The following is a 57671-nucleotide window of genomic DNA, read 5'->3' on the forward strand; positions in this document are numbered from 1 at the left end:
GTCGCGCATCAAGAACGCCGAGCGCACGCTGGTGAACAACATCGCGCTCGATTGCTACTCGGACGGCACGGCTGATGGCGGCCGGCAGATCGGTGGCCTGGCGTTGCTGGTTTCCACGACTCCGACGACCGGCGTGGTGGGCGGCATCGACGCATCGACGACTGTCGGTACGTTCTGGCGCAACACGAAGTTCTCGGGTGTGACGGACGGCGGTAGCGCGACTACCTCTGCCAACATCCAGTCGTACATGAACCGCGTGTACGTGCAACAGGTTCGCCAGACGGACAAGCCGGACCTAATCATTGCCGATAACAACTACTTCCGGATGTATCTGGAATCGTTGCAGGCTATCCAGCGCATTACCTCGAATGAAATGGGCGAAGCGGGCTTTGACTCGCTGAAGTACATGAATTCGGACGTGGTGCTCGACGGTGGTTTCGGCGGCGGCGCACCGGCGAACCAGATGTATTTCCTGAACACGGATTACATCTTCTTCCGCCCGCACGTGGATCGCAATTTCGCCCCGATTGGTGACGATCGGTACGCCGTCAACCAGGACGCGATGGTCAAACTTGTCGGTTTCGCCGGCAACATGACTGTTTCCAATCGCCGTCTGCAAGCCGTCTTTTTGGCATAAGGAGAGAGACATGTCTTTCATTGCATATGACCCTCTCCTCGGTGCCGTCAAGCTGACGGATATCGATCCGACCGGCCCCGGTCCTTCCAACCTCGTGGCCGGTACCGGTTCGAGCCGCATGAACTTCTCGATGGAAGTGCTGCGTGGCTACGATCCGGCGCTCGGCGGCGGCGAATTCGTGTTCGCGCAGTCTGGCGGCACGATCGCAGCAGGCACCGTTTGCCAGTTCAACGAATCGCTCTCGGCTGCCGGCGTCATCGTCGATACGGCTGTCGCTTGGGCCGGTACCGCAAATAGCGGCGATGTGCTCGGCGTGGCGATGGCGGCTCTCACCGTCGGCCAGTGGGGCTGGTTCCAAGTTGGCGGCCATGCTGTCGTCACGTGCCAAGGTGCGCCGGTTGCAGGTAACCCGGTGTATTGGCAGGCGGCAGGCGTAGTCAGCCCGACGCTGGTCGCCAGCAAGCAGATGGAAGGCGCGAAGTTTGCAACCGCACCCGCCATTACACTCGGCTCTGGCAGTACCGCAGTTGTTCTGTCGGCGACGCAGGCTGTCTTGCTGCTGAACCGTCCGAGCGCCCAGGGCAATATCACGTAAAACCCCTTCGGGACGGGCTTCGGCTCGTCCCTTCTTTTTCTCTCTCGGAGGCTTCCCATCATGGATTTTGCACAGGCTCGCATCGTCGAACAGGGCAATTCGCTGCATGTCACACACGGCGACGATAGCCGACTCTATGTTGAATTCACGAACGAAGCGATTCACCAAACGTTCCTGTCTGAAGAGGCAGGGCGCCCGATTTTCAAAGATGTCCCGCATGTCCGCATTCATTTCCCAGGCGATCGCACGAAGCAGATCTTTCGCCCGGTGAAGTTTCAAGACGACTATCAGGGACCAGCCGACCCGGTGCGTTTCCCCCGGCAATGGGCCGCGTTCCAAGCGCAGGCCGAGCAGATTCAGGACGGTACGCCGATCGAGCAATGGGGTCCGCTGACCAAGTCGCAGGCCATGGAACTGAAGTCGATGCACATTCATACGGTCGAGCAACTGGCCGGCATCGCCGACAACAATTTGACGTGGATGGGCTCGCGCGAGCTGCGCGAAAAAGCGATCGCATGGCTCAAGCAAGCCGACGACGGTAAGCATGCAATGCATCTGCAGGGCGAGCTCGAAAAGCGCGATGCGGTGATCGAAGACCTTCAGCGTCAGATGAAGGAAATGGCGTCGCTGGTGCATGCCGGCGCGGAAGCCAAGGCGAAGAAATAAGCCATGACCCAGCCCCTTACCTCGCTGAATCAGAAAACGATCCTGAGGATTATTCAGGAGGTAATGGGCGACTTCGGTTTGCCGATCCCGACGCAGATCATCGGCAATACCGACAAGACGGTCTCGCAGATGCTGATCCATGCAACACGCGTGGGCGAAGATCTGGCAGCGCGCGGCAGCATCAACGATGGCTGGCCTGTCATGCGCAAGGAGTACACGTTCAATCTCGTGGGCTACGGCGGCTATTCAGGCAATACCACGCTCGGTTCGAACGTCATCACGAACATGAACACGGTCGCGAATATCGCGGTCGGCATGATCGGCACCAGCACGCAGACGCCCTACGGTGTGACGGTAACGGCGGTCGATCCAATTGGCATGACGGTCACGCTCAACCAACCTGCGCTCGCTACCGACACCGGGGCACTGTTCTCCTTCGGCAATGAGTCATATGCGATTCCCGCCGATGCGGACCATTTCATCCAGCAAACCGGCTGGGATCGTTCATTCCGCTGGCAACTCGTCGGCCCTCTCTCCGCGCAGGAATGGCAGGTACTGAAGTCAGGCATTAGCCCCACAGGCCCGCGGCTGCGCTATCGCATCATGGATGGCCTGATCTTCGTGAACCCGGTACCAGCTTCCCTCGACAACCTGGTCATGGAGTACTACTCAACCGGCTGGTGTCAGTCATCGGCCGGCGTCGCGCAGACCTCCTGGATGGCCGATACCGACACGCCGGTGCTTCAGGACCGTCTCTTCATTCTCGGCATGATCGCGCGTTTCCTGAACCGAAAGGGCTTCGATTCGAGTTCCGCGCAGCGCGAGTACGACGACGCGGTTGAAGCCGCTATCGGGCGTGCTGGCGGCTCTCGCGTTCTGCCGATGAATGCGCGGGCAGAACCTCCGATCCTGCTTGGTTCCGCTAACGTCCCGGATACCGGTTTTGGCAGTTAGTAAGAAATGGACAAGCAAAAAGTAATAGAACGGATCATCGAACTGCGCTCGAAGGGCGTATCAATCGCTGCCGTCTGCACCCGCCTCGGGATCAGCCGCGCGACCTATTACCGGTACGTCGCCAACACCGCAGAGGGCTGATATGCGCGCGCAGGTCAACCGCAGGCCCCGTCTCCAAACCGAATCGATCCCGCCACCTGTTGGCGGGCTCAATACGCTCGACGCGGTTGCCAACATGGAGCCGACCGACGCCATCATCATGGACAACTATTTCCCGGGCACCGCTGATGTGCCGCTGCGAAATGGCTATGAGACATGGGCACCCGGACTGACGAACGTCGAGACGCTGGCGGCATACACTTCCGGCACGCAGAAAAAGCTCTTTGCGGTTGCTGGCGGTAAGGTCTACGACGTGACGGCCAGCCAAGCGGTGGGCTCTGGAAATGTCGTGGTTGAGGGACCGTTCACGGGCGTGGCCGGCCAGACGACTCTCGCTCTCTCGCAGACATACGGTAAATCAGCCGATCTCCTCGTGCACTTCGACGGGCAGTATCAAGGCTACGATCAGTACACCGTCGGCACGAACAGCATCACGTTCAACTCTCCGATACCACCTGGAACCGTTCAGGTCTATATCGAGAGCATTGGCGCGCCGGACGCGAGTATCACTGCTGAAGGGCCGTTCACCGGCGTCGGTGGACAGACCGTGCTCACGCTCTCGCAGGCCTATGCCGGCGCGACTAGCCTGCTGGTGTACTTCGATGGAACGTACCAGGGCTACGACCAATATTCTGTCAGCGCCAACCACATCACCTTCACATCAGCGATCCCGAACTACGTAGGCAAGGTCTACATCATCGGTGTGAGCATCGGGAATATCGCCACCGAGGGGCCTTTCACCGGATCCGGTCAGACGACGCTCACTCTGTCGAAAGTCTATCCATCCTCCGCGAACCTGGTCATTCATTTCGATGGCGGCTTTCAGGGACCGGACCAATACACGATCAGCGGCACTACGCTCACGTTCGCCGCGGCTGTACCGGCCGGCGTCCTCAAGATATACGTCGTGGCCTTCGGCTCCTCCATCATTTCCGGACTGACGAACTCGCGCTGGCAGTGGGTGAATTTCAGCAATGCCGGACTCGAGTTCCTGATCATGGTGAACGGTGTCGATCCCATGCTGCTGTACAACGGAACGACCTGGCAGGAGGTCACGGAGTCCTCGACGCCGATCGCAATCACGGGCGTGGATCCGCATCTGTTCGGCTGCGTGAACGTGTTCGCCAATCGCCTGTGGTTCGGCATCATCGACACGTTGCAGTCCTACTATCTGCCGATCGGGCAGGTAGGCGGCGCTGCCGCGCTGTTCGATATCGGCCCGCAGACTACGCTTGGCGGCTATCTGATGGGGATGGCGACGTGGAATATCGACGATTCCGCCGGGCTGAATCCGTACATCGTGTTTGTCTCGTCCGAAGGTGAATGTGTCGTCTATCAGGGCTCGGACCCCTCGCAAGCGTCCAGCTTTGGCATTGCAGCGCATTTCCGCATTGGACGGCCGCCGCAGCGCCGGTTCTACGAGAAGTACGGGTCGGACATCGTCTTTCTTGGCTCGGACGGCTTGACGCCGCTTAGCCAGGCGCTCATCAGCGACCGGTCGACGATCAATGCATCGCTCACGCGCAAGATCAGCCCTTCGGTCACAAGCGATGTTGCAGCCTACGGGGCGCATTACGGATGGCAGGTCGTGCTTTATCCGGACGGCAAAAAGCTGCTGGTGAACGTGCCGACCGCTGAGGACGTGAGTTCCTATACCTACGTGATGAACACGACCACGAACGCGTGGTGTCGCTTCACGGGCTGGAATGCGATCTGTTATTGCTACTTCAACGGTGCGCTTTATTTCGGCGGTCCGAACGGCGTGGCGCTCGCGGATGTGGGATCGAGCGATGGGCTGAACGCGATCAACGGTGATATCAAGCCGGCGTTTAGCTATTTTGGCAACCGCGGCGTGCAGAAGTATTTCAAGATGATCAAGCCGGTGTTTCTCGCCAGCTCATCTTTCGCGCTCACGATGGATCTCTCGACCGACTTTAGCAACTCGCTGCCTACTTCGACGCCGTCGTTTTCGCAGGGCTCTGTCGCGCCGTGGAACACGACGCCGTGGGACAAGGTTCCATGGAGCGGCGCCCAGGTCATTCAGTCCGATTGGGAGTCGATCGACGGGATCGGCTATGCCGCGACCTACCGCATGCGCACCGCGACGGCCAACGTTTCTTTCTCGATCGAGTCCGCGACATGGCTTTATGAGCCGCAGGTTGAAGTCACGCTCTAAATTGCCGCTGCCTACAATCCGAACCAGATTTTCCATCTTCATGCACGCGGGGACTTCCTCGCGGTAAAAGGTGCGCCGAGCTAGCCGCGCGCCTTCGTGCATTCCAGCTTTGCGCATCGGGAAACCACGATGACACGCATTGTTTGGAACGAATCTCAACGGGTAGGCCAATGGGTGTGCGAGCGCACCGGCGGCGTCTATTCGGCTGTCGACAGCACCGCTATCGGCCTTGAGCGCGGCACTGATCTCATTGCCGGTGTTCTATTCGACCACTACAACGGCGCGAGCATCGCGATGCACGTCGCGGCTGACGGCCCGCACTGGCTGAATCGCGCCTACTTGCGCGGCTGCTTTACCTATCCGTTCGTTCAACTCGGCATCAAAAAAATCATTGGCCTCGTTGATTCGTCGAACGCGGCCGCGCGGCGTTTTGATGAACACCTCGGGTTCGTGCTCGAAGCGACCATCGAGGACGCCGCTCCCCATGGCGACTTGCTGATCTACAGCATGACTCGCGCGCAGTGCCGATATATCCAGGGGGCCTGACATGGGCGGCAAAAGCTCTTCACCGGCACCGGTCAATCCTTACGATGCAGCAGCAGCGCAGACGCAGACGAATCAAGCGACTGCCGCATACAACAAGGATCTGAACCTTAACAATTATTCGGGCACCTTCGGCTCGCAGACTCAGCAGCAAATTGGCACGGGCGCGTCGGGCGCGCCGATTTACGCGACAACCGACACCGCCAGCCAGCCACTGCAAAGCCTGATCAATGGGTCGGAAAGCGCGGCCGGGAACGCGAACCAGATCACGTCGAACTCCATTTATGGACTCGGCGGTGTCAATCAGAGCCTGAGCGGCGTCAATCAGCAATTGCAGGGACTCAGCTCACAGATCAACCCTGCAGCCGCGCAGCAGGCCAATCAGCAGGGCCAGCAGGCTGCCTACGCTGCGCAAACGCAATACCTTGATCCTCAGTTCTCGCAGGAAGGCACGAGCCTTCAATCGCAGCTTGCCAATCAGGGCCTTACGCCCGGATCGCAGGCCTACACGAATGCGATGACGAATTTCAACAATTCGAAGAATCAGGCATATAGCAACGCGGCCAATCAATCGGTGCTGACTGGCTCTCAGATCGGTTCGCAAATGCTGCAGAACAATCTCAGCGCAGTGGGCGCGCAGGGCAGCTTGCTTGGCGAGCAGGCGACGAATCTGGGACAGCAGGGGAACAATTACAACCAGCAAGCATCGCTTGCACAGGTCCCGTACAGCCAATTGAGCAGCCTCGCAGGGCTTGTCCCGAGCAGCACTGGGATGGCGACATCGTCGACGCAGCCGGCCAATATCACGCAAAACTTGCAGAACCAGTACCAAGCTCAGCTCAATTCCGATAATGCCAGCAACCAGGCGGCGAACTCGACGGATGCGGGGCTCGTCAGCTTGGCTGGCACCGCCGCGATGATGTTCTTCTAATGCGAAACGATCTCCTCCAGGCGCTGCGCGAAGTACGCGCGACCTATCCGGCAATCGATCTTCTCGATCGCGAGCGATTCATTGCGAACCTCGTTTTCGTGCACAACGTGATCACCGCGACGCCGCAGCTTCTTTCTGTTGCGATGAATAAAAGCCATGGCGATCTATCTAACTATTTTGAGGCGCATCTCGAGGAAGAACTAAATCATGCGGCATGGCTAGCCTATGACCTCTCGAGCGCCGGAATAGATGTCGCAGATATGCCTCCCTCGCCGCTGGCGATGGCGATGGCGGGCTCGCAGTATTACCTGATTTATCACGCAGAGCCTGCTGCGCTACTCGGCTATATGGCTGCGCTCGAATGCTTCCCGTCTCCGCTTGATCAAGTGGAAACGCTTGAGCGTGTACACGGTCAGGCGCTGTGCCGGACGCTTCGATACCACGCGACGCACGATATCGACCACGGAGAGGATGTGCTTGATCAGGTAGATGAACTGAGTCCGCGGCAATTCGAGATCGTGAAGCGCAACGCTATTCAGACGGCAACCTATATCGGCGCCGCAATCTCGGAAATGCAAGGGGCGATCAAATGAGCGGCTATTTCGGCATGGGCGGAGATCCAAACAGTGCAATGGGGTATGCCCCGCCGACCGGTGCCACGGCTGACGGCAGCACTCCCGATGACTTGATGAGTGGATATACCGGAGGTTCCGCTGCTGGCGCTGGCGCTCCTGTGAATGGCATGAACCAGATGATGCAGATGATGCTCATGCAGCAAGCAATGCAAAACGCAAGCAAGATCGGACAGGCCCCGATCAATACCGGAATGCTCGCCCAGGCGACTACGCCTCAAGCCTCTGTCATGCCTGCGCAAGCGATGCCTCAGCCTGGCGGCCAACAGATCAACCCCGCCATGCTTGGCGCAATGATGAACCGGGGAGTGTGATATGGCAGGTCCGATGATGGGCGGTATGAATCCGTTAATGGCGATGCTCTCGCCGGATCAGCAGCAGAGCTATGCACAGCTTCAGATGCAGCAGGCGATCGGGCAAAACATGCTGCAGCAGGGTCAACAGCCGGTCGACATGGGCCAGTACCCTGTTGGCGGAATGTCCTATCGTGTGAGCCCGCTGAATGGCATTGCGAAGGTTCTGCAGAGCGTCGCTGGCGCGAAGATGATGCGCGACTCGATGGGTCAGCAAGCGCAGCTCATGGGGCAAATGTACGGCAACGCGTTCGGTGGCGGTCAGCAGTCTGCGCAGCAGCCCCAGCAAGATCCTACGGATGCTGGCGGCATGACCGGCGGTCAATCTGGTCCGGGCGTGGTGTCAGCGCCAGTACCGACTCCGGGTGCAGCGCCGAGCGGTGCAGCGCTGGGGGCGGCAATGGGCGGTGGTGCAGCGCCAGCGCAACCCGCACCGCAGGCGCAAATGCCTAACGGTGCCTTGACGCTTCCGGGCAAAACGCCACAGCAGTCCATGATGATCTTCAGCATGTTAGGCCCGGAAGGCTATGCGCGAATTCTTAGCCAATGGGCCGCGCCGACTGACGCCACGCGTTTGGCAACGGCGGCCGGGATGCCGACCGCGCCTGCTAATGCCGCGGCTCTTGCGAAGGCCAATTACATCCCGCCGATCAGCGGGACGGGTATCTTGCGCAACCCGCTCAACCCGTCGCAGCCGGTCGCGTTCAATCCAGCTGTGCCGGAGGGTTCGCAGCCCTTGTTTGACGCGTCCGGGAATGTTGCGCGCATCCAGCCTATTGCAGGCGCTCAAGCGACCATGCAGGGCAATGCAGCGGCGACGGCTGCCGGCGAAGGCAGTCAACTCCCGTACGCGGGCGTCGATGCACAGGGCAATCCTCTCCCGGTTACGAGCCGCACGGCCGCAGTATCTCAGGCAGGCGCAACGACCCCCGCAAGCTCCGCGATAGTGCAAGCCGAGAGCGTCGGCAACCAGAATGCTGTTTCTCCCAAAGGTGCGCTTGGTGCATGGCAGGTCATGCCGAACACGAACGCGAATCCCGGTTTCGGCGTGCAGCCCGCGAAAAACAACTCGCCCGCGGAAATGAACCGCGTCGGGCAGGATTACTACAACGCCATGACGCAGCGTTATGGCAGCCCGACCATCGGCGCCATTGCATACAACATGGGGCCGGGTGCAACGGATTCGTGGCTTAAGTCTGGCGGCCAGTTCGAGAAACTTCCTCAGGAAACGCAGAACTATGTCGGCAAGGTCAGCACCTTGACGGCACTCAACAGCGGGGCTGGTTTGCCTCAGGTGCAAAGCGGGGCAATCTATGCTGCCCCGCCGATGGGCGCGCAGGCCGGCGCTACGTCCAATGCGACCAATCTCCAAAATGAGATGTCGAAGAAATGGACCGATCTGAACGCCGCGAATCAGCAGGCGCAGAGCACTGTTTCATACCTGCAGAACATCAAGACTTTGGCGCCAGCCGCTGCTACCGGACCGCAGGCGGACCGCCTGAATTACGCCAATGGCCTTCTATCTCTCGCCGGTAGCGAAAAGGCGACGGACGCGGTGACGGCCACCGATCTGCTGAATAAGTATTCGAATCAGATCACCGCGCGTCTGAGCGCGAATGGCATGGGCACGGACTCGGCGCGGACCATCTTGCAGTCCGCCTATCCGAATGCGCATATGACGCCGCAGGCAATCAGCGAAGCGGCAGATAACCTGATCGGCGCGCAGCAGATGACGCAGGCCAAGACGCGATTGCTCGCGCCGCTGCGCAATGCAGGCGATGCGCAAGGCTATACGAACACCGAAATGCAGTTCGACCAGAACGCCGATCCGCGCATCTTCCAGTACGCGAATATCCAGGACCCGACTGCGCGCGCAGCGTTCGCTAAAAACCTGATGCAGCAGGATCCGAAGATCGTCACGAAGATTCAAGCGCTGCAAAAGCTCGGAGCGATGCAATGACAGATCTCGCCGCTCAGTTTCTCGCTGATGCGGGTGCTGCGCCAGCGAGCGCCGCGCAACCTACTGCGCCATCCGCGACAGGGCTTGCAGCGCAATTTCTCGCAGATGCAGCGGCGGCACCAGTCCCGGCGTCGGCAGCGGGCGGCACGGGAACCGCGGCTTCTCCTTCCGCTGCCGGGCAATTCATGCGGCAATTGGGCCTCACGGCGCGTGCCGGAATCACCGGTGTGACCTCTCTGCCAGCGATGGCCGGCGACGCGCTCAATGCAGGCGTGAACAAGGTCTTAGGAACCCATCTCGCTCCTGTCTCTACGTCAATTCAGAACATCGAGAATTCTATTGGCCTTCCGCAACCGCAGAACGGGGCTGAGCGCGTCGTACAGGATGCCGCCAGTGCGATGGCGGGCGTGGTTCCATCTGTAGGTGTTGGGAAAGCTCTCGCGGGGGCTGCATCGCCTGTATCGCAAGCCATTGGACAGGCTTTGCAGACGACACCGGGTGCACAGATTATGGGATCGGCCGGCGCTGGTGCTGGGTCGGGCACCGCGCGCGAACTAGGGCTTGGACCGGGCTACCAAATAGGCGCCGCCCTCTTGGGTGGCGCGGGGGGCGTTACAGCTGGGTCACTGGGTACTTCTGCCGCACGCGCACTTACGCCGAGATCAATCAGTGCCTCCCCGATCACTCCGGCCGCTGCCGCATCGCTTGCCGATTCAGGCGTCGATCAGGCCGTCAACGAACTCGGCCCACAAGCGCGCCTCTCGTATGCCCCTGAAGCGTCGATGACTGGCCCGGTTGACCCGAACAATCCGGGCGCGATGATGTCACCGACGAAGCAGCAAGTGGCAGGCGCGATCATGCAGAACCCCGGTCTGGATGCCGCGACAGCGCTGCGCAATCAAGACTTCCAAACGCTCGGCATTCAGCCGACGCTCGGGCAGATTACGCGAGATCCGACGCAATACGCGCAGGAATTGAACATGCGCGGCGCGAGCGGCATTGGCGAGCCTCTGGCGAACCGCTTCAATCAGCAGAATACGCAGCTTCAGCAGGCGCTCTATGGCCTCGCTGGCAACCCTTCCGATGCCTTCCAGGCTGGAACCGCGCTCAAAGGTTCGCTGCAAAACATCGACAGCCAAATGCAGCAGCAGGTTTCGAATGCCTACGCGGCTGCGCGCGCATCCAGCGGCAAGAATCTCGACGTGCCGCTAACCGGTCTCGCGCAGGACTATGCGACGACGCTAAAGAATTTCGGCAATAACGTGCCGAGCGGCGTGCAAAACAATTTCAACGAATTGGGGCTGATGGGTGGCACGCAGCGGAAGACATTCTCTATTGAGGATGCAGAAAATCTGCTGAAGGTCATAAACCAGAACCAGAGCAATGATCCCGCGACCAATACGGCGCTCGGCACGCTTCGCGATAGCGTGAAGAGTGCGATTTTGTCTGCCGATGACCAGGGCGGCGTCTACGCGCCAGCACGCGCGCTCGCCGCGCAACGCTTCGCCCTTCAGGAACAGATCCCGGCGCTGGAAGCGTCAGCAACCGATTCGATTAATCCCGACGACTTCGTTCGCAAATATGTGATCGGCGGCAAGACGGATCAGGTATCTGCTATGGCGAATCTGCTCAAGTCGCAGGCACCGGATGCGTTCAATGAGGCACGCAACCAGATTGGCGGCCAGCTCGCGCTCAAGGGGTTTGGCAATAACGTGGCCGGCGACGCTCCGTTCAAGCCAGCGGGGTTCGCCCAGCAGATGCAGGCTTTCGGTCCTTCGAAGCTAGCGGCGTTTTACTCGCCCGATGAGATCAGCCAGCTAAACGCGATTGGGCGCGTTGGTTCGTACATGAATTCGTTTCCGTCTTCGGCGCCTGTCAACACTTCGAATACTGCCTCGGCGCTCGGCTCCCTGGTGGAATCGGGAGTGAAGAAGATTCCATACGTCGGCGGTTTGATCGAGAACGCTCAGAACCGCGCTTTGGTAAATCGTGCGCTGGCGGCCCGGCTTTCAGATGCGGCGCAGCAGCCTGTTAATACCCCGACGCAGAACGCCCTTGGGGCGCTGTTGCTGCAGCAGGCGCCACGCACGCCAAGCTCGAACCCCTGACTTGAGGATCAGATATATGGCTACCGACATCATGGGCGCCAAGGCGCAGATTGAATTTTGCATAGGGGTTAGCAATGCCTTTTAACGGAAGTGGGTCATATTCGCTGCCATACAACTGGCAGACCGATGCAGCCAACGGACTGGATATCAGTTCCTCGCGCATGCAAGGCCAAGATCAGGATATCGCTTCTGCGCTTTCCATCTGCATGACGAAGGATGGACAGCAGACTGCGGCGAATAACCTGCCGATGGGCGGCTTTACACTCACGAATATCGCCAACGCGAGCCTGCAAAAGCAGCCGATCTCGGTTCAAGACTTCCAGAATGGTACGCCAAACTGGGTCGGCACCGTCACCGGAACTGACACGATAACGGGTGCAGCGAACATTGCGCCTCAAGCCTATGCGGCGGGCCAGAAGTGGCGCGGGATTATTGCGGGTCCAAACGTCACCAGCACGGTCACGATGAACTTCAACGGGCTCGGCGCGGTTTCGGTGCCAGGCCTCGCGATTGGCGCATTCGTCGCAGGCCAGATATTCGAGGTCACCTACGACGGCGCGAATTTCCAGCTCAGCACATCGAATGGCCACGGCTCGCTCGTCAACGTCCAACTCATCACCGCGAGCGGCACCTACACGCCGACGCCGGGCGCGACGAAGGGCTTTGCATGGGTACAAGGCGCGGGCGGTGCTGGCGGCGGCACCGGCGCGACAACGGCCAATGGGTGTTGCGCGGGCGGTGGAGCTTCGGCGGGCACATTCGCTATTGTCGATCTCGCCACACTCGCGTCCGAGGCCGTGACTATCGGCGCGGCCGGTACCGGTGTTTCTGGCGCCAATGGCAATAACGGCGGAGCAACCGCATTCGGTGCCCTATGTTCGTGCCCTGGCGGCCTCGGCGGTGGCGCAGACGGTGCAATCCATGGCGGTACGTCGGGTGCTGGGGACGTAGGCGGTCTTGCGGGCGTTCCGCCGGCCGCACCAAGTGGCACCGGCAACATCATCTTTTCGCAGCAAGGCGCACCGGGAATGGCCGGTCTTGCGTTGCTCAATCCGCTTGGCGGCAAGGGCGGCGACAGCTTCTGGGGCTCTGGTGGCCTAGGCGCCCCGGCCACTCTTGGGACTGCCGGGACGAACTATGGCGGTGCCGGCGCAGGATCGGCGCGCACAGGCAGCCAAGCGGCCAGCACCGGATATAACGGCGCGCAAGGTGCAGTGCTCGTTTTCGAGTACACGTAATTCAATGTCACGGGGAAATGACATGGCTATCGATCCACGCAACGCATGTGAATGGTGCGGGCATTTTCACGACAAGCTTTGTCCGAATGTGAAGCGGTATGAGTTCGATAAAGACGGCGCTCGAGTCGCGGTCGAGTTCTTCGCACCCGTCGACCACCTTCATCCCGAACTGCTCGAAGCGGCTCGCAAGATTCTTGAGGGGAAACCATGACGCTCGATGGCGGTTGGGCTCTCATCATTTCAGGGATTCTCGTGCTGGTGCTGGGTGGTGTCGGCATGCTCGTATGGCGCCATGTGGATAACGCCCAAGCCGATGCAGACAAGGCGCTTGAAGAACTGAACGCGTTCAAGCTAGAAAGTCTCCGGTTCCAAACGCATGTTGCAGAGACCTATGCGCGTCTGGCGGGAGTAGAGCGCATGGAGACGAACATTTTTGCAACAATGTCCAGGTTTGAAGTCAAGCTGGACAAGCTACTTGAGCACGGGAGCCAGCATGGCTAGCTTTGACGACGCATTCACGGCGCTGATCGGCAACGAAGGCGGCTACTCCTTCAATCCGGCCGATCCTGGCGGTGAGACCATGTGGGGCGTCACAGCGCGCGTCGCGCAGGCATGGGGTTACGCTGGCGCGATGAAAGACCTGCCTCTCGATACCGCCAAGCAAATCGCAAAGACGAACTATTGGGATCCGTACCAATGCGATCAGTTTGACCCGCGCATCGGCTTTCAGGTCTTCGACGCCGCCTATAACGGCGGTCACCCGGCGCAATGGTTGCAGCAAGCGGCCGGTGTGACGGCAGACGGATCAATCGGCGCAATCACCGTCGCGGCCGTGCGTAACTCGGATCCTCTGAAGATCATCATCCTGTTCAACGCTTCGCGCCTGCTCTATTACACAGGCCTTGAAGCGTGGGGAAGCTTTGGAAAGGGTTGGACTAACCGTATCGCAAACAATCTGACTCGGGGTGCATCATGAACGCTGATTTTGATAAAATATCGGCATTCCGAATCAATTTTTAGCGAGGTCGATATGGCATCCGGCGTATACAAAATCATCAACAGCGTAACTGGTGAATGCTATATCGGATCGACTCGGAGCATGCGCGGAAGGATGGCGGAACATAAATACAAGCTCCGCTGCGGTAAGCACAACGCCATGCTGCAAAGAGCGTGGGACTATTTCGGTGAAGAAGTATTCGAATTCGTCCTCATCGAATCATGCCCGCTTGATTCCTTGAAAGAACGAGAGCAATTTTGGATGGATACGCTGCGGCCTGCATATAACATCAGCCCAAATTCGAAAGACCAAACAGGCACGAAGCACAGCATTGAGACGCGCAAGCTGGTTTCCGAATCACTCAGGGGAAATAAGCGGACTCTCGGGTTCAAACATAGACCTGAAACACGCGAAAGAATGTCGTCGCGCCTGATGGGCGTCAAGAAAACGGATGAACATCTTGCCAAGCTGAGAGCCGGATATGCGGCATATCGAGCGAGGCTGAATCTCAGCAAGGGGATCGGAAATGTCGGGATGGACTGATGCTTTAGGCGTAATTGAGAAGCTTGCTCCAACGATCGCTACATGCGTTGGCGGCCCGCTTGCCGGCGGAGCGATAAGCGCCCTGGAAGGCGTTCTTGGACTCACCCCACAGCCGAGCTCCTCAACCGACGATCGGCAGAATGCCATTGCCGCAGCGCTCAGCGGAGCAACGCCGGAGCAATTGATGGCAATGAAGAAAGCTGACCAAGACTATGCACTCGGTTTAGCCCAAGCAGGCTTTAAGGATACCGAGACATTGGCAAGCCTGAAGGTCCAGGATACTGTGAGTGCTCGGGACATGCAGACCGCGAACAAATCGCACGTCCCAGCGGCTCTAACGTTCCTGATCACGGTCGGCTTCTTTGCGCTGCTGATCGGCTTGTTCTGCGCACCCGTTCCGGAAGCGAGTAAGGCGCTGATCTATTCGGCGACAGGCACGCTTGGAACGGTATGGCTGGTCGTGGTGCACTTCTGGTTCGGCAGCACGAGCGATACGGGCCAAGTGAACACCCTGCTGGCGAACTCGACGCAGACGCCGCCAGCCAAATAGCTCAATGAATCACCGCGGCAACTATCGCGGTTGAGGGGCAGGGCGGGGCATCAGGCCCCGTCGCTTCACACGGTCGAAGCTGCGGGCCGATGGTTTGCTTAACGACTGCCGCCCCGGGTGCGGGCTGCGACGGATCGCCGCCTCCTCCGCATGCCGACAGAATGACGCACAACATAATCCCCGTGATCGTTTTCATTTTGCTTTCCCCTCGTGGTTAAAAAGTTTCTAATATTTCCTGCCAACTTCCCGCAAAGCCTTATGCTGTCGTGCCCATTTCTTGAGCAAAATATTAGAAACATATCGGCTAAAACGCTTATCCGGTAAGGCCGAGACAGCATTTTTATCTGTTGTATCTCTATCAGCAATCGCATACCTTCGACCTCGCCAGCTGGCAAGCGCTGCCCATGGGCTTTACGCCGCAGGTGCTGGTGTTCATCGCGTTCTTCGCCGCCTTTGCGGTCAAGGTTCCCATGTGGCCGATCCACACATGGCTGCCGCAGGTCCACCTTGAAGCGCCCACGGGCGCCTCGGTTGTGCTCGGCATGTTGAAGCTCGGTGCGTACGGGTTTCTCCGCTTTGCATTGCCCGTCACGCCCGACGCGGCGTATTTCTTTTCGCCGGTGATCATCGTGTTGTCGTTGATCGCGGTGATCTATGCGAGCCTGGTTGCGCTGGCGCAGACCGACATGAGCAAGCTGCTAGCGTACTCGGCCATCGCGCACATGGGCCTTGTCACGCTGGGACTGTTCCTGTTCAACGACATAGGCATGGACGGCGCAATCGTTCAGATGATTTCATACGGCTTTGTCTCGGGTGCGATGTTTCTTTGCATCGGCATTCTGTGGGAGCGGTTGCATACGCGTTCCATGGACGCCTATGGTGGCGTCGCCAACGTGATGCCGCGGTTCGCGGTCTTCGCGATGCTGTTTTCCATGGCCAATGTGGGCTTGCCCGGCACCTCGGGTTTTGTCGGCGAATTCATGGTCATCATGGGCGCCGTCAAGTTCAACTTCTGGATCGGGGCGCTGGCTTGCACCACGCTGATCCTGAGCGCTTCGTACACGCTCTGGATGTACAAACGGACAATCTACGGGCCCGTTGGCAATGCGGGTGTGGCCGGTCTTTGGGACCTCGGCAAGCGAGAGTTCGGCATGCTGGGCGCGCTCGCGGTGCTGGTGCTGGCAATCGGCGTTTATCCGAAACCCCTGACCGATGCCATCGATGCATCCGCGGCCAATCTGCTCAAGCAAGCGGATGAATCGAAGCAACCGCACACGGACTATCTCCCTGGGCCGGACACCGGACTGCATGCATCGATTCACGCGCCGGCACCATTCCTGGTTCACGCCAAAGGGTTCTGATGTTTGATCGGCCCTCCGGGATATCGCGCTGCACGTGGCGAGTCCCGGCTTCCCGCGAGGGCTTTCTGCCGGGCGTACTCGAACAACAGACCGCCGCATAACTTTGCAGACTTCGCAGAGCAAGCATGCAGCAAGCGCTGCTGCATGCTTGCTCATCGCCGCCGATCGGTTCATTGTTCATGAAATTCCAGCCAGATCAGCGGCTCGGCAAGCAACAACGCACGCGATCAAGCTGGCAATGAAGCTGGCAGTAAATAAGCTCCCCAAGAATAATTAAAGGAAACTTCCCCATGCTCAAGTTTCTCAGCGTCAAGCAATCTAGTGACAGCAGGCGCACTTTCCTGCGCAAGTCCGTCGCCTTGGTGCCAATCGCAAGCATCGCCGGCTGCGACCTCACTTCGACCACCCCGTCCAATACAGCTACTCCCTCAACGCAAGCAAGCGCGTCGCCCTATACCCCCGTTTTCTTCGATGCCAAAGAATGGGCATTCATAGGTGCGGCCGTCGACCGCCTGATTCCTGCCGACGCCAACGGACCCGGCGCAATCGATGCGGGCGTGCCTGAATTCATCGACCGCCAGATGGATACGCCTTATGCGCACGGTGCGCTCTGGTACATGCAGGGTCCGTTTCAAGAAGGTCCGCCCGAGCTCGGCTATCAGTTGAAACTCGTACCGCGCGACGTGTACCGAATGGGTATTGCGGCCGTTGACGGGTACTGCAGCAAGACCTACAACAAGACCTTCGCTGCGCTCGACACGGCCACCCGCGACACCGTGCTGGGCCAGCTCGAAACCGACAAGATCGAGTTCGACGAGGTCCCCGCCGGGACCTTCTTCGCGCAGTTGCTGCAAAACACCCGCGAGGGATTTTTCTGTGATCCGGTGCACGGCGGCAACCGCAACATGGTCGGCTGGAAGACCATCGGTTTTCCGGGTGCACGCGCGGACTTCATGGACTTCGTCAACCAGGACGGCAAGCCTTATCCGTACGGACCGGTTTCGATCAAAGGGGAGCGCACCTGATGGCCGCACAGAAAAAGCCGCACGTCGATGCGGTGATCGTCGGTTTTGGCTGGACGGGCGCGATCCTCGCGAAAGAGCTGACCGAAGCCGGATTGAAAGTGGTGGCGCTCGAGCGCGGCGAGTATCGCGACACCTATCCTGACGGCGCGTATCCGAACACGATCGACGAGCTCACCTACAGCGTGCGCAAGAAGCTGTTCATCGACCTGTCAAAAAACACCGTCTCCATCCGCCATGGCGTGAATGACACGGCGCTGCCGTATCGCCAGCTGGCGGCGTTCACGCCGGGCGAGGGCGTGGGAGGGGCGGGCTTGCATTGGTCGGGCGTGCACTTTCGCGTGGCGCCTGAAGAGTTGCGTCTGCGCAGTCATTATGAGGAGCGCTACGGCAAAAATTTCATTCCGGAAGGCATGACGATCCAGGACGCCGGCGTGAGCTACGAGGAACTTGAACCGCACTTCGATTTCGCCGAGAAGGTGTTCGGAACCTCGGGGCAAGCGTACAAGGTGAAGGGCCAGATTGTTGGCGATGGCAATATTTTCGACGCTCCGCGAAGCGATCATTTCCCGTTGCCCCCGCAGCTGAATACGTATTCCGCCGAGCGGTTCGGGCGGGCTGCCAGGGAACTGGGGCTGCATCCGTACCGCTTGCCGTCGGCGAATACGTCGGGACCGTACACCAATCCCTATGGCGTGCAGATGGGCCCCTGCAACTTCTGCGGTTTTTGCAGCGGGTACGCGTGCTACATGTACTCGAAGGCATCGCCTAACCTGAATATCCTGCCGGCGCTCAAACAGACGCCGAACTTCGAGTTGCGCGTGAAGTGCCACGTACTGCGCGTCAATCTCGACGATACAAAAAAGCGCTCCACCGGCGTGACCTATCTCGACGCGGCCGGCCGCGAAGTCGAGCAGCCTGCCGACCTGGTGATCGTCGCAGCGTTCCAGTATCACAACGTCCGGCTACTGCTGCTCTCGGGTATCGGCAAGCCCTACGACCCGGTCTCGGGGGAGGGTGTCGTCGGCAAGAATTTCGCGTACCAGAACCTGTCGACCATCACCGCGTTCTTCGACAAGGACACCTACACCAATCCGTATATTGGCGCGGGCGGCAACGGTGTCGCGGTGGACGACTTCAACGCCGACAACTTCGACCACGGGCCGCTCGGCTTCGTTGGCGGTTCGCCTTGCTGGGTCAACCAGGCGGGCACCAAGCCGATCAGCGGCATTGCGACTCCCGCGGGTACGCCGAACTGGGGCAGCGCATGGAAGCAGTCGGTGAAGGACAACTACCTGCATACGGTCTCCATGGACGCGCATGGATCGAACATGACGTATCGCGATGTCTATCTCGACCTGGATCCGACTTATAAGGACCCTTACGGGCAACCGCTCCTGCGCATGACCTTCGACTGGAAAGACAACGACATCAAGATGGCGCGCTACGTAACGGGGCAGATGCACAAGATTGCCGAGGCGATGGGGCCGGTCGCCATCAACGTCTATACGCGCGAATTCGGCGGCCACTTCGACACGCGTCGCTACCAGACCACGCATCTTGTTGGTGGCGCGATCATGGGTACCGACCCGAAGACCAGTGTGCTGAATCGTTACCTGCAAAGCTGGGATGTGCACAACGTGTTCGTGATGGGGTCGTCGGCGTTTCCGCAGGGGATCGGCTACAACCCGACCGGCCTCGTGGCGGCGCTGGCCTATTGGTCGGCCAAGGCGATCCGCGAGCAGTATCTGAAGAACCCCGGCCCGCTGGTGAGCGCATGAGGACAATTAAAATATCGGTGGCAGCGGCGCTGTTTGCACTTGCATCGTTGGCCCAAGCCCAATCTCAAGCAGATTCCGCGATGATTGCGCGCGGCGAATACATTGCCCGCGTATCGGATTGCATCGCGTGTCACACGGCGGTGAACGGCAAGCCGTTTGCGGGCGGCCTGAAGCTGGACACGCCGATCGGGCCGATTTATTCGAGCAACATCACGCCTGACGCCGGCACGGGTATTGGTTCGTACACCTTCGATGAATTCGACCGGGCCCTGCGTGAAGGGGTTAAAAAGAACGGCGACACCCTGTATCCGGCGATGCCGTATCCGTCATATTCGCGCTTGTCGGGTGACGACGTGCACGCGCTGTACGCCTATTTCATGCATGGCGTGAACCCGGTTCAGCAAAGCAATCGCGCGACCGGAATCGTCTGGCCGCTGTCAATGCGATGGCCGCTCGCGCTATGGCGCACGGCGTTTGCGCCCAAGCCGCAACCGTTCGCGACGTCGGCCGGCGCGGACCCGGTGCTGGCACGTGGCGCTTATCTCGTGCAGGGCGCGGGCCATTGCGGCGCCTGCCATACGCCACGTGCCGTGACCATGCAGGAAAAAGCGCTGACCGATGCCGACGGCCCCGATTATCTGTCCGGTGGTGCGCCTATCGACGGCTGGGTGCCGGCAAGCTTGCGCGGCGAGCAGAGGACGGGCATTGGCATGTGGAGCGAGACCGACATTGTTCAATTCCTGAAGACCGGACGCTCCCCGCACACGGCAGCTTTTGGCGGCATGACTGACGTGGTCGCCCACAGCGTGCAGTTCATGACTGACGCCGATCTGAGCGCGATTGCCCGTTATTTGAAGAGTCTGCCGCCCAAGCTTCAGGGGCAAACGCCGTACGTCTACGACGACACGGTTGCCAAGGCGTTACGTACAGGCGATGTCGGCAAGCCGGGCGCTGCCGTGTACCGCGATAACTGCATGGGGTGCCATCGCAGCGACGGGAAGGGTTACACGCGCGTGTTTCCTGCGCTCGGCGGCAATCCTGTGGTGCAGGGGGAGGACGCGAGTTCGCTGATTCACGTGGTGCTCTCCGGGAATACGCTGCCGGGCGTTCGCACGGCGCCCTCGTCATTCACCATGCCGCCGTTGGGATGGCGTCTCTCCGATCAGGAAGTGGCCGACGTCTCGAACTTTGTGCGCACGAGCTGGGGCAATACCGGTTCCGTGGTGACAGCGGAACAGGTCACGAAAATGAGGAAGTTGGTAAAACCGCCGGGCATGCCGCCGATTGGCGGCAGCGCCAAGATAGATGCGAATGGAACAAGCGGGCAGACCAGCAATTAACAGCAGTAGAACAGTCGCTTTGACGTAAACATACCGATGCAATACAACGGTCCGGGTGCTGCCCGGACCGTTGCATCACGTGCTGGTGCTCAACGAGGGATCGTCCGCATAACCGCTTGGCCTGCCGCTCGCCCGCGCGGTCTTTTCCGGTGCGGCGCGATCGGTCACCAAGCCGAGCGCCTGCCGTTCGAACAAACGCCGGTACAAGCCGTTGTCGAGCTGGATCAGCTTCTCGTGGCTGCCTCCCTCGGCAATCCTGCCTTTGTCCAGCACGAGCAGCCTGTCGAGCGCCCGCACCGTAGAAAGCCGGTGAGCGACCACCACGGTGGTGCGGCCGACCATCAGCCGCTCCATTGCCTGCTGGATCAGCACTTCGCTCTCGCTGTCGAGGCTCGACGTTGCTTCGTCCAGGATCAGGATGGGCGCATCCGCGAGGAACGCCCGGGCAATCGCCACACGCTGGCGTTCACCACCCGACAACTTGATGCCGCGCTCGCCCACGAGCGTTTCATAACCCTGAGGCAGCGCCGCGATGAAATCGTGGGCGCTGGCTTGCCTGGCGGCCCGCTCGATTTCCGCGCGGGTGGCGCCCGGCCGGGCATACGCAATGTTCTCCGCGAGCGAGCGGTGGAACAGCACCGGCTCTTGCTGGACGATCGCGATCTGACCACGCAGCGACGCCTGGGCGACATCGGCAATATTCTGCCCGTCGATCATGATCCTGCCGCCCGAGATGTCGTACAGCCGCTGGATAAGCTTGATCAGCGTCGTCTTGCCGGACCCCGAGTGACCGATCAACCCGACACGCTCTCCCGGCGCAATCCGCACCGAGAAGTCGTCATACAGCGGCTTCGCGTGGCCGTCGTAGCTGAAGGTCACATGCTCGAAGCGGATCTCGCCTTCACGGATCGCGATAGGGCCGGCATCGGGTTTGTCTTCCACGCCCAGGGGCTGACCTTCAAGCGATACGAGCTCTTCCATGTCGTTGACCGAGCGCTGCAGATTGCGCACATGCATTCCGACTTCGCGCAGATAACCCTGCAGCATGAAGAACATGGTCAGCGTGAACGTGATGTCGCCCACACTGGCCTTGTCCGCTTCCCAGAGCAACAGCGCAGCACCCAGGATTGCCGCCTGCATGACCACCAGCATGCCGCCCTGCACACCGCCGTTGATCGTGCCGCGCGCCCAGGTGCGCCGCGTGCGATGACGCCACTTGCCGATCACGCGGGCAAGCCGCGCCTCCTCGCGCGTTTCCGCACCGAAGGCCTTGACGACCGTGTTGCAGCTCACCGCGTCTGCCAGCGCGCCGCCCATGCGGGTGTCCCAGGCGTTGCCCAGGCGAGCGGCCGGCGCAACAAAGCCGAGCGACAGGCTGACCGTCACCGCAATATAGAGCAGCGACCCGAGGCCCACGACCACCCCCATCACCGCCCAGTGCATGCCGAGCAGCACGGTCGCGCCGACCAGCATGACCAGCGACGGGAGCAGGGCGATGAGCAGCGTGTCATTGAGCAGGTCGAGCGCCCACATGCCACGCGTGATCTTGCGCACGGTCGAACCGGCGAAGCTGTTGCCGTGCCAGTCAGCGGAAAACCGTTGCACGCGATGAAACGCGTTGGCGGCAATCTCGCTCATCATCTTGAGCGTCAGCACAATGATGTTCATGAAAACGAGCTGACGCAGCAGCGTGCCGGCCAGCCCGAGACAAGCCAGGATACTGAACGCGGTGGTTGCCGCGCGCCATGCCAGCTCCTTGCCGGCCGCGCCGGCGGCGAGTGCATCCACGAGACGGCCTGCGTAGAGCGGCGTGAGGACGTCAGCCAGTGCCGACAGCAGCGCGAGCGCAACAATGGCGACGATGCGCCACGGTTGTTTGCCCCAGTGAACGACAGTGAAGCCGAGAACGTCCTTGAACGCCCGTCCGCCGAAGTCGAGTTTTTTCGTATAAGCCATTTGCCACAGCCCGTAGCGCCAAGCGCCCGAAGCTATCCGGTCGAAAGAAGAGGAAGAGACAGCGAGAGCGCGCCTGCATGTGCGGGCGAACTGATAACGGACTGTCTGGAAATGGCGCAGGCTGCTATGCCCGCGCGGACGGCGACCTAAACTGGCCGGCGCGTCGAGTAAGGGACGGCGCTATCAAAGAATGTGAGCATCTTTTCGCCTCCCTTTGAGAAATGAAGCTTGAGTGACGTGGGACCGGGTGGCCATCCACGTCTAAATATTATCAGGCACTTATGGAGCTTGCCAACCCCTTTCGGCCGCTTTGGGCCACCCACATGTTGTCGAGCCGACACAGTACGAGATGGTTGAATGTCCCTGCGCCGCAGGGACATTCACGAAATCAACGCGGTTAAGCCGGGCCCTCAGACTCAGGCGAATCCACCGAAGATATCGTTCAGTTGCTTGCCCGGTGCGGCGCCCGCGAGGCCATCGAAGGAACCGGCCTTCATGTGTTCCGCGGCCGTCAACATGGCCTGCCATGCAACCCGCGCCAGCCCTCCGCCGACACTGATCCGGCGCACGCCAAGGTCCTCCAGTTCGGCGACGCTCAAGCCGGGCCGCATCATCAGTACGTTGAGCGGCTTGGGCGCCACCGCGCGAACCATGACGGCTATATCGGCCTTGTCGACCACGCCCGGCGCATACAAACAGTCGGCGCCTTCCGCCGCGAAAGCCACGAGTTTATCGATGGACTGGCTGAGCGCGCCCGGATCGCTGAGCAGGATTTCGGTGCGCGCGACCAGGATCACGTCATCGCCGGACCGGTCGATCGCCGCACGGGCCGCGCGCACGCGCTCCACTGCAAGAGCGGTGTCGTAGAGTCCAAACGGCGCTTCCACGTCGCGATCTTCAATCGACAAACCCGCCACGCCCGTCTGGATCGCGAGGCTGACGTTGGCCGCGAGTGTGGCCGGGTCTGAAGCGAAGCCGGACTCGAAATCGGCGTTGACGGGCAGGTCTACAGCCTCGCAGAGGGCTCCGAGATGCTGCAGAACATCAGGGCAGGTCACCGCGTAGTCGGGGCGGCCTGTGGACCACGCGAAGCCTGAACTGGTCGATGCCAGCGCAGCGAAACCGAGATGCTGCAGCATCCGGGCGCTGCCGGCATCCCAGGGGTTGGGCAACACGAAACAGCCTTGCTGGTGAAGCGCGCGGAAGGCCGCGCGTTTTTCGGCGACAGTACGGGTCATCGGAACCTCATCGTGTGTGGGCGAATAAATCGGGGTAACAAATGCGCGTCCGCGCATGTGTCCGCTCATGCAGCTTTGGGTGCGGGTAACTTCCTGATTCGTCTACCGCGGACCGCATCAGCGCAGACATGGTTACGAACGTAAAAACGTCGATACGCAATCTCATATGGGCGGGTCAGATTCAGGCGGATGCTCGTTACGCTCATGTGTAATCCCAAGCGCGCCCGAGCGGATCGCGCTTCAGGACCGCGCTTCAAATCCCCACTCCCGCCGCCGCCATTCCCGGCACGCTTTGCTGGGTCAGCACCGCTTCGCCGGCTACCGCGCGGGCAATCAGCGAATCGGGCTGCGCGACGGGAATTCCCTGCGCCTGGTACCAGGCGTCGTCATAGTAGGTGTTGCTATAACGTTCGCCGCTATCGCACAACAGGCTGACGATGGCCCCCTGTTCGCCCGCCTGCTTCATGCGCTCGGCCAGATACAGCACACCAACAAAATTGGTCCCGGTCGAGCCGCCGACGCGGCGGCCGAAGCGCCCGGCCAGATAGCGCATGGCGGCAAAGGACAACGCGTCGGGGACCTTGAGCATGGCGTCGATACAGGTCGGAATAAAGGAGCGTTCAACCCGCGGACGGCCGATGCCTTCAATCCTCGATCCGACATCGAGCGTCAGGCCAATGTCCGGCGTGCCCGCCAGCGTGCTTTTGAAGTAATCGAAAAATACCGAATTCTCGGGGTCGGTGCAAAGAATGCGCGTGGTGTGCCGCCGGTACGCTACATAGCGGCCCAACGTGGCGATCGTGCCGCCGGTGCCGCCGCTGGACACGAGCCAGGCAGGCACCGGGTACTCTTCGTCGTCCATCTGCTTGAAGATCGACTCGGCGATATTGTTGTTGGCCCGCCAGTCGGTCGCACGTTCGGCGTAGGTGAACTGGTCCATGAAATGACCGCCGCTTTCAGCTGCGAGCCGGTGCGATTCGGCGTAAATGCCCGCGGCGTTGGGGACCAGATGGCAGCGCCCGCCGTAGAACTCGATCGCGTCGATTTTCATCCGGGAGGTGCCCGCCGGAATCACAGCGACGAAGGGCAGGCCGAGCAGTCTCGCGAAGTACGCTTCGGAAATGGCGGTCGATCCGCTGGATGCTTCCACAATCGTGCTTTGCTCGCGCAGCCAGCCATTGCAAAGCGCATAGAGAAACAAGGATCGCGCCAGCCGATGTTTCAGGCTGCCGGTCGGATGGCTGGATTCGTCCTTGAAATAGAAACGGATAGCCGGATAACCGGGCAGGTCGAGCGGAATCAGGTGGGTATCGGCGCAACGGTTGAAGTCGGCTTCAATCTTGCGAATCGCTTCACGGGTCCAGTCGGAACGTGGCATGGAAATCCCCACCCAGTGACGGCTAACAGCAGATTGACGCGCAACTCCGGCTCATGCGCGCGGTTATCGGTTATTGCACCGTGCTCCCGGCATGGCGTTCTCTGTCACGCCTGGCTTGGCCGGGGGCCCGATGTGAAGCCATCGTACACGAGAGTGGCAAGCCGGTTTTCACAATTGCAAGGGCTTGGCTACCGGTCATGAAGGCGTCACCGGAAGTCCGTCAGGATGATGCCGTATCGATCGATTCAATGCATGATGGCGCATATCGGGTTTGATCACGACCAGGCGATGCGCGAGCAGCGCGTCTCGCCTCTGCAAATAACTCCCCGATATCAATCCGCGAATTGCTGCAACACGACATTCCATTAATTGGAATTGTGAAATCGCAATATTTCCATTGAGCGGTTGATCCGGAATTCGCATACTGTTCTGCGAAGGGGCACCCGGATGTTCCGGGCGTCCGGATTCAGATTCAGACTTGGAAACGAATCCCGGGGCGTGCGCGCAATTGCGTCTCTGATTGTGCAACCGCACAACCGGGCAATGTCGATACAAGCAAAGTTGGATCATGCCTGGCGCGGTTCCAGACGTCGTCAGCCCAAAGAAGCCTTCTCCACCAAGTTTTTCGCCTGTCGATCCGGCCGTTGTGACACAGGCCAGGGTTGTCTGCCCACGCGGATGTTCGCGGTTTTGAGCGGACAGCGCGCTCCGGTATCGACGAACAAGCGAAGAACAAGCAACAAACACACGAACCATTTCAAGGACCACACCATGTACAAGACCTATGGCTATGCAGCGCATTCCGCCGATGCGCCGTTTGCCCCTTTCGCCTTCGATCGCCGCGATACCGGTCCGCACGATGTCCGTATCGAGATCCTCTATTGCGGCGTGTGCCATTCGGACCTGCACACCGCGCGCGGCGAATGGGCGGGTACGGTGTACCCGAACGTGCCGGGACACGAAATTGTCGGCCGGGTGACCGAGGTCGGATCTGAAGTCACGAAGTTCAAGGTAGGCACGCTGGCGGGTGTCGGCTGCATGGTGGATTCGTGCCGGACTTGCCCGTCTTGCCTGGAAGGTCTCGAGCAGTATTGCGAGGGCAGCGGTTTTGTCGGTACCTACAACGCGCCCGACAAAAACACGGGCGGCGTGACCTATGGCGGCTACTCCAAGTCGATCGTGGTGGACGAAGCCTTCACGCTGCGTGTTCCCGAGAACCTCGACCTCGCCGCCGTGGCGCCGTTGTTATGCGCGGGGATCACCACTTACTCGCCGCTGCGCCACTGGAACGTCAAGGCCGGGCAGAAGGTCGGAATTGTCGGGCTGGGCGGGCTCGGTCATATGGGCGTGAAGCTCGCGGCTGCGTTCGGTGCGCACGTGGTGTTGTTCACCACGTCGGCCAGCAAGGTTGAGGACGCGAAGCGGCTTGGCGCACACGAGGTTGTGATTTCGAAAGACCCGGAACAGATGGCGCAACACGTCAACTCGTTCGATTTCATTCTCAACACTGTCGCGGCCTCCCACGACCTCGACCTGTTCACAGCGCTGCTCAAGCGCGATGGAACCATGACGCTCGTCGGCGTGCCGGAGCATGCCCATCCGTCGCCGGCAATCGGCAACCTCATTTTCAAGCGTCGTGCGCTGGCAGGTTCGTTGATCGGCGGAATCGCGGAAACGCAGGAAATGCTCGATTTCTGCGGCGAGCATGGCATCACGTCGGACATCGAGATGATCAGGATGGACGAGATCGACAAGGCGTACGAGCGCATGGTCAAAAGCGATGTCAAATATCGCTTCGTGATCGACATGGCGTCGTTGAAAGAAACCGCCTGAGCATCGGCCAACTTATCGGCGAAAGCGGCGCGAACCCGGAATCCGGGCCGAAACCTGCAGCCTCTCGGTCCGCTTGTCCAGCCGCTTCGTGTCCTCATAAATGAGGATGCAGAATGCTTGTTAATCAGTTAAGTTCTTAAACAAAGCCGGGGGGCTTCACCGTCTACACCGCACTCCGATGGCAAAGCGAACGTGCCCGAGAATGTCCGTGCGTTCCGCCATACGAAACTGAGAGACTAAGACCCGCCTTGTGCGGGTCTTTTTTTGGATCAACGCGCGGCGAACGCGGGTTTCAACGCCAGCCGCTGGCCTCCCGGTTCTCACCGGTCGATGCACCGCTGTAGTCGTACTGGGGCGACATATTGTCCAGCGGGTTGTTCGGCACGACACTGCCGCCGAGGCTCCGGATCACGGCGCACACCGCATTAATGCCCGTTTGCAGCGCGCCTTCCACCCATCCGCCAGTGAACGAGCAGCTGTCTCCGGCCAGATAGATGAAGGGGTCCGTCGCAGATTGCAGGCTGTCCTGGAACTGGAAGAACAGCTGCTGGCTCTGGGCATCGCCGCCGGCGAAATTCAACTTGAACGCGCCGTAATAACCCTGCTGCAGATCCCAGTCGACGGTCTTCACGTAGGTCTGGTAGTCGTTATTGATCGGCACGACATACTCCGCAAACGCGGCATTGGTCTGTGCCAGGTCGGCTACGAGCCGCTGCACGCGCTGCTGATTGTCGCCGAGCGCAAGTTGCTTGATGGCGTCGTCTCCCCACGCGTAGCTGAGCAGCACGACACCCGGTGCATCGGGGTCCGCAGGGGCATAGTCGAGACAGTACACACCGCGTACCAGCGTATCGGTCTGGATGTTCGCGGGCAGGTTCTCGTCCAGCCAGAATTTCCGCTGCGTCATCACGAACACCTTCGACGAACTGGTCAGGTGCACGTCATCGACCGCCGAGCGCTGCTGCGCTGACAGCGCCGACGCGGGTCCGGTCAACGCCATGTCGATCTGCATCGCGCGTGTGCTGGCCGTTACGATCACACGGTCGGCGAACTGGACCGACCCATCCGCCAGCGCGAGCATCACACCCTCGCTACTACGGGTGACGCGTGAAACCGGCGTGTTGACGACACGTTGCGCAATCGAGCGGCCACCGAATTCCTGCGCGCTAAATGCATCCGCCAGCGATTCGATGCCGGCCGGGATAAACAACTGGTCGGTTTCGAGTTCATCGACCATCAGGCGCACGATCTCCAGGAAAGCGACCGGGTACATAGGTCCCAGTCCACCCGACCCCACGCCCAGCGCGCCAAATAGTTGGTAGTCGTCCGGGTTGCGCCATTGCTTGCCGCCGGGAGGATTCGCGCCGCTGAACAGCGTCTGCAGCGCGCTATAGAAACTCTGGTTACCGAACATGTCGATATACGCCTGCCACGCGGTCCGCGCCGCCCCTGTCTGTCCGTTGCGCAACAACCCGGTGATGGCAACCGGCGCGAGCAAGGCCGGTCCGGAGGATGGCTTGAAACCGTCGTTGATGAACGCGCTCCAGCCCGCATGGACGGTCGCGAACATATCGGGCGGGTTGCCGTGCGCCGGCCACGTGTAGGTCTGTCCTTGATAGCCAAGATTGGTCAGCACCTGGCCCGGATCGGGGAAATTCGAGTTCGCCTGGATCCCGAAGCGATCGAGATAATGAAACAGGCTGTACTCGCTGGGAGGAAAACGCATGGCGCCGAGTTCGGCCAGGAATGCGGGTGCCTCGCTCGTAAACGGAATGCTGCAGGCCCGCCCGCCAATGCGCCCGGACGCTTCGTACAGCACCATGTTCGAAGCGCCGGCACGCAGCAGTTCATACGCAGACACAAGCCCGCTCATACCCGCGCCAATAATCGCAATCGTCGAGTTATCGGCCGCGGGCAGTTTGCCCAGTGAATCCGGCGACGCGGCGAGCAATGCACCGTAGTCGAACAGGGTATCGATATAACCAAAGCTCGGGCGCTCAGCGGGAGGAGTGTCACCGGCTGTAATGACGGGTTTGCGACGACGTAGATTCGGAATGAAGGCCATGCATTTCCCCATTTGGCAGAAGGATTTCCCTGTTTGCAGGAGTCGGGACTGTCTGGCGGCGGGCTGGATTGCCTCCGTTTCGCGATACATTCGAGTGATTGGCTCGTCAGATGAAATAACGGTTAACTCGTTAACGGCACGAATAAAACAGACTTGAATCAGCAATATCGTCCGTGTAGTCTGCGAAGCAGTATTTCAAAATGTGGTGGCTTGCGCGCGGAGAAAATGTAGGCGAGCTATTAACCCGGGACCGACCAGCATGTCCGTGAAATGTATTTGACGAGCCGAGAAACCAGCCTGGTTTCCGACATCTTCGCTGTGCTTGCCGATTCACTTCCTGAGCAGGTGATGCGGCAGGAAGTAGGCATGCGCATGCTCAGCTTGCTGCGTGCGGACCACCTGGGGTCATATGTCTGGGACGAGACGAAGAAGGAATTCGTTAATCGGGTCTCGTTCAACATGTCCGAAGACAACTTGTCCGAGTACGAGCACTACTATCAGTACCGCGATACCGTGACCCCGAGGCTGCAAAACTGCCGCGAGGCGGTTCGTGTGACCAATGTGATTCCGCAAGGCGAGTTGATGCGGACCGAACTGTTCAACGACTTTCTGCGTCGTGACGGTCTGCACTGGGGCATGAACGTTTATGCGTGGGCCGGCGATGCCAATATTGGCGACCTGCGTATCTGGCGAGGCAAACATCGGGATGATTTCTCCGATCATGACCTCGCTATGGCCGAGTTCATTCGCCCGGCTTTTACCGCAGCGCTCGCACGAGCCCGCATCGCAGCAGGGCTGACGGAGCCGTCCGGGACGCAAGCCAGGCCGATTTCAGAAGACGTGCTGAAGAACCTGACGGCGCGAGAACGGGATGTGGTCCGGCTGGTGGTCGAAGGCTTGCTCGACAAGGAAATCGCGTTCCGGCTGGGCATTTCCTATACAACGGTCCGTACGCATATTGACCGTTCTTTCCATAAGCTGGGCGTTGGAAGCAGGTCCAAGCTGATTCGCGCAGTGCAGACGAACGGCCGGTAACGCGCCGCGCAGTCTAAAATCACTTTAATAAATAATCAACGAGCAGAAAATAATCCTCGTCGAATGCTGCGCGCAACCAACGTGTTGCTTTAATTAGAACATGGCGTTCGAATAACTGATCCATAAAAAATCCAGCGATAATGTCATCCTGGCATGCAAACTCAGTTGAATTCAGTTTGCTTATCTCCCGTTCTGGACAGTATTCCGCTTTTTCCTATAACGGCCGTTTGTGACGCTGGTGCGGTGCATCTATGCACCCTTATTTATGGTTTTCAGATAAAATTAATTACTAGAGTTTTCCGTCTAGGGAAAATCCTCAAAATTGGGGATTCGCTGTAGATAAAGTCGCGGTACTGTCGGGTGCTTGGTCTTTATTACTGGAGCATGAGCCGTGAGCTTTGACCAGACCTTTCCAAACGCCGCCCGGCATCCGTTATTAATTGAGCAGGAGCTTGCACACCTGGAGCGGATTGTTCCGCGCTGGAGTGAAGAGGGCCGCGGTTCGGTATTCGGCCAGGCTTATTGGCGCAAGCGTGTCATTGATCTGGCGCGTTTTCCAGAACTGACGCCGAACCAGCACGCCATCGTGCAGCGAATACTCGAATGCGTGAACACGGCAGTTTGACCGTGGTGCTTGAGTCGCGTGACCGCTCGAATTGAAAGAACGGGTGCACGCAAAATTCGATTACCCGGGGTTTGGTTCGCATTTTGACATATTGATTCGTATGCACTGCGCATCGATGCTTCAACGTCGGGAACGTTGCGGCTTTCATTCCTGCTTCCATTGCCTCAAACTAAACCGAGAGAGTTGAATATGGAAATGCAATACCGGGGATCGACCATACGGCCCGTGGTTGCTCCCGCGCAGGGCGCCTTCGATTCATTCGTGATCATTCGGGACGAGCATGGAAATCAACGTTCGCACGGCACGCTCGGCCGCTTCGCTTCGCATAATGCCGCCACGAATTTTGCGGTCGCCTGGGCAATAGCCTGCGTGGACGGAGAGGCAGTACCACGGGCGCCGTTCCAGCTCGCCTGACGGCGGGCTTGATAAGGCCGCTGCCCCGTTGGTAGCGGTGCGCTTCTACGGTCTCGCCGCAAGGCGCTGCGCGCGGCGGCGCAAATAAAGGTTGTTGAGAATCAGCGCGGCGCCTGTCATGCAGGCGCCTGCAATCTGCATGTGTGTCGGAATCAATCCGCTGATCGCCGACACAACAAAGGTGGTCACGGGAAGCACGTCCATGAACAGCACGCCATTGAGCGGCGTCAGGATCCTGTTCCCCATGTTCCAGAACAGAATGGCGATAAAACCTGCCACAGGTCCCATATAAAGCAGGTGGGGGAGGATGGCGATCAACGTGGCCGCGGTCGGAACGGGCATCACATGCAGCGCAAATAACAGCAGGTTGAGCCCCATGATCGTAGTCAGGCCGAGCCAGGTTGTCATGGTCGTGTATTTGAGCGCGGACCATGTCTTGAAGTACGACGCACTGAACGTGTAGATCACCCAGCACAGCGCACCCACCACAATCAACGCGTTCGCCGAGTAGTGCCGAGGCTCGCTCAGGAGGGCCGCAATATCGCCCTTCGTCACCACCAGTGCGACCCCGGCAAACGACATCAGGATAAACAGAAACGAATACAGCGGCGGCAGGACCCGGCGCACGACGGAGTTCACGATCAGGCCCATCATCGGCTGGGTTGCCATCATGATCGATGCAGTCAGCGCGCCGTCGCGTCCGGCCAGTTGCTGGCCAAGAAAGACCAACGAACCGAATCCGCAAAAGCCGATCGAACCCAGCAACCAGGCAAGCACAATAGGTTCTCCTCTAAACCGGAATGCGCTTCGGCCTTCCTTCACCCGCAGCAGGACGAGAAACGCGCTGCCGGCAATCAGGTAGCGCAACGACGTGAACGTGAATGGATCGATATGCCGCAGTGCGCTTGTCATGATGGGAAACATGATGCCCATCAGGATGGTCGCGCTCATGCATAGCAGCACGCCTTTCAGGTATCCGGCGCGCACGGCGGCAATGGGTACGCGTGGGACCGAAGCCGGCTGACCTGCGGCAGTCGCTTGATGCTCGAATAATTTATTCATGACTTATCGTTCAAAAATTAGGAAAAAATTTTTAGAGCAGCGCGCGCAGGGTCATGTCGACGATGCCAACCAGCTTCTTTTCGCTTACCTCGACTTTGCCCAGCACCCGCAGTCCCTGCACAATGCACAACAAGAAAGTGCCGACGGTGTTTTCGTCGAGATCCGCATTGAACTCTCCGGCTTGCTGACCGCGGATCACGGCTGCAGTCAACTGAGCACCAATGCGCTGGAGGGTAGTTTCGATGTAAGGCCGCAATACGTCGTCGGCGGGAAGCAGTTCAAGCGCCGCGTTGGTGATGAAACATCCATGGCGCCCGGCGAGGTCGGCGCTGAGCCGGGTGTAGTGGAGCAACGCCTCCCGCAAGCATTCACGCGGCGGCAGATCGGCTTCAAGACGCTCCTTGAGCCGGGCAACCGCGCCATCGGCATACCGTTCGAACGCGGCAATCAACAACCCGTGCTTGTCACCGAATGCACCGTACAGGCTGCCACGCAGCAGCCCGGTCGCATCGCATAAGGTCCCGACCGAGGTCGCGTGATATCCCCCCTCCCAGAACACCCGGCCGGCGGAAGCAACGACTTCGTCGAGATCAAATTCACGGGGGCGCCCGCGCTCCTGTGAGCGCTCGGCAGACTGAGGCAAGGAGGAAGACTTTGTCATGCGTGGATATTATGACCTATCGTTCAACAAATCAAGGCCGCACTCAAAACGACTTGAAAGCCGGCATCTCTCGATCTCTCATCGAGGCAGAACGGCGCAGACAGACCCGGCGAATTGCACGGTGACGGTTTGCTCATTTCGCGTCTGTCGCTGGACAAGGCCGATTTCGCGAACGAAGGTCTCGTCTCCGAGAGACAGGGCACGGACGGTCTCCGGCATGTGCAACGCGGACGACTGCGGGATAAGCGCAATACCTACCCCGTGAGCCACGAGCCCGACGATCCCCTGCAATTCATCGAGTTCGACCACGTCCTGCACCGTCACGCGAATCCTCCTGAGAAAGCGGTCCACGAGACGGCCGCCAAAGGAACTCCGGTCGTATCGGATAAACGGCTCTGACTTGAGCAGCGAGCGCCACGGCCGGTCCGCCAGTTCGCTCGGGACCAGCAGCACGAAGGTTTCGGTGAGCAGGGTGCGCCAGTGCAGTTCGGCGGGGAGCGCGAAAGGGGGCTTGATGATCACCGCGACATCGACTTCGCCCGAGTCCACCTGCGCCAGCAAGTTGAGCGACACCCCGGGAACCACGCGGATTCGCCACCCGGGTGAGGTCTGCCGGAACAATTCGATGGCACTGACCAGAAACGACGCCTGCGCCGAAGCAATAGCCCCGACCCGCAGCAGGCCGGACTGTTCCGCAGTCCCTCCGCGTGCGGCGAGGCGGGCGTAGACCGATAACAATTCCTCGGCCGAATCGACCGTCTGCCTGCCCGCTGCGTTGAGCGTGGCCGAGCGGCCGGTCCGGTCGAACAGAGGAAAACCCAGGTCTTCCTCCAGCCGCTGGATCTGCGCGCTGACAGCCGATTGCGTCAACCCGATATGCGCGCCTGCACTCGCGAACGTTCCAAAACGCACCACGGCCAGAAAGGTTTTCAGCTCGCGCATCATGGTTTTATCGACCAGTTCAATGATTTTAATCGATCGATTTTAGTGATGCTGAGCCAAAAAAACTATCGTTATTCAACTATTATCGTTGCCCCTACACTGTCTTTCATGGCGTGACATTCATTTTGCACACGTCATGAGGGCGGCGCGGACAGAACGTGTCCGTGTCGTCGAAGACGGCTTACTCAATCAATATCCGGGCCCCGCCATGAGCGATACCACTGCTGCCATTTCCCCTTTTCATCTTGCCTTTCCGGTTCACGACATCGCGGCCGCCCGTGCGTTTTATGGCGACCTGCTTGGTTGTCCGGAAGGCCGTAGCGCGCCCGACTGGGTGGACTTCAATTTCTATGGGCACCAGATCGTCGCTCATCTTGCACCGGACGAAATCGGTCATCGGAAGACGAGCGAGGTAGACGGCGATGCGGTCCCGGTCCGGCACTTCGGCGTCGTGCTGCCGATGGACCAGTGGCAAGCGGCGTCGGACAAGCTCACGGCGGCCGGGGTGGAATTCATCATCGAACCGCATGTGCGCTTCAAGGGCGAAGTCGGCGAACAGGCGACCATGTTCTTCCTGGACCCGTCAGGTAACGCGCTCGAGATCAAGGCGTTTGCGAACATCGCCTCGCTGTTTGCCAAGTAGTCCGGCAGCCATTCTCCCCACGCGCTGAACTGCGGCATCCGCCGGGTTGCCGGCCGATGCCGCGTGGCCGTTCCCCGGTCATTTATCCGCGGATGTGGTCCAGCAGGCATACCGGTCAGCCGGGATCGCGGCAATCTACCGCCATTACCGGATACAGCCGCCTGGTCAGCGTTTCCCACGGTCGCGTTGCAGCTCGCCATTCCCGGCGAAGCGACCCGACGGCAACGCACAAGGCACAGCGGGACTCTCGACAGAGTCCGTTGCATTCAGGCGTATTCGCGTGAACCGGGGAACAAGACATGAATAACGAAAGCACCCGCAAGCTGTTCCGGGAGGCCATGGCGTACCTGTCCGCGGCGGTCAACATCATCACCACCGATGGCCCGCGCGGGCGCTGCGGCATGACCGCAAGCGCGGTGTGTTCGGTCACCGACACACCGCCGACCATGCTTGTCTGCGTGAACCAGTCAAGCTCTGCGCATGCCGTGCTCGCGGGCAACGGCAACGTCTGCATCAACGTGCTGCCCGCTGATCACCAGGAGCTGGCGCGCCATTTCGCGGGCATGACCAGGCTGCCGATGAACGAGCGATTCGAGCAGCAGGAGTGGACCGCGGGACGCCTCGGCTTGCCCGTTCTCCGCGATGCGCTCGCCAGTCTCGAAGGCCGTATTGTCGATACGAAGACCGTGGGCTCGCACTCGGTGATGTTCGTGGAAGTGGCGGACATCGTGGTGCGGGGCGACGGCGACAGCCTGATCTATTTCGGCCGCCACTTTCATCGGCTGGCTCGTACGGCGCCCGCACCTTGCTGAGCCTGCTTGAGTACGCCGTGCTGTTTTATTGAGGCTCGCAGACCACGCTGAACCTCACCAGTGTGGTGGCGCCGAAGGTGTTGCTCAACGCGACATCGGCGGCGTCACGGCCTCGCGCCATCAACACGCGGCCGGTACGCGGCGCGTTATTGCGGGGATCGAACGTGTGCCACGTGTCGCCCAGATACACCTCGATCCAGGCGCAGAAATCCATGGGTGCATAGGGCGGCGGCAAACCGACGTCGCTGATATACCCCGTGCAGTAGCGCGCCGGAATGTTCATCGCCCGGCATAGCGCGACGGCCAGATGCGCAAAGTCCCGGCATACGCCCACACCTTCCCGATACGCTTCAAATGCCGTCTTGGTTGGACGCGCGCAGTTGTAATCAAAGCGGATGTGCCGATGAACAAAGTCGCAAATAGCCTGCACCCGGGCACGTCCGAGCGGTGTATGGCCAAACATCTGCCAGGCGGCGTCGGACAGCAGGTCGGTCTCGCAGTAGCGGCTGCCGAGCAGGAACTGCATGCACTCGTCGGGCAGCGCTTCAACGGCATGCTGATAAGCGTTTTGTTCCGGCAACTCCGGATAAGGCGGCACGTCGATCAAACCCTGCGTGGACAGCGTGAGCCAGCCTTGCGGCGCGACCAGCCGGCTGCACAGATTGCCGAACGAGTCGCGATACTGCGAGTAGGGTACACGCGGGTCAACCCTCAGGATGTCGGGGACAAGGATGTTCTGCGCACGTGACGCGTGCATGTTCAGCATCAGCAGCATCGGAGTCGGCTGCACGCATTCATAGACCAGTTCGTAACCAACGCGGAGCTTCATCGGACTGACCTTTTTGGGTTGGGCGCGTGAATGGCCGTGGAGCCACCGGCTTCGCCCTGGCGTGTCTCGGCAAGGGCGATGGTTGAGACAGAGTTCAACATGTCGAACTCCTGATTAATTGCCGATCAACCGGTTGCCGCCGGCTGGTCCTGCGGGTCCTGCTCAATTCCCTGGTTAATTCCCTGCTCAATTTCCGGCTTGATTTCTTGCTGAGCGTCAGCGTTCGGTTCGTTCGCTGGTTTCCGATCACCGGCGCCTGCTATCACTTTATGCACGAAACGCAGCTTGGCGACGACCTTCGGCGAGAGCGTGAACGGGTATGCATCGGCCAGCCCCAGGCTTCGATTCAAGCTGTTCAATGCGTACATCAGCGGAAACCATTGCTTCATGAGCTTATCGAAATTGGTGTTCTCGATCGGCTCGATCTCGGTAAGCGACGGTTCGTTGTCGGACTTTGGATCGAGCTTGAATCCGCAGGCGGCAGCAGTGTCCACCGTATCGACGATATGCAGGTAATGAGCCCACGTCTCCGCCCAGTCTTCCCACGGATGCATGGTGGCGTAGGCGCTCACATAAGACTGGTCCCAGTCGGCCGGCGGTCCATTGTCGTAGTGCGCCTGCATCGCCTGGGCGTAGTCAACGCGTTCGTCGCCGAACATCTCTCGAAACGGCGCTTCCCAGTTGGTATTCGTCACCAGCCGGTCGAAATAGTAGTGTCCTATCTCATGCCGGAAATGTCCCAGCAGCGTGCGGTACGGCTCGTGCATTTCCGCGCGCATGCGTTCACGCAGCGCGTCGTCGGCTTCGGCTATGTTCATCGTAATGAGGCCGTTGTCGTGACCGGTCAGGACTTTCGGCCCCATGTCACCGTCCTCAAGAAACTCGAACTGCAAACCGGTGTCCGGATTGGTCCGCCTGGAATCCGTGTTCAGGCCGAGTGCCGAGAGCGCAAACAGCAAGCGCCGCTTGGCCGTCTCCAGCTTGTACCAGTAGACGCGATTGTCAGGCTGGGAAAGATTGGGGATGGTTCGCGTCAGGCTGCAAGCCGGGCACAATATGTCCGGCGAATCGGCCGGGATCATCCAGTTGCAAACATTCTCCAGCGCGTAGTTATTGCACTGCCGGAACAGTGCACCGTTCGCCGATGGATTCAACGCACGCCACAGCGCAATACCGGACGGATCGCCGGCCGTGTCGCCAGCCGGTTCGAACGCGCAAACTTCGGACAATTCAGGGACGAAGCCCAGCAACGCCGCACAGGATTCGCATTTCACGTTCTCGAAAAAAACGTGATGCTGGCAACGGCCGCAATGGAATGTTTTCATATTGACGAGATAGGCTGGCAAGCAAGGCGTGGTGACTGCGATGCAGGCTTTCAAGCAAGCCACGTGCCGCCGCAGGAACGGTCCGGTCCGGACGCAAAGAGCGCTTTACGCGCCAATTTGGTGCACCAGCGGATGCTGAAAATGGTTTAAACGCAGTATTGAGTGCATGAAAGTTGCCGGGAGCCTTGCCCGATGGTGCGTTCGACCAAACGGCATGGAGTTTGCTTTTGAACATTGCCAAAATTCGTCCAGGAGTCAGGTGTGTCAATCCGTGTCGCGTTGAACCATGTCACGCACTACCGTTATGACCGCCTCGTCGGCCTTTCCCCGCAGGTCGTGCGCCTGCGGCCTGCGCCGCATTGCCGTACCCCGATCGTTTCGTATTCGATGCGGGTCGAGCCAGCCGACCATTTCATCAACTGGCAGCAGGACGCGTTTGCCAACTATCAGGCGCGGCTCGTCTTCCCCGAGAAGACGCAGGAATTCAAGATCACGGTCGATCTGGTCGCCGAGATGGCGGTCTATAACCCCTTCGACTTTTTCCTCGAGCCCTACGCCGAGAAATTCCCGTTCGAGTACGAACCCCAGCTCGCGGCCGAGCTTGCGCCGTACCTGATCAAGCGCGAGCCCACGCCGTTGCTGGCCAGGTTTGTCGAGAGCATCGACAAGGCACCCAAGATAACGGCCGATTTCCTGGTCGAACTGAATCAGCGGCTGCAGCACGACATTGGCTACGTGATCCGCATGGAGCCCGGTGTCCAGACGCCGGAGGAGACGCTTGAAAAAGCGTTGGGATCGTGCCGCGACACGGGTTGGCTGCTCGTTGAAACCTTGCGGCAGCTTGGGCTCGCCGCGCGTTTTGTGTCGGGGTACCTGATCCAGCTCACGCCTGACCAGAAGTCGCTCGATGGCCCGAGCGGTACCGAAGTCGACTTCACCGACCTGCACGCGTGGTGCGAGGTCTTCCTGCCCGGCGCCGGCTGGATCGGGCTCGACCCCACCTCAGGGCTGCTGGCCGGCGAGGGACATATCCCCGTCGCGTGCACGCCCGAACCTGGCAGCGCCGCGCCTATCTCCGGCGCGGTCGATGAAAGCGAAGTCGAGTTCGAGCACATCATGCAGGTGCAGCGCGTGCTCGAAACCCCGCGCGTGACGAAACCGTACACGGAAGAAGTGTGGTCCGCGGTGCAGAAGATGGGCGCCCAGGTCGACCAGCAACTGACCGACATGGACGTGCGCCTGACGATGGGCGGCGAGCCCACGTTCGTCGCCGTGAGCGACCGCGATGCGGCCGAATGGAACACCGACGCACTGGGGCCGACGAAGCGCGGTTATGCCGTCTCGCTGATGGACAAGCTGCGTGCGCGTTATGGCGTGGGTGGTTTCCTGCATCTGGGCCAGGGCAAGTGGTATCCGGGCGAGCAGTTGCCGCGCTGGGCCATGTCGCTGTTCTGGCGCGCGGATGGCGAGCCGATCTGGGAGGCCCCGACGCTTTTCGCCGATGAACGCGATCCCGGCCAGTACACCGCTGAAGATGCCCGGCGGTTTATCGAACATCTGGCTGGCAAGGTCTCGCTGGATCCTTCGTATATCCAGCCCGGCTACGAAGACACGTTCTACTACCTGTGGCGTGAACGCCGCCTGCCGGTGAACGTGGACCCGTTTGAATCCGAACTCGACGACGAGATGGAGCGCATGCGCTTGCGTCGCGTATTCGACGCGGGCTTGTCGCAGGTGACGGGCTACGTTTTGCCTATCGCGCGTGAACGCGATATCCCGATGCAAGAGCCGGCGTGGGTCAGCGGCCCCTGGTTTTTCCGCGATGGCCGCATGTACCTGATCCCCGGCGACTCGCCAATGGGGTACCGCCTGCCGCTGGAATCGCTGCCGTGGGTGAGCGCCGGGGATTATCCGTATCAACATCCGCACGACCCGTTCGGGCCGCCAGCGCCGTTGCGTCAGGCGATGGAATTGCGCATGCAATATCGCGGTGAGGCGATCCCCGGAGAGACCCTGGAAGGAAGAGCGGGCGAGGGTGCCGGAGCAGGAGCGGGCACGGGTAAGGGCGCAGCAGCAGGCGCCGGGCAACGGCCTGCGACCTCAACCCGCGAGCCGTCGCGCGGCGAGTCCGCTTCGTGGATCCGGCGTACAGCGTTGTGTGTTGAAGCGCGTGATCCGGCGCGTGCTGCAGGACCGGACGTCGAAGCGGAATCGTTTGGAAGCGGCAAGACCCTGCTGCATGTGTTCATGCCGCCGCTGACCGAACTCGATGACTACCTCGACCTTCTCGCGGCCATTGAGGCAACAGCGGCCGATCTGCGCATGAAAGTGGTGATAGAAGGGTATCCGCCGCCGCGCGACGCGCGTCTCAAGATGCTGCAAGTGACTCCTGACCCGGGCGTGATCGAAGTGAACATTCACCCGGCTTCGAGCTGGGATCAACTCGTCGATCACACCGAGTTCCTGTATCAGTCGGCGCACGAAAGTTATCTCAGCACCGAGAAGTTCATGACCGACGGCCGTCACACCGGCACGGGCGGCGGCAATCACTTCGTGCTTGGCGGCGCGACGCCTGCCGACAGCCCGTTCCTGCGGCGTCCCGACCTGCTGGCCAGCCTGATTGCGTACTTCATCAACCATCCGTCGATGTCGTACCTGTTCTCGGGATTGTTCCTCGGACCGACGAGCCAGGCGCCGCGTGTTGACGAAGCCCGCAATGACCAGCTTTACGAGCTGGAGATTGCGTTCAAGGAGATCGAGCATCAGCTCGAACGCCTGGGCGGGCGCGATAGCGCGCTGTTGCCGCCGTGGCTGATCGACCGGACGCTGCGCAACCTGCTGATCGATGTGACCGGCAACACGCACCGCGCGGAATTCTGCATCGACAAGCTTTATTCCCCCGATGGTCCGACCGGCCGCCTCGGCCTGCTTGAACTGCGGGGTTTTGAAATGCCGCCGCACGCGCGCATGAGCCTCGTCCAGCAATTGCTGCTGCGCGCGCTCGTCGCGCGGTTCTGGGACAAACCGTACACCACACGTCTCACGCGCTGGGACACGGAACTGCATGACCGTTTCATGCTCGGCACGTTCATCGAAATGGATTTCCACGACGTCATCGCAGACCTCAATGAAGCCGGTTATGCATTCGATGCCGCGTGGTTCGCGCCGCATTTCGAGTTCCGTTTCCCGCTGGTGGGGGCGGTCCAGACGAGCGGCATCGAACTGACGGTGCGCAGCGCGCTGGAGCCGTGGCACGTGATGGGCGAGCAGGGGTCGCCGGGCGGTACGGTGCGTTACGTGGATTCGTCGGTGGAACGGCTTGAAGTGCGGGTGCTCGGTCTCAACGACAACCGCCATGTGGTGACCGTCAACGGCGTGCCGCTGCCGTTGCAACCCACCGGCCGGGTGAGTGAACATGTGGCGGGCGTGCGCTTCCGTGCATGGTCCCAGCCGACGGCGCTGCATCCGTCAATTGGCGTGGATGCGCCGCTCACCTTTGACATAGTTGACACCTGGAGCAACCGGTCCATAGGTGGATGCCGGTATCATGTAGCCCATCCGGGTGGCCGCAACTACGTGACCTATCCGGTCAACGCATACGAGGCGGAAAGCCGGCGGCGTTCGCGCTTTTTCCGGATCGGCCATACACCTGGACGGATGGTCGTGGAGGAACCAAAGCGCAGCCTGGAATTTCCGTTCACACTCGATTTGCGCCGACGGTAGCCTTATCAACGAAAACTACTCAATTTGGCCTTCCAATCCACGCTTCCGTTTGAAGCAATCACGAACCGCGCGAGTGTGTCGTCACACCTTCGCGCGGTACCGGCCCGGGAGGGACATTGGGACGAACTGCGCGACGCGTCGGGCCAGTTGCGCGCTCCCTGGCAGCAATTCTTCGATCTGCTCGGCGACGACGGCATAGCCGACCTCGACCGGGCGACCGCTTCAATTGCGCAGCAGGTCCGCGACAACGACATCAGCTACAACGTCTATGCGGACGGAGGCGAGCCTCGCCCCTGGGCGCTGGACCTGCTGCCGTTTCTTATCGATGAAGGCGAGTGGGCAGTGATCGAGCGCGCGGTGACGCAGCGCGCGAAGTTGCTCAACGCCGTCGTCGCCGACATCTACGGGCCTCAGACGCTGCTGCACGACGGCCTGCTGCCGCCCGCGCTGGTGTTCGGGCATCCAGGCTATCTGCGCTCCGTGAAGGGCTTCGTGCCGCCCGGCGCGCAGTATCTGCAACTGGTTGCCGTGGACCTGACGCGCGCGCCCAACGGCGCATGGACGGTGATGGCTCACCGGACGGAAGCGCCGTCAGGACTCGGTTATGCGCTGGAAAACCGGTTGATCGTCTCGGATGTATTCGCCGAGCCGTTCCGCTCCATGAAGGTCCAGAGGCTCGCGCCGTTCTATTCGCAACTGATCGCCGCGCTGGTCCAGGGCGGCCGGGCAATGATGTCCGGCGAAGGCTCGCCGCACATTGCGCTGCTGACGCCCGGGCCGTTCAGCGAAACCTTCTTCGAGCATGCGTTCCTGGCTCGTTACCTCGGCGTTACGCTGGTCGAAGGCAAGGACCTGACCGTGCGCGACGACATGCTGTTCCTCAAGACCTTCGCCGGACTGGAACGGGTTCATGTGCTGATGCGCCGCCTGGACGATGCATTCTGCGATCCGGTCGAATTGCGCGCCGATTCCACTATCGGCGTGCCGGGTCTGCTGCAGGTAATGCGCGCCGGCAACGTGATGGTGTCCAACGTGCCGGGCTCGGGTTTTGTCGAGTCGCCGGCGCTGCATGGTTTCCTGCCCGCCATCTCGCGGGCGCTGCTCAACGAGCCGCTGGAACTCGCCAGCGTGCCCACGTGGTGGTGCGGTGAACAGGCAGCGCGCGAAGCGGTGCTGGCGCGTCTGGACAAGGCTTTCGTGATTCCCACCTGGCCGGGCTTGCCGCTTAACGGCGGCGGCCCGCGCGGTTTCGGCGACGGCCTGCAACCCCTCGCCGGCTGGCGCGCGCGGATTGACGCCATGCCGGACGCGTTCACCATCCAGAACCTGTTCCCTAGTTCGCACGCGCCGCGTTATGAAGACAACACGCTGACCGGCCGGCCATCGGTGTTGCGGGTTTATGCGATTGCGAACATCGACGGCGGCTGGTCCGTGATGCCCGGCGGATTCACACGGCTTGGGGCGGAACGCCAACCGTCGGTATCGATGCAATACGGCAGCAGCAGCGTCGACACCTGGGTGTTGTCGAGCAAGCCGGCTTCAAGCCTCTCGCTGCTCCCCACGCCAATAAAGCCGGCTGACCTTGCGCGCAAGCATCGGACGGTCTCGAGTCGGGCCGCGGAAAACCTCTTCTGGGCCGGACGATACGGAGAACGCGCCGAGAACAATGTGCGGCTGCTGCGCGTGATCCTCTCGTCTATAGACAGCAACGACTCCGAGGGCATGCTGGAGACCATGGTGGACCTCGCGTGGCAATGTGGCCTGCTGCCTCCCGGCACGCCGTTGCAAGGGCACACGGCGCGCGGGCTTGAACGGTTGCTGGTCGCCAATATTGGCGAGAACGGCACGGCGGCGAGTATTGGCCAGAACCTGGCGAGCCAGGTGCGTGCGAGCGGCGAGATTCGCGGGCGTCTTTCGACCGATCACTGGCGCACGATCCTTGCCGCGCGAAACGATTTCCGCGACGCCATCCAGAAATTCAAGCCGGGACCGGGCGTGGAGCGTTACGACCGCGTGAAGCTGACGCGCACGCTCGAGACGCTGTCGACGCAACTGCTCGCGATCAGCGGTGCGCAGGGTGACCGCATGACACGCGACGAAGCATGGAAGCTGGTGTTCGCGGGACGGCACATCGAACGCGTATGGACGATGACCACCTTCCTGCGCGTGGCCGCCGAGCATGGCCAGATGACGACGCCGGCCGGGTTCGACCTGCTGCTGCAATTGTTCGACAGCACGCTCACGTATCGATCGCTGTACCCGGGCCGTTTCGAGGTTCCCGCGCTGATCGACCTGCTGGTGGTCGAGCCGACCAACCCGCGCGGGCTGTACGGCGTGTACTCGCGCTTGTGCACCAAGCTCAACGAGATTTCGGTTGCAGCCGGCAACACGAACCACGGCGCATTCAGCGACGCAACGCAGTTGCTGAAGTCCCTGCGAGGACTCGAGCAACTGTGCACGACCGACGAAGACGGCGGTTATGGCGAACTCGTGCGGGCCTGCGAGGAACTCGGCGATCACGTCAGCGCGGCTGCGCATGAAATCAGCGCACGCTACTTCAGCCATGCGAATACGCAGGCATTACAGGTGTCGTCGTGAAGATTCCGAAAACCGTGTTGTGGGTGTCGCACCGGACGACCTACCGTTATTCAACGTACGTGGAAACGGCTCAGCATCTCGCGACTATCCGGCCGCAGAACTGCGCGTGGCAGCGGGTGATCTCGCACACCGAAAGCATTGATCCGAAGCCGCCGTACATCAATAGCCGCGTGGATACCTTCGGTAACGACGTGCTGTATTTTTCGCTCGAGTCACCGCACCGCTCATTGCAGATGGTCAGCGAAACGACCGTCGAACTGACGCCGCGATGGGCCTCGCTCGATCCGGCGACCACGCCGGCGTGGGACGAGGTCGCAAAAAGCATGCGTTTTAGCGCTAGTGCACCGTTTCGCCCCGAGGCGGAGTTTTGCTTTGCATCGCCGAATATCAGTCTCGGGCAGGACCTGCGGGATTACGCGCTGGAGAGTTTTCCTGCGGGCAAGCCGCTGGCGGAAGGGGCTATCGACCTGATGCACCGGATTCATGGCGACTTCAAGTACAAGCCCCTGGCGACGTCCTACGACACGCCGGCTCATCGCGCGTTTGAAATGCGCCGGGGCGTCTGTCAGGATTTTGCGCAGGTGATGATTGGATGCATGCGCTCGCTCGGGTTGCCGGCCCGGTACGTGAGTGGATATTTGCGCAATGATCCCGCGCCGGGGCAGCAGAAGCTGATCGGTGCGGATGCATCGCATGCGTGGGTGTCGGTGTTTTGCCCCGGCAGCGGGTGGATCGATCTTGATCCGACCAACGACGTGCTCGCCGATCTCGAGCATGTGACGCTTGCCACGGGACGGGACTATAGCGACGTGTCGCTGCTGCGGGGGATGATTCTCGGCGGCGGCTCACATCGGGTCGATGTGGGGGTGACCGTGCTGGCGCTGGATCCCGAGTCTGACGCCGAGGCTGATTAAGGGCGCGTTGTCCGTACGCGCCGGACGCACTGCAAACCATCCGCCGGCGCGGCCGCACCTCTTCAGTTATGCCCAACGGTAACTAAGCGCACGGCGTCATGCGCGGGCGAGCCCGGTCCGGTTCTGTAGCAAGTGCGTACCCGTGGGATGGCACGATCATTCAGGCGGCGTGCTCTCAAAAGCAGGCTGTCGCTCGGCGAAAGCCGAGAATGATTGCAGGTTGGGATACTCCGCCGCGACAACAATCTTCGGCACCATCATCTGGGTGAATCTCCAGGCGACCGCGACTATCACGCCCGCTTGTCCAAGCCGTCCCGCGTCGAGGGGCAGGGTACCCAAGCCCAGTTCAGCTTCGAGCACTGCGTACGCCGCCAGCAATTGAGTACTGACGCGATCGATCCACGGTTCGTGCTGTTTCTCGGCGGGTCGCAAGTTGCGTTCATAGACAATCTGAACCGTCTTCTCACACGCGGCCAGCGCGAGCCCTGTGAGCCTGGTTGCACGCAAACGATCCTCAGCGTGCTCCGGTGTCGAGGTGACATCTGCCTTCGCAATGGCCGTTACATAGTCGAGGATCAGTGTGGAATCCATCAGGCTTTGACCGTCGTCGAGGATCAGGGTGGGTGCCTTCACGACCGGGTTGAGCTTGCGGAATTCCTCGAAGCCACTGAATACCGAAACCGAACGATGTTCGAAATCAAGCTCAAGCAGCTTGAGGCCGATTGCCACCCGGCGCACATAAGGCGAGTCCAGCATGCCGATCAGTTTCATACGCTTCCCGTTAGAATATCTATCATGCCGCCATCGGTACGCCTTCGTCCGGGCGCACCGATGTAAGAATATAAGACAGCTATTTCCATCAGATTAAACATTTAGCCGGCGCATGAAAAGCGACATAAACAAACGTCTTCGGTAAGAAAAACTTACATGAAAAATATCCCGCCATTAACCGCGCTCAAATGTTTCGAAGCGGCGGCCAGACTCGGTGGCGTCACGCTCGCTGCCCGCGAACTCCACGTGACCCACTCGGCGGTCAGTCAGCAGATCAGGATTCTCGAAGACACCATGGGCGTCGCGCTCTTCGTGCGTGAAGCGAGAGGGTTGCGGCTGACGGAAGAAGGACGTCTCTATGCGCTCGAAATACGCTCGGCGCTTCGCGACATTGCAAACGCGACACTTCTGGCCCAGGCCCGCCCGCAAGAAAGCGAATTGGTCATTGCAACGCTGCCGTCGTTTGCTTTGCATTGGCTGCTGCCTCGTCTGTCCAGCTTCCGCGAGCATCATCCGTATTACCGTGTCCGCCTGCAGACGAGTCTCGAGATACAGGACATGCGGCACGGTCTGGCCGACGTCAGCATTCGAATGGGACAAGGCCATTGGCCCGGTCTCGCCCAGAAAGAGTTGTTCAGCGACGAACTGCTGATCGTGGCTGCGCCGCATTTCAACGGAGGTCAGCTTCCTCGCTCCGCTGAGGAGATCGTGGCGTGTCCGTTGATAAGAAGCACCGATGCACCCTGGACCGACTGGTGCCGCGCAGCCAACGTACGCGAACCCGACAATGCGAGCGGACTCTTCGCGAACGATTCGAATGTCGTATTGGGCGCCGTGCGGCTGGGGCAGGGCATTGCGCTTGAACGGCGCACGCTCGTTGCCGATGCGATGAGTCGAGGCGAGCTCGTCCAGATCACCGATATCCACGTGTCATACCCGTATCCGTATTGGCTCGTCTGGCAGCAGCGCGAGGTGTTGAGCGTGAAGCAGGCGCATTTCATGGAATGGATCGACGCCGAGGTGAAGCGCTATCTGGAGCGCGCCGCTTGATGGGAAACCGTGCGTTCCGCGATACTCCGACAACATCAATCGCAGACCTGAACGATGAAGAAAATCGAAACGATAGTCCTGGTAGCTGATCTTGCGGGCACGGCCGTGTTCGCCGCCGAAGGGGCGATCAGCGCCATGCAGGGCGGACTCGACCTGCTCGGGGTGATGGTCCTGTCGTTTGCCGTGGCGCTTGGCGGCGGCGTGATTCGCGACCTGCTGATCGGCGCGACGCCCCCTAATGCCGTGCGCGACTGGCGCTATCCGGCGCTTGCGTTCCTCACGGGCTTGCTGACTTTCATCTTACATAGCGAGGCCCGCACTCTCCCGGCACCGTTGCTCATGGCGGTGGACGCAGCCGGGCTTGCGCTATTCGCCGTCGCGGGCGCGCAGAAGGCGATGAGCTACGGTATCGGGCCGTTTATATCGACATTGATGGGTACGATCACCGGCGTGGGTGGTGGCGTTGTACGCGACATCCTGCTGGCCCGCGTGCCGATGGTCCTGGTCGCCGATATCTATGCGAGCGCCGCATTCGCGGGTGCAGTCGTGCTGGTTGTCAGCCGTCGCTTCGGACTTTCGCCGATGGCCGCCGCGCTCCTCGGCGGCGCCGCGTGTTTCATCTTGCGCGTGGCTGCTGTCACGTATGGATGGCAGTTGCCTAAGGTCACCCACTGGTGAAAGACAGCGCTCGCGGCAGCCTCAACCCGCAATCATCCCGGGAATCTCGGCGACCAGTGCGTCGATAGCGCGGCGCGTTTTCGAAGGCAGGTAGCGCGTCTGCGGCCACACGGCATGGATATCCTGCGGCAGCATCCCGCAGCTGTTCATGACGACCACCAGTTCACCGGTCTTCTGGTAACGCGACAGCAGCCAGCTGGGCAGCCACGCCAACCCAAAGCCTTCGATTGCCGCCGCGGCTATTGCCTGCACATCGTCCAGGCTCACCTGCGGCTGGATGCGCGCCTGCCGCACCTGGCCGTCGGCATCCCGTACCTGCCAGGGCGACAACGCGCCGGCGCGCGAGTAAGCAATGCCCGCGTGTCCGTCCATCTCTTCGAGACTCGCGGGCAGCCCGTGGCGCGCCACATACGACGGCGCGGCGCCAATGCTCGAGTACTGCGTGCCTAGACGGCGCGCCGCGAGGCTCACGCTGTCGCGTAACTCGCCGATGCGAACGGCAAGGTCGAAGCCTTCTTCCACCAGATCCACCGCGCGGTCGCTGAACGAAATGTCGATCTGCAATTGCGGATGTCTGGAAGCGAGGCGTAGCAGCACAGGCGCCACGCAGAGATGACCGAAGGCGATTGGCACGCTGACGCGCAAACGGCCGCGCGGCTCGCGCCGGCCGCTTTCCAGATCGGCTTCAGCCGCATCCAGTTCGGCCAGCGCACGCACGCAGCGATCGTAGTAGGTCTGGCCGTCTTCGGTCAGGCTCTGGCTGCGCGTGGTGCGATGGAGCAGGCGCACACCAAGACGCGATTCGAGCCGCGCGATCACCTTGCCCACAGCCGAGCGCGTCAGGTTCAAACGCTCGGCGGCCAGCGCGAAACTGCCTGATTCGACCACCTGGACGAAGGTGGTCACGCCGTGGAGCTTGTCACTCATACCCAACCTTTATTGGTTCCACTAGAGATACATTGATAGGAAATCAATTAATCAATGACGACTTCAGTTCCCTCTATATTACCTTTTCACCCGCTGGCGCCAAGCGTTGCCTGCATTACCCGCATTGGCCGATATCGAGCGGGTCCATCAATCTTCCGGTGTGGATTCAACATGCACAATTATCGAATCAAGCTCAGTGATTTATTCAGCGCGTATTGCGAGTCAAACCGCGAACCTTCCACACTCACATGCGGGGGGCGCGGGTAGCCGGAGCATCCGGCCAACCTGTGATATTCATGACACTCGTTCATCCCCGAAAAAACTCGGTTGCATTGACTGCCATTTGTCTGGCTTCGCTCATGTTCGGCCTGGAAATTTCCAGCGTGCCCGTGATATTGCCAACCCTCCAAAAGGTACTCCAGGGCAATTTCAAGGAAATGCAATGGATCATGAATGCGTACACCATCGCCTGTACCACGGTTCTGATGGCGACCGGGACGCTTGCAGACCGCTTTGGCAGAAAGCGCATTTTCATGATCGCCATTGTGATGTTCGCAATCACATCGCTGATTTGCGGGCTGGCGCAGAGCGTTTCGGTGTTGATTGTGAGCCGCTTCCTTCAAGGGATAGCCGGCGGGGCAATGCTAATTTGCCAGGTAGCGGTTTTATCGCATCAGTTCCAGGAGGGACAGGCCCGTACCAGAGCCTTTGGCGCCTGGGGAATCATATTCGGGATTGGCCTGGGTTTTGGGCCGATTGTAGGCGGGGTAATCGTGGCGGTATCGGATTGGAAATGGGTGTTTCTAATCCACGTTCTGATTGCAATGGTGACGTTGGCCCTCGTTTTCAAAGGGGTTAACGAATCCAGCGATCCGCAAGCCAAAAAATTGGACCTCCTGGGAATTGTCACGCTTTCCCTGTCGGTTTTCGGCCTGGCGTACTTCATTACGCAAGGGCCGGGCCTTGGTTTTACCAGCGTCACGGGAATCAGCATTCTGATTGCGGCGGTGATCAGCTTTATCCTCTTTATATTCGCGGAGAAGATGAATGCTCATCCCATGTTCGATTTTTCCGTGTTCAGGATACGCAATTTTTCGGGAGCGCTGTTTGGGTCAATGGGCATGAATTTCAGCTTCTGGCCATTCATGATTTATCTGCCAATCTATTTCCAGAGCAGTCTGGGTTACGACAGCGTCACTGCCGGATCAGCACTTCTGGCTTATACGCTTCCCACGCTGGTGATACCGCCGCTGGCCGAACGCCTCTCGCTTCGATATCACCCGGGTGTCGTCATTCCGCTGGGCCTGTTCACGATCGGCACGGGTTTTATCCTGATGCGGGCGGGCAGTGGCGCGGAGCATGCCAGTTGGCTGACCATGCTGCCGGGTTGCCTGTTGGCCGGTATCGGATTGGGACTGACCAATACGCCCGTGACCAATACGACGACCAGTTCGGTTCCGAGCACGCGCGCGGGCATGGCTTCGGGCATAGACATGAGTGCCAGGCTCATCTCGCTGGCCATCAATATCGCCTTGATGGGATACATCCTGATAGAAGGGATCCTGTCGTCCTTGAGAAGCTCGTTGTCAGGATCTCTGGATGCACGGCAACTGCGCTCCTTGGCGGAAAGAATAGCCGCAGGCGATCTTGGGGCGCTTGGCCAGGGGTTTCCAGGATCAGGCGCGATGGATTCTTCAGGACCGGCCGTTCATGCAGCGCTCGTGCATGGATTTGGTCTCGTGATGCTGTACGGGTGTATTGGCGCCTGGGTGTTGGCCGTGGCCAGTTTCGTGATGTTCGGTCCGAGAGAAAGGGGGCAGGAGATAAGTCCGGTGGTCTGAGGTGCAGGTTGTGGTTCCTGGTTGACGGGCACTCGACGCGCCACGGAACCGCCTGAATTCGCCAGCGGAGGTCCCGCGACCGCCTCATTTCCGCCTCATTCTCAAATCAAAAAGGGCTCGTCAAATCAGATTTCGACCTGAAATTGATTCCAGGATCATTTTTCGACATTTCGATCCCGTGGGAAAGCCTGAAAAATTTGATGGCGACCGCTTACTCTTAAGCCTCTGTTTACCTATCATGGAAGTGCAAGGGCAGAGGACGCGGGAGGCATCATGGACGAGTTCGTGAATACGGTAATGGACATTGTGGGAGCCGCGTCGCGATTAACCTTGCACAGTTCCGCCATTGATTTGATCAACGTCCTGGTCGGCCTGGGCGGCTTGGCGCTCGTGGCAATTATCCTGTTGATCAACGAGTCGAAATCGCCAGATAAAAACCGGGAGCGCACCCCTGATCACCACCGGCATTGGTGGATGCATCATCGGCACTGAGCAGGATCCGTGCAGTGGTTTTCGGCACGGGTTGAGAAGACCTCTGCGCCGTCGCAGCAGTAGTGGCTTTGCCACTGAAAAGCGCGCTGAATAATAATCAGGATACCTGCTATTTTCATGGACGACGCCATCGTACCGGGCGTCCATCTCTATCGCGTCTAAATGCTTCCACCCATCGCAGTAAAATAAATTCGGCATGCTTCGGATTCCCTGAGTGCGCGGCCGAACAAACGGGTCTCCATCCCCCGGACAATTGCGCTCCGACCCTGCTCAGGGCAAACCCTCTCAATGAAAATACATTTTTTTTGAGATTAATTTCATGTAAATATACTTTCATCGCCGCTCTTTCGGCTTCCCGCCGCCCCCTCTTCATGCCCGATCGTCCGTCCGCTGCATCCGCCCCATCAGGACTGAACATCGCGGCGCTTATCGTGGCGGCAATGCCGGGCCTGACGCCTATCCATCGCCGGATGGGCGCCTATGTGCAGGCCAACCTGTTCCGGGCGGCGACCATGCGTATTGATGAACTGGCAGATGCCGTCGGCGCTTCCGTGGCAACCGCGAACCGCTTCGCACGTGCGCTCGGCTTCGACGGTTACCCCGCATTTCGCGGCGCGCTGGTGCGCGGTTTCGAAGCGACGCTTGCGCCGGTCGAGCGCTTGCGTTCAGCGCAGGAATCGCCCGCGAGCGGCGACGAGTTGCTCGGTGCGTCGCTTGAACAGGCCGCGGTCAACTTGCGTTTGACACACAGTGACATTGACGGTGCCGCAGCAATTGCAGCGGTCGAAGCCATTCTTTCCGCACGCCGCGTGTTTGTGCTTGGCGCAGGCTCGAGCGCGTTTCTTGCCGGGCTGATGGAGCACGGCCTGATGCCTTATCACGACAACGTGCAATCGCTTGCTTTCGTTGGCGGGCCGACGCACGCAGCGCGCCGCCTCTTCAGCGCGGGCCCGGGTGATCTTGTGATCGGCATTGCGTTTCCCCGTTATGTCGACGACACCATCCAGCTCGCGCGCCGTGCCGCGAGCCTGGGCGCCCGCGTGCTCGCGTTGACCGACAGCGTCAACTCGCCGCTTGGACAATTCGCGGACCTGACGCTGTGCGTCCGCTCGGAACGGCGGCTCGCGGCGAACTCGGACGCGGCGGTGCTGGCCGTGATCGAAGCAATCTGCGATGCCGTTGCGTATCGCACCAAACGCTCCGCCAAAGCCGCCGCCGACATGACCGAATTCGTGTTGCCGTGGCTGACCGGGACCTCGTCCGGCGAAAGCAGCCCGTCAACACCGGGCTCGTCGAATCGTTCAGCGAGCAAACGCCCGAAACCCGGTACTCCGCGACCCAACAGACAGCCGAAACGATGAACCAGACCGCAGTCATTGCCATTCATGGCGGCGCAGGCACGATCCTGCGCACGCTGATGGACCCAGACGCCGAGCAGCGCTACCACGCAAGCCTGCGCGACATCCTGGCGGCAGGCCAGAGCATCCTGGCCGGCGGCGGCAGCGCACTCGACGCCGTGAGCGAAGCCGTGCGTCTGCTGGAAGACAACCCGTTGTTCAACGCCGGGCGCGGTGCCGTTTTCACAGCCGATGGCACGCATGAACTCGACGCTGCGATCATGGACGGCAGCACGCTCGAAGCAGGCGCGATCTGCTGCGTGACGCGTCTGCGCAATCCGATCCTCGTCGCGCGCCGCGTGCTCGAAGCCAGCGACCATGTGATGTTCACCGGCGCCGGCGCGCAAGCATTTGCCGTGGCTCAGGGGTTCGAATTGGTCGACCCCGCATATTTCCATACCGACGCCCGTCACAAGCAATGGCTGCTCGCACGCGGCGAGCAGCGCGTGATGCTCGATCACGACGGCGCCACGTTGGCGGATGGCGAGACTGAGCCCACGCCGCACGAACCCATCGATCCGAACAGGAAGTTCGGCACGGTCGGCGCCGTCGCACTTGACCGGCACGGGCATCTGGCAGCCGCCACATCAACAGGCGGGGTCACCAACAAACAGGCCGGGCGGGTGGGCGATACCCCGTTGATCGGCGCAGGCTGCTATGCCGACGATGCAACCTGCGCGGTGTCCACGACGGGCTCCGGCGAGATGTTCATGCGGATGGTCGCCGCTTACGACGTTGCTGCGCAAATGGCGTATCGCGGAGTATCGCTGGAAGAGGCCGCCGCCGATGTCGTGATGAAACGCCTGCCACGCATCAATGGCCGCGGTGGACTGATCGCCGTCGACGCGCGCGGCAACGTCACGTTGCCGTTCAATACCGACGGCATGTACCGCGGTTTCGCGCGGGTAGGCGTTGCACCGGTTACGGCGATCTATCGCTGACGCTTGTTCGTCCGTTGCCCGGCACGGCGCGAGTCATCGCCCGAGCCGTGTTCATTCCTTGAGGAAAACATCGTGCCGACTTCACCGCACATTGCACGCCCACGTCTGGACACCTTGCCGCCGCAACGCGTGCTTGCTGTCGACGATCTTTCCATCGCGTTCCGTCAGGGTGACAAGGCTTTTAACGCGGTGCGCAACCTGTCGCTGACAGTGGATCGCGGCGAGACCCTGGCGATCGTCGGTGAATCGGGGTCCGGCAAGTCGGTGACGTCCCTCGCGCTGATGCGTCTGATCGAGCATGGCGGCGGCCGTATCGCCGGCGGCTCCATTGCGTTCCGGCGGCGTGACGGCCAGGTGCTTGATCTCGCGCGTGCTTCGTCCGCCACGATGCGTTCGATCCGTGGCGCCGATATCGCGATGATCTTCCAGGAGCCGATGACATCGCTGAACCCGGTGTTCACCGTGGGCGACCAGATTGGCGAAGCGATCGCGCTGCATCAGCACAAGAGCCGCAGTGCCGCCCGTGCGGAAACCTTGCGTTTGCTCGAACTGGTGCGGATTCCCGAAGCGCGCCGCGTGGCCGCGCGGTATCCGCATCAGTTGTCGGGCGGCATGCGCCAGCGCGTGATGATTGCAATGGCGCTGTCCTGCAAGCCCGCGCTGCTGATCGCCGATGAACCGACCACCGCGCTCGACGTCACGATCCAGGCGCAGATCCTGCAACTGATCCGCGGCTTGCAGGACGAGATGAACATGGGCGTGATCTTTATCACGCATGACATGGGCGTGGTCGCCGAAGTGGCCGACCGCGTGCTGGTGATGTACCACGGGGAGAAAGTGGAGGAGGGAAAATCCGGACCGCTGTTCGCCGCACCGTCGCACCCCTATACGAAGGCGTTGCTGGCTGCTGTTCCGCGTCTTGGCGCAATGTCGGGCACCGACTCGCCGGCCAAGTTCCCGATTCTCACGGTGGAACAAGCCGGTGCCGATGAAACCCTGGTTCCGGCGCCGGCGGTCGCGCACGAAGCGCAGTCGGCCATTGCGAATACCACGCCGCCCATCCTTCGTGTGCGCGATCTGGTGACGCGCTTCCCGGTCCGGACCGGATTGTTCGGACGATTGACGGGTCGCGTGCATGCCGTGGAGCGAGTCAGTTTCGACTTGCGTCCGGGCGAAACGCTCGCGCTGGTGGGGGAGTCAGGCTGCGGCAAATCGACCACGGGCCGTTCGCTGCTGCGACTTGTGGAAAACCAGAGCGGCTCCATCGAGTTCGACGGCAACGAGATCAGTTCGCTGACCGGACCCGCGCTGCAGGCATTGCGCCGCGACATCCAGTTTATTTTCCAGGACCCGTTCGCGTCCCTGAATCCGCGCCTGACAGTGGGCTTCTCGATCATGGAGCCTCTGCTTGTGCACGGCGTATCGCAAGGCGCCGAGGCGCAGGCGCGGGTTGCATGGTTGCTCGACAAGGTGGGTCTGCCGGCCGAAGCCGCGCGCCGCTATCCGCACGAGTTTTCCGGCGGACAACGCCAGCGCATAGCCATTGCCCGCGCGCTCGCATTGAATCCGAAAGTGGTGATCGCCGATGAATCCGTGTCGGCGCTCGATGTGTCCGTGCAGGCGCAGATCGTGAACCTGATGCTCGATCTGCAGCGTGAACTCGGCGTGGCTTATCTGTTCATTTCGCATGACATGGCGGTAGTCGAGCGGGTCAGCCACCGCGTGGCGGTGATGTATCTCGGGCAGATCGTCGAGATCGGACCGCGCCGCGCGGTGTTCGAAGCGCCACAGCACGCATACACGAAAAAACTCATGGGCGCGGTGCCGGTTGCCGATCCGGCGCGACGTCACGCGAAGCGCGTGCTGGCCGCCGATGAAATGCCGAGCCCGATTCGCGCGCTCGACGACCAGCCGGTGTTCGCCCCGCTGGTCATGGTCGGTCCGGACCATTTTGTAGCCCAGCATCGAATTGGCGGTGCGTACTGAACGTTACTGGTTGTTCGGCATGCAAACCGTTTCTGATTGCAACCTTGTTTATCCGCATTTATTACCAAGCTGCCTGGAGCCCACCCCTATGAACTCGCATGTCCCGTCTTCTCCGTTTCGTTTGCGCGCGTTGCTGGCCGGCAGCGCGGTAGTCTTCGCCATGCTCGCGAGCGGGGCGGCGCACGCCGAACAAACCGCCGTGATGGCCGTTGCATCGACCTTTACGAGTCTCGATCCCTACGACGCCAACGACACGCTCTCACAAGCTGCCGCGAAGTCGTTCTATCAAGGCCTGTTCGGTTTTGACAAGGACATGAAACTTATCAACGTGCTCGCGACCAGCTACGAGGCCAGTCCTGATACACGGGTCTATACGTTCAAGCTGCGCCAGGGCGTCAAGTTCCAGGACGGCACCGACTTCAATGCAGCGGCGGTGAAGGCCAACTTCGACCGGGTGACCGATCCGGCGAACAAGCTCAAGCGCTACAACCTGTTCAACCGCATCGATAAAACCGAGGTGATCGATCCGTACACGGTCAGGATCACGCTCAAGACGCCGTTCTCGGCGTTCATCAACGTGCTCGCGCATCCGTCGGCGGTCATGATCTCGCCGGCTGCCATGACGAAGTGGGGCAAGGACATCGGCTTTCATCCGGTCGGTACAGGTCCGTTCGAGTTCGTGAAGTGGGACCCGGCGGGCGACCTGACAGTGAAGAAATTCACCGGCTACTGGAAGACGGGGTATCCGAAGATTGATGCGATCGACTGGAAGCCTGTTGTCGACAACAACACGCGTTCCGCGCTGATGCGCACCGGCGAAGCCGACTTCGCCTATCAGGTGCCCTATGAACAGGCTGCCATGCTCAAGACCGATCCCAACGTCGACGTGTTCGCGGGACCGTCGATCTTCGCGCGTTATATCAGCCTGAACGTGATGAAAAAACCGTTCGATAACCCGAAGGTCCGCGAAGCGCTGAACTACGCAGTGAACAAGGACGCGCTCACGAAGGTGGCGTTCTCGGGCTACGCCACGCCGGCCGATGGTGTCGTGCCCCAAGGCGTGGATTTCGCAACGAAAACCGGACCTTGGCCGTACGATCCCGCCAAGGCGCGCGCCCTTCTGAAAGAGGCCGGTTATCCGGACGGTTTCGAATCCACCCTCTGGTCGGCGTATAACAACTCGACCTCGCAGAAGGTCATTCAATTCGTGCAGCAGCAACTCGCGCAGGTCGGTGTGAAGGTGCAAGTGGAAGCACTCGAAGCAGGGCAGCGCGTAGCGAAGGTCGAGAGCGCACCGGACCCGGCAACCGCGCCTGTGAGGATGTATTACGCCGGCTGGTCGTCGTCGACCGGTGAAGCCGACTGGGCAATCTCGCCGCTGCTGGCGTCGACTTCGATGCCACCGAAGCTTGTGAATACCGCTTACTACAAGAACGATGCGGTCGACACCGACCTGTCGAAGGCGCTCGAAACCCCCGACCGCGCGCAGAAAACGGCGCTGTACGCGGACGCGCAAAAACGCATCTGGGCCGACGCGCCGTGGATCTTCCTGGTCCAGGAAAAGCTGCTCTATGCGCGCAGCAAACGTCTGTCGGGTGCCTATGTAGCGCCGGACGGTTCGTTCAACTTTGACGAGATCGCGATCAAGTAAGGTTGTTCGCCCGGGTCCGGTAGGAATGCTCGTTATGCCGGACTCCTCCGTATTCTTTTTTGCTGTCATGCGCTGTGGGCGGCAACGTCCGTCCAAAGCGGCTGCATCACAGCCGGATCGCCGTCATGCTGAACTTTCTCGCCAAACGTCTGCTGGGCCTGCTGCCGACGCTTTTTATCGTCGCCGTGCTGGTGTTTCTATTCGTGCATCTGTTGCCGGGGGACCCGGCGCGCCTTGCCGCCGGTCCCGAAGCCGACGACGCCACCGTCGCCCTGGTACGCAGCGACCTCGGTCTCGACAAGCCGCTGCCGCAGCAATTCGTGCACTTTTTTTGGCGCATTGCGCATGGCGATTTTGGCGTCTCGACACGCAGCAAGCGGCCTGTCAGCGCCGAGATCGGCGAGCGGTTCATGCCGACCTTGCTGCTGACGCTGGTGAGCATGGTGTGGGCGGTAATCTTCGGGATGGCGGTGGGGATAACGTCGGCAGTGTGGCGTAACCGATGGCCCGACCGCCTCGGCATGACGCTGGCGGTGTCGGGCATCTCGTTCCCGGCGTTCGCGCTCGGCATGCTGTTGATGGAAATCTTCTCGGTGAAACTGGGGTGGCTGCCGGTGGTCGGCGACGGTTCATGGCAAAGCTACGTGCTGCCTTCGCTGACGCTAGGCGCGGCGGTTGCGGCAGTCATGGCGCGCTTCACGCGTGCATCTTTCGTCGAAGTGATGCACGAGGATTTCGTGCGCACCGCGCGCGCCAAGGGCGTGCCGGAGTGGCTGGTGATCGTGAAGCACAGCCTGCGCAACGCAATGATTCCGGTCGTCACCATGATGGGGCTGCAGTTCGGTTTCCTGCTCGGCGGTTCCATTGTGGTCGAGGTCGTATTCAACTGGCCGGGACTCGGGCGCCTGCTGGTCGATGCCGTTGCCATGCGCGACTATCCCGTGATCCAGGCGGAGGTGCTGCTGTTTTCGCTTGAGTTCATTGTCATCAATCTGGTTGTCGACGTGCTGTATGCCGTCATCAATCCGACCATCCGTTTCAAGTGAGATCAGCATGAGCATGACAGGCAGTGGGGCAAATATCGTGGCGCCGGGAACGCAGGCAGACAGCGCGATCCGCACGCCCTGGGGCGAGTTCTGGCGCAAGTTCCGCAAGCAGCATGTGGCGCTTGCGGCGGGCGTTCTGGTGCTGCTGCTCGTGGTGGCGGCGATCGTTGCGCCGCACATTGTTCCGTATGACCCGGAGAACTATTTCGACTACGACGCGCTGAACGCGGGGCCATCGGCGGCACACTGGTTTGGTGTCGACTCGTTGGGCCGGGACATTTTCAGCCGGATC

The 57671-nt window shown here is 60.5% G+C and carries 52 protein-coding genes and 1 pseudogene (2 of these 53 only partly in view); 41 read left to right on the top strand and 12 right to left on the bottom strand.

Going from position 1 to position 57671, the window contains the following annotated elements; all coding sequences use genetic code 11:
* The 22 genes and pseudogenes from ABH944_RS23665 to ABH944_RS23770 form a co-directional block, all read left to right on the top strand.
* Window positions 1–637, top strand: partial view of a phage major capsid protein gene (locus tag ABH944_RS23665; protein ID WP_404609731.1) — the 3' portion only. The gene continues 353 nt to the left of window position 1, outside the view; only the last 637 of its 990 coding nucleotides appear in the window; its start codon lies off the left edge, out of view; the stop codon is at window positions 635–637.
* A gap of 10 nt (window positions 638–647) precedes the next feature.
* Window positions 648–1232, top strand: a complete 585-nt coding sequence (locus tag ABH944_RS23670) for a hypothetical protein (protein WP_404609730.1) — start codon at window positions 648–650, stop codon at window positions 1230–1232.
* 60 nt (window positions 1233–1292) lie between these two features.
* Window positions 1293–1898 carry a chromosome partitioning protein ParA gene (locus ABH944_RS23675; protein ID WP_404609729.1) on the top strand — a complete coding sequence of 202 codons (606 nt, stop codon included), beginning with the start codon at window positions 1293–1295 and terminating at the stop codon, window positions 1896–1898.
* A 3-nt stretch (window positions 1899–1901) separates the two neighbouring features.
* Window positions 1902–2852 carry a hypothetical protein gene (locus ABH944_RS23680; RefSeq protein WP_404609728.1) on the top strand — a complete coding sequence of 317 codons (951 nt, stop codon included), beginning with the start codon at window positions 1902–1904 and terminating at the stop codon, window positions 2850–2852.
* Window positions 2853–2858: 6 nt separating this feature from the next.
* Entirely contained in the window at window positions 2859–2993 is a 135-nt protein-coding gene (locus tag ABH944_RS23685; protein ID WP_404609727.1) for a helix-turn-helix domain-containing protein, read from the top strand.
* Between the two features lies 1 nt (window position 2994).
* Window positions 2995–5187: a hypothetical protein gene (locus tag ABH944_RS23690; RefSeq protein WP_404609726.1), complete on the top strand. Its 2193-nt coding sequence runs from the start codon at window positions 2995–2997 to the stop codon at window positions 5185–5187.
* 129 nt (window positions 5188–5316) lie between these two features.
* A complete protein-coding gene (locus ABH944_RS23695; RefSeq protein WP_404609725.1) occupies window positions 5317–5733 on the top strand; it encodes a GNAT family N-acetyltransferase in 417 nt (138 codons plus the stop codon).
* A gap of 1 nt (window position 5734) precedes the next feature.
* Window positions 5735–6661 carry a tail fiber domain-containing protein gene (locus ABH944_RS23700; protein ID WP_404609724.1) on the top strand — a complete coding sequence of 309 codons (927 nt, stop codon included), beginning with the start codon at window positions 5735–5737 and terminating at the stop codon, window positions 6659–6661.
* The gene (locus ABH944_RS23705) at window positions 6661–7254 is read left to right on the top strand and encodes a hypothetical protein (protein ID WP_404609723.1); all 594 of its coding nucleotides are present in this window, start codon (window positions 6661–6663) and stop codon (window positions 7252–7254) included. The genes ABH944_RS23700 and ABH944_RS23705 overlap by 1 nt, the downstream gene beginning before the upstream one ends.
* A complete protein-coding gene (locus ABH944_RS23710; RefSeq protein ID WP_404609722.1) occupies window positions 7251–7607 on the top strand; it encodes a hypothetical protein in 357 nt (118 codons plus the stop codon). Before ABH944_RS23705 ends, ABH944_RS23710 begins: the two co-directional genes overlap by 4 nt.
* A 1-nt stretch (window position 7608) precedes the next feature.
* Complete coding sequence (locus tag ABH944_RS23715) at window positions 7609–9606, top strand: transglycosylase SLT domain-containing protein (protein WP_404609721.1); 1998 nt, start codon at window positions 7609–7611, stop codon at window positions 9604–9606.
* Window positions 9603–11714, top strand: a complete 2112-nt coding sequence (locus tag ABH944_RS23720; RefSeq protein WP_404609720.1) for a hypothetical protein — start codon at window positions 9603–9605, stop codon at window positions 11712–11714. The genes ABH944_RS23715 and ABH944_RS23720 overlap by 4 nt, the downstream gene beginning before the upstream one ends.
* Window positions 11715–11788: 74 nt before the next feature.
* The gene (locus ABH944_RS23725) at window positions 11789–12952 is read left to right on the top strand and encodes a hypothetical protein (protein ID WP_404609719.1); all 1164 of its coding nucleotides are present in this window, start codon (window positions 11789–11791) and stop codon (window positions 12950–12952) included.
* Between the two features lie 22 nt (window positions 12953–12974).
* A complete protein-coding gene (locus tag ABH944_RS23730) occupies window positions 12975–13163 on the top strand; it encodes a hypothetical protein (protein ID WP_404609718.1) in 189 nt (62 codons plus the stop codon).
* Window positions 13160–13453: a hypothetical protein gene (locus tag ABH944_RS23735; protein WP_404609717.1), complete on the top strand. Its 294-nt coding sequence runs from the start codon at window positions 13160–13162 to the stop codon at window positions 13451–13453. Before ABH944_RS23730 ends, ABH944_RS23735 begins: the two co-directional genes overlap by 4 nt.
* On the top strand, window positions 13446–13928 hold the full coding sequence (locus ABH944_RS23740) for a glycoside hydrolase family 108 protein (RefSeq protein ID WP_404609716.1): 483 nt from the start codon (window positions 13446–13448) through the stop codon (window positions 13926–13928). The genes ABH944_RS23735 and ABH944_RS23740 overlap by 8 nt, the downstream gene beginning before the upstream one ends.
* Before the next feature lie 54 nt (window positions 13929–13982).
* Complete coding sequence (locus ABH944_RS23745) at window positions 13983–14492, top strand: GIY-YIG nuclease family protein (protein ID WP_404609715.1); 510 nt, start codon at window positions 13983–13985, stop codon at window positions 14490–14492.
* Window positions 14476–15042 carry a hypothetical protein gene (locus ABH944_RS23750; RefSeq protein ID WP_404659510.1) on the top strand — a complete coding sequence of 189 codons (567 nt, stop codon included), beginning with the start codon at window positions 14476–14478 and terminating at the stop codon, window positions 15040–15042. Before ABH944_RS23745 ends, ABH944_RS23750 begins: the two co-directional genes overlap by 17 nt.
* A gap of 344 nt (window positions 15043–15386) precedes the next feature.
* Window positions 15387–16403 (top strand): annotated as a pseudogene (locus ABH944_RS23755) (NADH-quinone oxidoreductase subunit M); the annotation flags it as partial.
* Window positions 16404–16693: 290 nt separating this feature from the next.
* Window positions 16694–17428, top strand: coding sequence for a gluconate 2-dehydrogenase subunit 3 family protein (locus tag ABH944_RS23760; protein ID WP_404609713.1), 735 nt, complete (start codon window positions 16694–16696; stop codon window positions 17426–17428).
* Window positions 17428–19206, top strand: coding sequence for a GMC family oxidoreductase (locus ABH944_RS23765; RefSeq protein WP_404609712.1), 1779 nt, complete (start codon window positions 17428–17430; stop codon window positions 19204–19206). Before ABH944_RS23760 ends, ABH944_RS23765 begins: the two co-directional genes overlap by 1 nt.
* Window positions 19203–20546 (top strand): c-type cytochrome, encoded by a 1344-nt coding sequence (locus tag ABH944_RS23770; protein ID WP_404609711.1) that lies wholly within the window; start codon window positions 19203–19205, stop codon window positions 20544–20546. Before ABH944_RS23765 ends, ABH944_RS23770 begins: the two co-directional genes overlap by 4 nt.
* A 75-nt stretch (window positions 20547–20621) precedes the next feature.
* Here the strand turns inward: ABH944_RS23770 and ABH944_RS23775 are convergent, their stop codons facing one another.
* The 3 genes from ABH944_RS23775 to ABH944_RS23785 all read right to left on the bottom strand — a co-directional run bounded on the left by ABH944_RS23775 (window position 20622) and on the right by ABH944_RS23785 (window position 25118).
* On the bottom strand, window positions 20622–22502 hold the full coding sequence (locus ABH944_RS23775; protein WP_404609710.1) for an ABC transporter ATP-binding protein: 1881 nt from the start codon (window positions 22500–22502) through the stop codon (window positions 20622–20624).
* A 416-nt stretch (window positions 22503–22918) separates the two neighbouring features.
* Window positions 22919–23740, bottom strand: coding sequence for an isocitrate lyase/PEP mutase family protein (locus tag ABH944_RS23780; RefSeq protein ID WP_404609709.1), 822 nt, complete (start codon window positions 23738–23740; stop codon window positions 22919–22921).
* 253 nt (window positions 23741–23993) lie between these two features.
* The gene (locus tag ABH944_RS23785) at window positions 23994–25118 is read right to left on the bottom strand and encodes a PLP-dependent cysteine synthase family protein (RefSeq protein WP_404609708.1); all 1125 of its coding nucleotides are present in this window, start codon (window positions 25116–25118) and stop codon (window positions 23994–23996) included.
* A gap of 771 nt (window positions 25119–25889) precedes the next feature.
* Between ABH944_RS23785 and ABH944_RS23790 the strand changes: the two genes are divergently transcribed.
* Window positions 25890–26951, top strand: a complete 1062-nt coding sequence (locus tag ABH944_RS23790; protein ID WP_404609707.1) for an NAD(P)-dependent alcohol dehydrogenase — start codon at window positions 25890–25892, stop codon at window positions 26949–26951.
* A gap of 292 nt (window positions 26952–27243) precedes the next feature.
* On the opposite strand, the gene ABH944_RS23795 is transcribed toward ABH944_RS23790, so the two are convergent.
* A complete protein-coding gene (locus tag ABH944_RS23795) occupies window positions 27244–29016 on the bottom strand; it encodes an NAD(P)/FAD-dependent oxidoreductase (RefSeq protein ID WP_404609706.1) in 1773 nt (590 codons plus the stop codon).
* Window positions 29017–29292: 276 nt separating this feature from the next.
* On the opposite strand from ABH944_RS23795, the gene ABH944_RS23800 reads away from it, so the two are divergent.
* The 3 genes from ABH944_RS23800 (at window position 29293) to ABH944_RS23810 (ending at window position 31090) form a co-directional block, all read left to right on the top strand.
* Entirely contained in the window at window positions 29293–30051 is a 759-nt protein-coding gene (locus ABH944_RS23800; protein WP_404659513.1) for a helix-turn-helix transcriptional regulator, read from the top strand.
* A gap of 391 nt (window positions 30052–30442) precedes the next feature.
* The gene (locus ABH944_RS23805) at window positions 30443–30676 is read left to right on the top strand and encodes a hypothetical protein (RefSeq protein ID WP_404609704.1); all 234 of its coding nucleotides are present in this window, start codon (window positions 30443–30445) and stop codon (window positions 30674–30676) included.
* Between the two features lie 189 nt (window positions 30677–30865).
* Complete coding sequence (locus ABH944_RS23810; RefSeq protein WP_404609703.1) at window positions 30866–31090, top strand: hypothetical protein; 225 nt, start codon at window positions 30866–30868, stop codon at window positions 31088–31090.
* A gap of 45 nt (window positions 31091–31135) precedes the next feature.
* Here the strand turns inward: ABH944_RS23810 and ABH944_RS23815 are convergent, their stop codons facing one another.
* From ABH944_RS23815 to ABH944_RS23825, 3 genes are all read right to left on the bottom strand, one after another.
* Window positions 31136–32152, bottom strand: coding sequence for a DMT family transporter (locus tag ABH944_RS23815; protein WP_404609702.1), 1017 nt, complete (start codon window positions 32150–32152; stop codon window positions 31136–31138).
* Window positions 32153–32183: 31 nt separating this feature from the next.
* The gene (locus ABH944_RS23820; RefSeq protein WP_404609701.1) at window positions 32184–32813 is read right to left on the bottom strand and encodes a TetR/AcrR family transcriptional regulator; all 630 of its coding nucleotides are present in this window, start codon (window positions 32811–32813) and stop codon (window positions 32184–32186) included.
* A 78-nt stretch (window positions 32814–32891) separates the two neighbouring features.
* A complete protein-coding gene (locus ABH944_RS23825) occupies window positions 32892–33758 on the bottom strand; it encodes a LysR family transcriptional regulator (protein ID WP_404609700.1) in 867 nt (288 codons plus the stop codon).
* A gap of 205 nt (window positions 33759–33963) precedes the next feature.
* Here ABH944_RS23825 and ABH944_RS23830 point away from each other — a divergent pair, with 205 nt between their 5' ends.
* Window positions 33964–34398 (top strand): VOC family protein, encoded by a 435-nt coding sequence (locus ABH944_RS23830; RefSeq protein WP_097275448.1) that lies wholly within the window; start codon window positions 33964–33966, stop codon window positions 34396–34398.
* Window positions 34399–34697: 299 nt separating this feature from the next.
* Window positions 34698–35210 carry a 4-hydroxyphenylacetate 3-monooxygenase, reductase component gene (gene hpaC / locus ABH944_RS23835; RefSeq protein ID WP_404609699.1) on the top strand — a complete coding sequence of 171 codons (513 nt, stop codon included), beginning with the start codon at window positions 34698–34700 and terminating at the stop codon, window positions 35208–35210.
* Between the two features lie 25 nt (window positions 35211–35235).
* Here hpaC and ABH944_RS23840 read toward each other — a convergent pair whose 3' ends face one another.
* From ABH944_RS23840 to ABH944_RS23850, 3 genes are all read right to left on the bottom strand, one after another.
* Window positions 35236–36039 carry a transglutaminase-like domain-containing protein gene (locus ABH944_RS23840; RefSeq protein WP_404609698.1) on the bottom strand — a complete coding sequence of 268 codons (804 nt, stop codon included), beginning with the start codon at window positions 36037–36039 and terminating at the stop codon, window positions 35236–35238.
* A gap of 125 nt (window positions 36040–36164) precedes the next feature.
* Window positions 36165–37364, bottom strand: a complete 1200-nt coding sequence (locus tag ABH944_RS23845; protein ID WP_404609697.1) for a zinc-binding metallopeptidase family protein — start codon at window positions 37362–37364, stop codon at window positions 36165–36167.
* The gene (locus ABH944_RS23850) at window positions 37270–37599 is read right to left on the bottom strand and encodes a hypothetical protein (RefSeq protein WP_404609845.1); all 330 of its coding nucleotides are present in this window, start codon (window positions 37597–37599) and stop codon (window positions 37270–37272) included. The genes ABH944_RS23845 and ABH944_RS23850 overlap by 95 nt, the downstream gene beginning before the upstream one ends.
* Window positions 37600–37625: 26 nt before the next feature.
* On the opposite strand from ABH944_RS23850, the gene ABH944_RS23855 reads away from it, so the two are divergent.
* The 3 genes from ABH944_RS23855 to ABH944_RS23865 are packed head-to-tail and all read left to right on the top strand — an operon-like array spanning window position 37626 to window position 44599.
* Complete coding sequence (locus ABH944_RS23855) at window positions 37626–41087, top strand: transglutaminase family protein (RefSeq protein ID WP_404609696.1); 3462 nt, start codon at window positions 37626–37628, stop codon at window positions 41085–41087.
* A gap of 24 nt (window positions 41088–41111) precedes the next feature.
* Window positions 41112–43685 carry a circularly permuted type 2 ATP-grasp protein gene (locus ABH944_RS23860; protein ID WP_404609695.1) on the top strand — a complete coding sequence of 858 codons (2574 nt, stop codon included), beginning with the start codon at window positions 41112–41114 and terminating at the stop codon, window positions 43683–43685.
* Window positions 43682–44599 carry a transglutaminase family protein gene (locus ABH944_RS23865; protein WP_404609694.1) on the top strand — a complete coding sequence of 306 codons (918 nt, stop codon included), beginning with the start codon at window positions 43682–43684 and terminating at the stop codon, window positions 44597–44599. The genes ABH944_RS23860 and ABH944_RS23865 overlap by 4 nt, the downstream gene beginning before the upstream one ends.
* Before the next feature lie 156 nt (window positions 44600–44755).
* On the opposite strand, the gene ABH944_RS23870 is transcribed toward ABH944_RS23865, so the two are convergent.
* Window positions 44756–45370 (bottom strand): glutathione S-transferase, encoded by a 615-nt coding sequence (locus ABH944_RS23870; RefSeq protein ID WP_404609693.1) that lies wholly within the window; start codon window positions 45368–45370, stop codon window positions 44756–44758.
* A gap of 156 nt (window positions 45371–45526) precedes the next feature.
* Between ABH944_RS23870 and ABH944_RS23875 the strand changes: the two genes are divergently transcribed.
* Window positions 45527–46420 (top strand): LysR substrate-binding domain-containing protein, encoded by an 894-nt coding sequence (locus tag ABH944_RS23875; RefSeq protein ID WP_404609692.1) that lies wholly within the window; start codon window positions 45527–45529, stop codon window positions 46418–46420.
* A gap of 54 nt (window positions 46421–46474) precedes the next feature.
* Window positions 46475–47098: a trimeric intracellular cation channel family protein gene (locus ABH944_RS23880; protein ID WP_404609691.1), complete on the top strand. Its 624-nt coding sequence runs from the start codon at window positions 46475–46477 to the stop codon at window positions 47096–47098.
* A gap of 21 nt (window positions 47099–47119) precedes the next feature.
* On the opposite strand, the gene ABH944_RS23885 is transcribed toward ABH944_RS23880, so the two are convergent.
* Entirely contained in the window at window positions 47120–48025 is a 906-nt protein-coding gene (locus tag ABH944_RS23885; protein WP_404609690.1) for a LysR family transcriptional regulator, read from the bottom strand.
* 296 nt (window positions 48026–48321) lie between these two features.
* Between ABH944_RS23885 and ABH944_RS23890 the strand changes: the two genes are divergently transcribed.
* From ABH944_RS23890 to gsiD, 8 genes are all read left to right on the top strand, one after another.
* Window positions 48322–49866 carry an MFS transporter gene (locus tag ABH944_RS23890; RefSeq protein WP_404609689.1) on the top strand — a complete coding sequence of 515 codons (1545 nt, stop codon included), beginning with the start codon at window positions 48322–48324 and terminating at the stop codon, window positions 49864–49866.
* A 273-nt stretch (window positions 49867–50139) separates the two neighbouring features.
* The gene (locus ABH944_RS23895; protein ID WP_404609688.1) at window positions 50140–50358 is read left to right on the top strand and encodes a hypothetical protein; all 219 of its coding nucleotides are present in this window, start codon (window positions 50140–50142) and stop codon (window positions 50356–50358) included.
* A 371-nt stretch (window positions 50359–50729) separates the two neighbouring features.
* Window positions 50730–51719: a MurR/RpiR family transcriptional regulator gene (locus ABH944_RS23900; RefSeq protein WP_404609687.1), complete on the top strand. Its 990-nt coding sequence runs from the start codon at window positions 50730–50732 to the stop codon at window positions 51717–51719.
* A complete protein-coding gene (locus ABH944_RS23905) occupies window positions 51716–52696 on the top strand; it encodes an isoaspartyl peptidase/L-asparaginase family protein (RefSeq protein ID WP_404609686.1) in 981 nt (326 codons plus the stop codon). The genes ABH944_RS23900 and ABH944_RS23905 overlap by 4 nt, the downstream gene beginning before the upstream one ends.
* 72 nt (window positions 52697–52768) lie before the next feature.
* Window positions 52769–54682 (top strand): dipeptide ABC transporter ATP-binding protein, encoded by a 1914-nt coding sequence (locus ABH944_RS23910; RefSeq protein WP_404609685.1) that lies wholly within the window; start codon window positions 52769–52771, stop codon window positions 54680–54682.
* An 88-nt stretch (window positions 54683–54770) separates the two neighbouring features.
* The gene (gene gsiB, locus ABH944_RS23915) at window positions 54771–56333 is read left to right on the top strand and encodes a glutathione ABC transporter substrate-binding protein GsiB (protein WP_404609684.1); all 1563 of its coding nucleotides are present in this window, start codon (window positions 54771–54773) and stop codon (window positions 56331–56333) included.
* A gap of 125 nt (window positions 56334–56458) precedes the next feature.
* Entirely contained in the window at window positions 56459–57379 is a 921-nt protein-coding gene (gsiC, locus tag ABH944_RS23920) for a glutathione ABC transporter permease GsiC (protein WP_404609683.1), read from the top strand.
* A 13-nt stretch (window positions 57380–57392) separates the two neighbouring features.
* Window positions 57393–57671 carry the beginning of a glutathione ABC transporter permease GsiD gene (gene gsiD, locus ABH944_RS23925; protein WP_404609835.1) on the top strand. Its footprint extends 624 nt past the window's final position, so the window shows 279 of its 903 coding nt (coding positions 1–279); it begins with the start codon at window positions 57393–57395; the stop codon falls past the right edge of the window.

It is taken from the genome of Caballeronia udeis (assembly GCF_044909315.1).
Classification (GTDB): domain Bacteria; phylum Pseudomonadota; class Gammaproteobacteria; order Burkholderiales; family Burkholderiaceae; genus Caballeronia; species Caballeronia udeis_A.

What these genes read in the sequence shown, in the direction of transcription:
- ABH944_RS23675 (WP_404609729.1), top strand. Translation starts at nt 1,293, where the DNA reads ATGGATTTTGCACAGGCTCGCATCGTCGAACAGGGCAATTCGCTGCAT.
- gsiC (WP_404609683.1), top strand. Translation starts at nt 56,459, where the DNA reads ATGCTGAACTTTCTCGCCAAACGTCTGCTGGGCCTGCTGCCGACGCTT.
- ABH944_RS23870 (WP_404609693.1), bottom strand. Translation starts at nt 45,370, where the DNA reads ATGAAACTGATCGGCATGCTGGACTCGCCTTATGTGCGCCGGGTGGCA.
- ABH944_RS23790 (WP_404609707.1), top strand. Translation starts at nt 25,890, where the DNA reads ATGTACAAGACCTATGGCTATGCAGCGCATTCCGCCGATGCGCCGTTT.
- ABH944_RS23720 (WP_404609720.1), top strand. Translation starts at nt 9,603, where the DNA reads ATGACAGATCTCGCCGCTCAGTTTCTCGCTGATGCGGGTGCTGCGCCA.
- ABH944_RS23795 (WP_404609706.1), bottom strand. Translation starts at nt 29,016, where the DNA reads ATGGCCTTCATTCCGAATCTACGTCGTCGCAAACCCGTCATTACAGCC.
- ABH944_RS23700 (WP_404609724.1), top strand. Translation starts at nt 5,735, where the DNA reads ATGGGCGGCAAAAGCTCTTCACCGGCACCGGTCAATCCTTACGATGCA.
- ABH944_RS23875 (WP_404609692.1), top strand. Translation starts at nt 45,527, where the DNA reads ATGAAAAATATCCCGCCATTAACCGCGCTCAAATGTTTCGAAGCGGCG.
- ABH944_RS23840 (WP_404609698.1), bottom strand. Translation starts at nt 36,039, where the DNA reads ATGAAGCTCCGCGTTGGTTACGAACTGGTCTATGAATGCGTGCAGCCG.
- ABH944_RS23710 (WP_404609722.1), top strand. Translation starts at nt 7,251, where the DNA reads ATGAGCGGCTATTTCGGCATGGGCGGAGATCCAAACAGTGCAATGGGG.
- ABH944_RS23735 (WP_404609717.1), top strand. Translation starts at nt 13,160, where the DNA reads ATGACGCTCGATGGCGGTTGGGCTCTCATCATTTCAGGGATTCTCGTG.
- ABH944_RS23900 (WP_404609687.1), top strand. Translation starts at nt 50,730, where the DNA reads ATGCCCGATCGTCCGTCCGCTGCATCCGCCCCATCAGGACTGAACATC.
- ABH944_RS23825 (WP_404609700.1), bottom strand. Translation starts at nt 33,758, where the DNA reads ATGATGCGCGAGCTGAAAACCTTTCTGGCCGTGGTGCGTTTTGGAACG.
- ABH944_RS23715 (WP_404609721.1), top strand. Translation starts at nt 7,609, where the DNA reads ATGGCAGGTCCGATGATGGGCGGTATGAATCCGTTAATGGCGATGCTC.
- ABH944_RS23780 (WP_404609709.1), bottom strand. Translation starts at nt 23,740, where the DNA reads ATGACCCGTACTGTCGCCGAAAAACGCGCGGCCTTCCGCGCGCTTCAC.
- ABH944_RS23670 (WP_404609730.1), top strand. Translation starts at nt 648, where the DNA reads ATGTCTTTCATTGCATATGACCCTCTCCTCGGTGCCGTCAAGCTGACG.
- ABH944_RS23810 (WP_404609703.1), top strand. Translation starts at nt 30,866, where the DNA reads ATGGAAATGCAATACCGGGGATCGACCATACGGCCCGTGGTTGCTCCC.
- ABH944_RS23750 (WP_404659510.1), top strand. Translation starts at nt 14,476, where the DNA reads ATGTCGGGATGGACTGATGCTTTAGGCGTAATTGAGAAGCTTGCTCCA.
- ABH944_RS23730 (WP_404609718.1), top strand. Translation starts at nt 12,975, where the DNA reads ATGGCTATCGATCCACGCAACGCATGTGAATGGTGCGGGCATTTTCAC.
- ABH944_RS23830 (WP_097275448.1), top strand. Translation starts at nt 33,964, where the DNA reads ATGAGCGATACCACTGCTGCCATTTCCCCTTTTCATCTTGCCTTTCCG.
- ABH944_RS23770 (WP_404609711.1), top strand. Translation starts at nt 19,203, where the DNA reads ATGAGGACAATTAAAATATCGGTGGCAGCGGCGCTGTTTGCACTTGCA.
- ABH944_RS23785 (WP_404609708.1), bottom strand. Translation starts at nt 25,118, where the DNA reads ATGCCACGTTCCGACTGGACCCGTGAAGCGATTCGCAAGATTGAAGCC.
- ABH944_RS23695 (WP_404609725.1), top strand. Translation starts at nt 5,317, where the DNA reads ATGACACGCATTGTTTGGAACGAATCTCAACGGGTAGGCCAATGGGTG.
- ABH944_RS23820 (WP_404609701.1), bottom strand. Translation starts at nt 32,813, where the DNA reads ATGACAAAGTCTTCCTCCTTGCCTCAGTCTGCCGAGCGCTCACAGGAG.
- ABH944_RS23880 (WP_404609691.1), top strand. Translation starts at nt 46,475, where the DNA reads ATGAAGAAAATCGAAACGATAGTCCTGGTAGCTGATCTTGCGGGCACG.
- ABH944_RS23705 (WP_404609723.1), top strand. Translation starts at nt 6,661, where the DNA reads ATGCGAAACGATCTCCTCCAGGCGCTGCGCGAAGTACGCGCGACCTAT.
- ABH944_RS23905 (WP_404609686.1), top strand. Translation starts at nt 51,716, where the DNA reads ATGAACCAGACCGCAGTCATTGCCATTCATGGCGGCGCAGGCACGATC.
- ABH944_RS23850 (WP_404609845.1), bottom strand. Translation starts at nt 37,599, where the DNA reads ATGTTCAAAAGCAAACTCCATGCCGTTTGGTCGAACGCACCATCGGGC.
- ABH944_RS23845 (WP_404609697.1), bottom strand. Translation starts at nt 37,364, where the DNA reads ATGAAAACATTCCATTGCGGCCGTTGCCAGCATCACGTTTTTTTCGAG.
- ABH944_RS23760 (WP_404609713.1), top strand. Translation starts at nt 16,694, where the DNA reads ATGCTCAAGTTTCTCAGCGTCAAGCAATCTAGTGACAGCAGGCGCACT.
- gsiB (WP_404609684.1), top strand. Translation starts at nt 54,771, where the DNA reads ATGAACTCGCATGTCCCGTCTTCTCCGTTTCGTTTGCGCGCGTTGCTG.
- ABH944_RS23725 (WP_404609719.1), top strand. Translation starts at nt 11,789, where the DNA reads ATGCCTTTTAACGGAAGTGGGTCATATTCGCTGCCATACAACTGGCAG.
- ABH944_RS23765 (WP_404609712.1), top strand. Translation starts at nt 17,428, where the DNA reads ATGGCCGCACAGAAAAAGCCGCACGTCGATGCGGTGATCGTCGGTTTT.
- hpaC (WP_404609699.1), top strand. Translation starts at nt 34,698, where the DNA reads ATGAATAACGAAAGCACCCGCAAGCTGTTCCGGGAGGCCATGGCGTAC.
- ABH944_RS23885 (WP_404609690.1), bottom strand. Translation starts at nt 48,025, where the DNA reads ATGAGTGACAAGCTCCACGGCGTGACCACCTTCGTCCAGGTGGTCGAA.
- ABH944_RS23895 (WP_404609688.1), top strand. Translation starts at nt 50,140, where the DNA reads ATGGACGAGTTCGTGAATACGGTAATGGACATTGTGGGAGCCGCGTCG.
- ABH944_RS23690 (WP_404609726.1), top strand. Translation starts at nt 2,995, where the DNA reads ATGCGCGCGCAGGTCAACCGCAGGCCCCGTCTCCAAACCGAATCGATC.
- ABH944_RS23815 (WP_404609702.1), bottom strand. Translation starts at nt 32,152, where the DNA reads ATGAATAAATTATTCGAGCATCAAGCGACTGCCGCAGGTCAGCCGGCT.
- ABH944_RS23685 (WP_404609727.1), top strand. Translation starts at nt 2,859, where the DNA reads ATGGACAAGCAAAAAGTAATAGAACGGATCATCGAACTGCGCTCGAAG.
- ABH944_RS23890 (WP_404609689.1), top strand. Translation starts at nt 48,322, where the DNA reads ATGACACTCGTTCATCCCCGAAAAAACTCGGTTGCATTGACTGCCATT.
- ABH944_RS23740 (WP_404609716.1), top strand. Translation starts at nt 13,446, where the DNA reads ATGGCTAGCTTTGACGACGCATTCACGGCGCTGATCGGCAACGAAGGC.
- ABH944_RS23680 (WP_404609728.1), top strand. Translation starts at nt 1,902, where the DNA reads ATGACCCAGCCCCTTACCTCGCTGAATCAGAAAACGATCCTGAGGATT.
- ABH944_RS23775 (WP_404609710.1), bottom strand. Translation starts at nt 22,502, where the DNA reads ATGGCTTATACGAAAAAACTCGACTTCGGCGGACGGGCGTTCAAGGAC.
- ABH944_RS23745 (WP_404609715.1), top strand. Translation starts at nt 13,983, where the DNA reads ATGGCATCCGGCGTATACAAAATCATCAACAGCGTAACTGGTGAATGC.